Here is a 57,671-nt window from a genome sequence, read left to right as displayed (position 1 = left end):
ACTTGTTTTTCTTACCACCACTGATGTAAATCGTTTGAAATTCTGGAGGTTTTGGCAATGAAGTTGAATTTTCAACTTTTAAAGATTCCATTCCATAATTGATGTAATCCATCTTTTTCTCGCTTTCGTGAGCGATAATATAGGCGGTTCCCGAAGCCAACATTCGTGCAGTTCTACCATTTCTGTGAGTAAATTCATCCTCTTTTGAAGGCAAATGATAGTGAATTACGTGTTTCATTTCTGGAATATCCAATCCACGTGCGGCTAAATCGGTAGTGACCAAATAGCTCACACTTCCGTTTCTAAACTGAATTAAGGCTCGTTCACGTTCGTCTTGATCCATTCCGCCGTGGTAATAAGTAGCGTAAATTCCCTTTTCGTTTAGTGCATCGCTGATGCGTTCGGCAGCGTCTCGGTGGTTGCAAAATATCAGTGCCGATTGAGATTTCAAGGAACAAATCAAGTTGAATAAACTACCTATTTTGTCTTTTTCTTTAGAAACTACCAATTTCATGGATAAATTCGTGCGCTCTTCTTCGGCAGGAATATAATCCAGAATCGTAGGATGGATCACTCGCGTGTATTTTGGTATTTCAATATCAGAAGTTGCCGAAACCAAAACGCGCTTGTTAAGCTTCGTTAATTTCCCAATGATAAATGACATTTGCTCGTGGAATCCCAATTGCAAAGATTTGTCAAATTCATCTAAAACCAAGGTTTGAATTTTGTCTAAACGGAAAGTTCCACGGTCAATATGATCGGCGATTCGTCCGGGAGTTCCAATTAAAACTGCTGGCGGATTGCTTAAATTTTTAATTTCGGTATCGATGAAATGTCCGCCATAGCATACGTTTACTTTATAATCGGTTCCCATTTTTTTCCAAACTTGCTCGATTTGCAAAGCCAATTCACGGGAAGGAACTAAAATCAAACATTGCACCGAAAGAATTTCAGGTTGCAACATTTCAAATATTGGCAATAAAAAAGCCAATGTTTTCCCAGAACCTGTTGGCGATAAAAGCAAAATGTTGTTGTCGCTCAAAATCGTTTCTTGCGCGGCAATTTGCATTTCGTTTAGGTTATCAATGCCTAAATTGAGAAGTATATTATTGGAATGGTATTTCGTTTTCATTTTGCAAAGGTAAACCCAATAATTAATTATAAAATATAAATGTTGAATTATAAATTGGGAGATAGAAAAACAACAAGCTTACTTTTATTCTTCAAATAACAACTTGATGTTTTCGTAGGAATTTTTCAGTGCTTCTTTAATTTGTTCAGGGTTTTTCCATTCTACTTTCTCAATTCCTTCTTCGGCTTGACCAATGGGAATTCCATCATAGGTAGAATGCATTTCAAACCAATGGGTGATTTTAAGTTTGTAAATGCCGTTGCGTTTAAAAACGTGATACGTTTTTTGGAGTTTTTTAGAAATTGACAATCCGTTTACGCCGGTTTCTTCTTCCACTTCGCGCATGGCAGTGTCTTCAATTTCTTCACCTTTATTTGTTCCGCCTTTCGGCAAATCCCATTTTCCGTTTCTAAAAATGAATAAAACTTCGCCGTTTTTATTGTAAACTAATCCGCCACCAGCTTTATTAACGGGGATTTTTGTCTTTAAAACCTTCATTATTTCCTTTTCATCGGGATGATACAAATACGCTTTTTGAATTTTATTTTGGAAATATTTTACGATAAGCTGTTTGAAATCAACACTTTCAAGCAAGAACAGTTGGAAATCTGTTTCTTTGAAGATTTGATTTGTTAAAAAAAGTGGTTTATCGTTGACAAAAACTTTATACATTTGTACTATGATTTTTAATAAAGACACAGCCGAAAAAACAGCCGAATTGCTTTTACAAATTAATGCAATTAAATTGAATCCACGAAATCCTTTTACATGGGCTTCGGGATGGAACTCCCCTATTTATTGTGATAACAGGATAACACTCTCATTTCCAGCAGTTAGAAATTACATTCGTGATGAATTTTCTAAAAACATTGAGAAACAATTTGGAAAACCAGATGTAATTGCAGGAGTTGCTACTGGAGCAATTGGAATTGGAATTCTTGTTGCCGAAAGTTTGGGATTACCGTTTGTATATGTTCGTCCAGAGCCTAAAAAACACGGTCGATTGAACCAAGTGGAAGGATATTTGCAGAAAGGACAAAACGTAATAGTAGTGGAAGATTTAATTAGCACTGGGAAAAGTAGTTTGCTAGCTGTTGAAGCTTTAAAAGAAGCTGGTGCAAATGTTAAAGGTATGGCTGCCATATTCAGTTATGGATTTGATATTGCAACAGATAATTTCAAAAATGCCAATGTTGATTTATACACTTTAAGTAATTACGAAAACCTTTTACCATTGGCTGTAGCCAAAAGATACATCACTGAAGAAGAAGAAATCACCTTACAAGAATGGAGAAAAAGTCCATCTACCTGGGGAAAATAAATAGCCTAAAATTCCAACTATTATGAATTTAGAAAGTCCAAAAGTTACCGTTCAAAACAATGCAACTTATTTGTTTAATGCACTTTGCGATGTAAACAATTTTGAGAAATTAATGCCAGATAGCATTGCAAAATTCGAAGTTACTGATGCTGATTCGTTTATATTTGGATTAAAAGGGATGCCTGAAATTAAATTGAGAATGAAGGATAAAACGCCCAATTCTAAAATTGTTTTAGGAGCTGCGAGTGATAAATTACCATTTACATTAACTGCCAATATTGAGGAGATATCGGAATCTTCAGCAGCCATTCAATTGGTTTTTGAAGGAGAGTTTAATGCGATGATGGCGATGATGGTGAAAGGACCAATTTCCAAATTCATTGAGACTTTATCTGAAAACATGTCTAAATTATAAGTTCAATTGACTTTAGTAAAGTAACTGAATTTCTTTTATTCCATAAGTTTCGATAGTATCATTTTCTAATTTTACTTCCAATTTCCCGTTGGAGTTTACACCTTGAATTATTCCCATAAATTTAGTTCCGTCGGGTAATGAAAAAGCCATTGGAATTCCTTTTTTAAATAAATTGAAATTATAGCTGTTCCATAATTGGGAAGCCGATTTATTTTGAAGTAAATCACAATTAAAATTCAAACAATCTATCAATTGGTTTAGAAGAATACCTTTATCAAATTCCTTTTTTGAGATTACTGCCATTGAAGAAGCTTTAGGAAGATTATCAAAATTAATTTGATTAACATTCAATCCGATGCCAATAATTGAAGAGATTTCTCCGTTATTCTTGATGGAATTTTCAATTAATATTCCTGCAACTTTTTTATTGTCTGACAATATGTCGTTTGGCCATTTAATTGATAAATTAGGAATATTATTTTTTTCTAATGTTGCTAAAATGGATAGGGCAACTGCAACATTAAGATCAAAAATTTCATTAATATTGATTAATACATTGTTCACTAAAACACTAAACATAAGGTTTTTACCAGTTTCAGAATCCCATTTTGCTCCCATTTGACCTTTGCCACGCGTTTGACTTTCGGCAGTTACAACAGTGAAATTCTCTAGTGATTGTTCAGCTGACAAGCGCTTCAGAAAATCGTTAGTTGAATCTATGGCATCGAGTTTGATTAATTTCATAAAGCAAAATAGACTATGTTAATTTAAACTTGTGTTAAGTTTCAAAATTAAGTACAAAAAATGGTAACTTTGCAAAAAACATAAAATTATTAAATGGCTAAAAAGAATAATAGCAATGATGTTTTGTTAACAAACATTATTAAAGGGATTGAGGAAGTAAAAGGAAATGATATTGACATTTTAGATTTAAGAGCAATTGATAATTCGGCTTGTGATTATTTTGTAATTTGCAATGGAAATTCGAACACTCAAGTTACCGCAATTGTAAATTCAGTTCAAAAAACAGTTTCAAAAGAAATAAAAGACAAGCCTTGGCATGTAGAAGGAATGGAGAATGCAGAATGGGTTTTAATGGATTATGTGAATATTGTGGTTCACGTATTTCAAAAAAATATTAGAGAATATTATAACATTGAAAGTCTTTGGGGTGACGCAAAAATCACAACAATAGAAAATAAATATTAAGAAAATAAATTAAATGGCTTCAGAAAACAATCCAAATCCAAAAAAAATAAAAATTAGTCCTTGGCTAATTTATGGTGTAGTTGCACTGATATTTTTATTCATAAGCTTTATTACTGGTGGTTCAAGTTTTGAGGAACCATTAAAAACATCGTCGTCAAAATTCAACGAATACCTTGAAAAAGGTCAAGTTGGAAAAGTTATCGTTTATAATAAATCGGAAGCTGAAGTTTATTTAACAGCTGAAGCATTAAAAGATCCAATTCACAAAGCGGTTGCAAACGACATGTTAAACCGACCTAGTAAAGGACCTCATTATTCATTAGAAATTGGTAACGATGAAATCTTTCAAAATAAATTGGAAGCAGCTGTAAAAGCTAAGAAATTAAGAGAATATAGTTTTTTGCCAAAAAGTAGTTGGGGTGATTTACTTCAGATGATATTGCCTTTTATACTAATTCTTGGATTGTGGATTTTCATAATGAGAAGAATGAATGGTGGTGCTGGTGGCGGTGGTGGTCAAATTTTCAATATTGGGAAATCAAAAGCAAAATTATTTGACGAAAAGACAGATATCAAAACTACTTTCAAAGATGTAGCTGGACTTGAAGGTGCGAAAGAAGAAATTCAAGAAATTGTAGAATTTCTTAAAAACCCAGAAAAATATACCAATTTAGGAGGTAAAATCCCAAAAGGTGCTCTATTGGTAGGGCCTCCAGGAACAGGAAAAACATTATTGGCGAAAGCCGTAGCTGGAGAAGCTCAGGTTCCCTTTTTCTCTTTATCAGGATCTGATTTTGTTGAAATGTTTGTTGGTGTAGGTGCTTCAAGAGTTCGTGATTTATTCAAACAAGCGAAAGAAAAATCACCAGCTATAATTTTCATTGATGAAATTGATGCGGTGGGAAGAGCTCGTGGAAAAAACAATATGTCAGGAGGAAATGACGAGCGTGAAAACACGTTAAATCAATTGCTTACTGAAATGGATGGATTTGGAACGAATTCCAATGTAATTGTCTTGGCTGCAACCAATAGAGCTGATGTTTTGGACAAAGCATTAATGAGAGCGGGACGATTTGATAGACAAATATTTGTTGATTTACCAGACATCAGAGAACGAAAAGAAATATTTGAAGTTCACTTAGCCCCATTAAAAAAAGTAGAAGGTTTAGATACCGACTTCTTAGCGAAACAAACTCCAGGATTTTCTGGTGCTGATATTGCTAATGTTTGTAACGAAGCCGCATTAATAGCTGCAAGAAACAACAAAACTGCAGTTGACAAACAAGATTTTCTTGATGCTGTAGATAGAATTGTTGGTGGACTAGAAAAGAAAAATAAAATAGTTACCCCAGATGAAAAAAGAGCAATTGCAGTTCATGAAGCGGGTCACGCAACGGTAAGTTGGATGCTAGAACACGCTGCACCATTAATCAAAGTAACTATAGTTCCTAGAGGTCAAAGTTTAGGTGCTGCTTGGTATTTGCCAGAAGAGCGATTAATCGTTCGAACCGAGCAAATGCTAGATGAAATGTGTGCAACTATGGGTGGACGTGCTGCAGAAAAAGTAGTTTTCGACCGAATTTCAACTGGTGCGTTAAGCGATTTAGAAAAAGTTACCAAACAAGCTAGAGCGATGGTAACCGTTTATGGTTTAAATGACAAACTAGGAAATATTACTTATTACGACTCTACAGGTCAGAGTGAATATAGCTTTTCAAAACCCTATTCAGAAGATACTGCAATGGTAATTGATAAAGAAATTTCAACATTAATAGAAAGTCAGTACCAAAGAGCGATAACTATTTTATCTGAAAATAAAGATAAATTGAATAAGTTAGCTGATATTTTAATTGAAAAAGAAGTGATTTTCAAAGATGATTTGGAATCAATATTTGGAAAACGACCATTTGATCCAATAATTTCAGAAGAAATTTCCGAAGAAATTTCGGAAGAAACTCCAGAATAATTTATAAATAAATAAAAATTTAAAAATCTTAATTCAAAAAACCTATTTGAATTAAGATTTTTTTTATCTTTGAATGTTTTGTTAAAACAAACTAAATATTTCAGGAATAGTTATGAGTCTTTTTAGAAAATTTTTTGGTTCTAGTGATGAATCCTCAAATGAGGATAACATTAGTGAATTCAATCGCTCAGGATCAGATCTATCCTTACCAATTGACGAAAGATTCACTTTTAATTTCAAGAAAAATGGAGGAAAATTCTTGTATTGTGAGAATCTAACTGAAATTAAAGAACAGTTTGAAAATATTTTAGAAGAGAATGATTGGTTTGAATCGGAAGTTTTGTGCTTTGATGCAGGTTTATTCAGCATTTTAGATGAAAACAAACTTACTTACGACCAGCCTTCAAACCCTAAATTTCTTTTTGCTACTTGTGAAAATTTAATTGCAGAAGAAGGGTCTATCTTATTTTCATCAAGTCAAATTAAACAAAACAAGCCCAACGAATTGCCTACAAACATCATAATTTATGCCACAACAAGTCAAATTGTTGAAAGCACTAGCGATGGACTTCGAATGATAAAAAATAAATACCTTAAGAACTATCCTACCAATATAACTACAATTAAGTATTTTGAAAAAGTTAAAGAAGATGACTTTTTACATTATGGAAGTTCTGCAAAGAATCTTTATTTATTGCTTTTAGAGGATTTATAAAATGGATGAAACTCTAAAAAGAGCAATTTCAGGAGCTATTTACATATTTTTATTACTTGCTTCGATTCTTTATTCAACTGAAAGTTTTTTAATTTTATTTGGAGTATTCCTAATTATCTCCCTCTTTGAATTTTGCAACTTAATTCAAGTCGATAAATTAATTCCTGTTTTAGCAGGTACTTCTTTGTATGTTTTGATTACTTTTTTTAGCAACTATAACGAAAGTAAATCCTCAGATATCCAAACGTTAGATATTATTTTACTTGTTTCTACCCTACTAGTATCTATAAAATGTATTGTTTTTTTGTTTGATAATACTATTCAGTCTGTGAGTAATTTATCAAAGTATCTATATCTATTAGGGTATATTACTTTACCTTTTGTATTCATAACCAAAATATCATTTGGTGTAAATGATTACAATCCTAAAATAATTATCGGTTTATTCATATTGATCTGGACCAACGACACTTTTGCCTATATTGTAGGTAAATCAATAGGGAAACATAAATTATTTGAAAAAATATCACCAAAAAAAACAATAGAAGGTTTTTTTGGAGGATTGATTTTTGCGATATTTGCAGGGTATTTAATTTCAATTTATTTAATTAAACCATCGGCTCAATTTAGCGATAAATCCATTTTAATTTGGGTGATAATTGCAGCCATTGTTGGAGTAATTGGAACTATTGGCGATTTAATTGAATCTAAATTCAAACGAATTGCTGGTGTTAAAGACAGCGGTAAAATAATGCCAGGTCATGGCGGTGTTTTAGATCGATTAGATAGTGTTATATTTGTAGCACCATTCATATTTTTATTTTATAAAATTTTATATTATGTTTCATAAAGAAGGCGGAAAAATCATATTGTTTTCAACTACATTAACTGTTGCACTTTTGTTATTAGCGGATACATTTATAACAACTATTTGGTTGCAAAAAACATTTGAAATTTTAGTACTGTTATTTCTAATTATAATTTTACAATTCTTCAGAAATCCTGTCAGAAATGTAGTAATCAATGACAATCACATTATCGCTCCTGTTGATGGAAAAGTAGTAGTAATTGAAGAAGTATTTGAAGGTGAATATTTTAAAGACAAGCGCATGCAAGTTTCCATTTTCATGTCGCCAATAAACGTTCATGTTACAAGGTATCCTGTAAATGGTTTAGTTAAATTTAGCAAATACCATCCAGGTAAATTTTTAGTTGCTTGGCATCCAAAAGCAAGTGAAGAAAATGAAAGAACTACAATTGTAGTTGAAAACAAAGTGTTTGGCGAAATATTATACCGTCAAATAGCTGGAGCATTAGCAAAGAGAATTGTAAATTATGCTGAAGAAGGAACACAAGTAGTTCAAGGAACCGATGCTGGTTTTATAAAATTTGGTTCAAGAGTAGATTTATTCTTGCCTTTGGGGACAGAAATTAATGTAAAACTAAATGAAAAAGCAGTTGGAGGTAAAACAATAATTGCGATAAAATAATAAATGGACAATAGAGACTTAGAAACCAGATTTGCTGAAGCAGTAGAAATAGCTTCAAATATGTCGCAGGATTCATTGCCTCAAGATGTACAATTACGATTATACGCCTATTACAAACAAGCTACATTTGGTACGGCAAATGGAATTCCAAATTCAAATTTTGACTTAAGAAATGCTTTTAAAACCAATGCTTGGATGCAAATTAGTCATTTATCAATTGAAGAAGCCAAAGAATTATACATACAAAATATATTATCATTACAGAAAAAATAAACTTATCATGAAAAAGGCAAAATTTTACATACTGTGTTTTTCATTACTTACCCTAGTAATTTCTTGCAACAATAAAAAACTCACTGAAGTTGTTGAAGTTCCTTTACCAACGGCTGAGGAAAAATTTACAATTGGTTCCCCAAATGATGTTGAAGCAAATGATGGAGTTTTTGAATTAATAAAATTACCATATGCATATGACGCTATTTCTCCAGAAATTGAGGCTGGAACAATGCAATTACATTACTCTAAACACTATTTAAATTACACCAATAGCCTTAATAAAGCGATTAAAGATACCGATTTTGAAGACTTATCAATCGAAGAAATATTGGCAAAATCAATTCCTGATAGTTTGAATATTAGAAATAATGCTGGTGGATATTATAACCATTCGTTGTTTTTTGAATGTATTGGACCAAAATCCGGAAGCCAACCGAAAGATACTCTAGCAATGGCCATAAATAGAGATTTTGGTTCAATAGACGGATTTAAAAACCAATTTAAAAACGCAGCAAATAGGGTTTTTGGGTCTGGATGGGCTTGGTTGATTGTTGATAGCTCTGGAAAATTGAAAGTTACTACCACCGCAAATCAAGACAATCCATTAATGCCAAGAGCAGAAGTGCCCGGGAAACCAATTTTAGCTCTAGATGTTTGGGAACATGCTTATTATATAGAATATCAAAATTCTCGAAAAAACTATATTGATGCCTTTTTCAATATTATCAATTGGAAAATAGTTGGAGAAAAATACGAAGAAGCCCTAAATAAGGAATAATTCGTATAACGCAAATTTATAATCTAAATGAAAAAGTTTAAACTTCTATTTATCTGTTTACTTTCTGTTACTTTTTCAAGCTGCGAAAAGGATGACATTTGTGATGCAAACACTGCTACAACTCCAAAACTGATAATTGAATTTTATGACATTCTAAATCCTACAATTAAAAAAAATGTTACCAATTTAGCTGTTAAAGAAATAAATACTTCTACGAGTTTAGTATTTAATGGAACAAGCAAAATCAAAATTCCTTTAAAAACAAATGTAGATCTTACCAAATTTAGTTTTATTTTAAATAGCACAGATGCAGCAATTGATAACGAGGATTTCCTTCAATTTAATTACTCAAGAGAAAATCTATTTGTCTCAAGAGCTTGTGGATTTAAAACCAATTTTACACTAAATTCAACAACACCATTTGTTAAAACTGAAGCTTTAATTCCTGATGGGTATTGGATTCAAAATGTTGTAATTACTACTTCAAATATAACCTCTGAAAATGAAATACATGTCAAAATTTACTTTTAGTATACTGCTGATTTTGACATCATTTTTAGTGATTGCTCAAAAAACAAAAACAGACAGTATTCCTCCAAAAATTGAAAAATACGGAATCCGATTTGGAGCTGATATTTCAAAATTAGTTCAATCTTTTTACGATAAAAATTACAAAGGAATTGAATTTGTCGGTGATTACCGAGTAACAAAAAATTATTACTTAGCTGGTGAATTAGGAAATGAAAACACTACAGTTGAAGACAGTAGGTTAAGTTTTACAACTCAAGGAACTTATTTAAAAGTTGGTTTCGACTATAATTCCTATGAAAATTGGCTAGACATGCGAAATATGATTTATTTAGGTATGCGATATGGCGCAAGTACTTTCAGCCAAACCTTAAATTCCTATACCATCTATAACACATCAACCTATTTTCCTGAGGCTCCAACCGTAATTTCTGGACAAAAATACAACGGATTAACATCTCAATGGATAGAAGTAGTATTGGGATTAAAAGCAGAAGTCTTAAAAAATATTTATTTAGGATTTAGCGTAAGAGCAAACCGACTACTAACCAACACAAAACCTGACAATTTTGACAATTTATATATTCCAGGCTTCAATAGAACCTACAATGGAGATTTTGGAGTTGGTTTTAACTATACCGTTTCCTATTTCTTACCTTTGTATAAAACTAAATCAAAGGCTGATCCGAAAAAGAAGAATTAATTACTTAATTTCTTTAATTCCTTTTAAGAATAACCATTTCATAAATAGTTTTTCACCATCGTTTGTTTTTACCGCTTGAAATTTAGGTGACAAAATTGTACTGACAACAAATGATGTAATTGGAACCCAAAATCCAGTTAAATTTGAATATTTTTCTAATAAAATTCTAAACAGAATAAACAAAACAGCGAAACATAACAATTGGAAAACGAAAGCTTTAACTTGTAATTTAGTCATAATTATAAATTTAATCAGTTGAATTTTCTATAACTTGGAATTTTGTTCTTTTACTACCTTCATACATTTCGTATTTCACTAATCTAGCTTCAATACTTGCATTAAATAACTTTATTTTTCTTGACGGCTTAAGACCTACAAACTTCAATGCTTCTAGGTTTCCTGTGATAAACCAAGCATTAGTCCCTGGATAATTTTTCTTCAAAGTATCACCAATATTCTTATAGAATTCTTCCATATGAATATCTAAACGTTCGTCATATGGAGGATTGAAAACGAGGTGTAATTTACCTTCAGAATTCTTTTCAGTCTCAAAAAAGTTCTTTTCTTGAATGGTTATGTATTCCTCTAAATTGGCATTTTTTATATTTTCTTTTGCTTTACTTACCGCACTTGGCGCTTTATCATAACCTTTAATAGTGTAATGAAATTCTCGAACTTTCTTCATTAACGAATCCATAATCATATCAAATAGATCATTATCCCAATCGTTCCATTTTTCAAAAGCAAATTCTTTTCTATTGATGTTTGCTGGGATATTACAAGCAATCATTGCAGCTTCAGCAAGAAAAGTTCCTGAACCGCACATGGGATCCAAAAAATCACTTTGACCGTCCCAACCTGATAATAATACTATTCCAGCGGCTAAAACTTCATTTATTGGAGCAATATTGGTCGCAGATCTATACCCTCTTTGGTGCAATGAATTCCCTGAAGTATCCAAAGCCACAGAAACTTGATCTTTATCAATGTGGATATTAATTCTTAAATCGGGGTGTGCTTTATCAATACTTGGCCTCTGCCCTGTTCTCTCGCGAAATTGATCTACAATGGCATCTTTACATTTTTGAGAAATAAACTCCGAATGATTGAAATGGGTTGAATGCACCGTTGCATCGATCACAAAAGTTTGATTGGCATTAATGAACTTAGACCAATTAATCCCTTGAACACCTTTGTATAACTGACTCTCATTGGTGGCTTTAAAAAAATAAATCGGTTTTAGAATTTTTAGAGCAGTCCTCAAAGACAAATTGGCTTTGTACATAAAACCTTTATCTCCTTTAAAACTTACCATTCTAACGCCTTGCTCAACATCCTGAGCGCCAAGCATTTTTAGTTCATTCGCCAGAATTTCTTCAAAACCAAAAAAGGTTTTGGCAATCATTTTAAAATTATTTTCCATTATAAAATCAAGTATTCGTTGCAAAAATACACTAAATTTGCTCGACTTTAATTAATTGAAAAAAGATAATGTCGGATTCAAATAAACAAATGGAACAAAATTCACCATTAAAAACCAGTAATTGGTTTGCTTCTTGGTTTGATTCTCCCTATTATCATGTGCTTTACAAGGAACGTGATGAAATAGAGGCTCAATTGTTTATGGACAACATAGTACATTACTTAAACCTTCCTGAAGATGCTAAAATTTTAGATTTAGCTTGCGGAAAAGGACGTCATTCAATTTATTTAAATCAAATGGGATTCCATGTAACAGGAGCAGATTTATCCTCAAATAGTGTTGCCATAGCTTCACTTAATGAAAATGAAACGCTAAAATTCGTTGAACACGATATGCGAATCCCGTTCGATCAGAAATTTGATGCCATTTTTAACTTATTTACAAGTTTTGGTTATTTTGAAAATGACGAAGATAATTTTAAAACGCTCAAAGCTATAAGAGATAGCATTTCTGAATATGGATTTGCAGTAATCGACTTCATGAATGTGCACAATGTACTAGCAAACTTAGTGCCTGAAGAAATAAAAATTGTTGATAAAATCGAATTTCATATCAAAAGATATTTAAAAAATGGATTCATCTACAAGGAAATTGATTTTGAAGACCAAGGCCAAAAATTTCATTTTACAGAGAAAGTGAAAGCAATAACTCTAGAAGATTTTGAATCAATGATGGAAAATGCAGGTATTTATTTACTTGATGTTTTTGGTGATTACAAACTGAAAAAATTCCACAAACTAGAAAGTGAAAGATTAATATTGATATTTAAATAATGAGTACCTATTTTCCGTTCTTACTTCCTCTATTTTCTGTATTAATCGGATATACTTTTGCATTATTTATTAAGCCAAAAGTTAAAAAAAATCTGAAATTACTTTTAGCATTTAGTGGTTCTTTTTTATTATCACTAACAGTAATGCATTTGCTTCCAGAGCTTTATGTTGGTAATAATTCAAGTATTGGATTATTTATAATGCTTGGAATTTTATTTCAAATTATATTAGAATTTTTCTCAAAAGGTGCCGAACACGGCCACGTGCACGGCCACGATAAATTGCAAAAAATGCCATGGCTACTTTTTATAAGTTTGTGTATTCACGCATTTTTAGAAGGATTTCCTGTGGGTCACCAACACAAATTGGCTTTGGGAATTGCAATTCATCATTTCCCAATTGCGATAATATTAACCACCTTTTTCGTAAATGCCGAATTAAACAAAAAAGCGTTGTTTTTATTCATGGTCTTCTTTGCAATTATGACGCCTTTGGGAACTTTGGCTTCAGAGATTTTACCAATAATTAATAGCTATTACAACGAAATTACGGCAATTGTCATTGGAATATTATTCCATATTTCGTCAACCATTATTTTTGAAAGTAGCGAAGGACACAAATTCAATATTGCCAAAATTTCTATGATTGTTCTCGGAATTGTAATTGCCTATTTTATATAATTTGGGCGTGCCCTCGTTTACAACGATTCTTTTTCCAATTAAATTAAGTGCAAAACTCGGTCGGGCTATTCGCTACAAGTCCTCGCCACGTTCCGTTTTACTCCACTTGCCTGTGGGCTTTCCACTTCTATCCCTCACGCTAAAAAATTGCACAATTTTACAATAGCGGTTTACATAAAATCTTTGTAACTTTGAACTTAAATCATTGAATCTATAAAATGACCTTTATTAAAACTACCGAACAATCTTCAAAATACGAACATTTAGAAAAAATGTCGGTTGAAGAATTGTTATATAATATCAATCAAGAAGACCAAACCGTTCCTTTAGCAGTTGAAAAAGCATTGCCTCAAATAACAGAATTAATAACTCAAATAGTTGCAAAAATGAAACTTGGAGGACGATTATTTTATATCGGCGCTGGAACTTCTGGGAGATTAGGAATTGTAGATGCCTCTGAATGTCCGCCAACATTTGGAGTACCTTTTGATTTGGTAAATGGAATAATTGCTGGTGGCGATAAAGCCATTCGACGTGCTGTTGAAAATGCCGAAGATAACCCAACGCAATCTTGGATCGACCTTAAAGCTGAAAATATCTCAGAAAACGATGTGGTTGTTGGAATTGCAGCTTCAGGAACGACGCCATACGTAATTGGAGGTTTGAAAGCGTGTAATGAAAATAATATAATTACTGGATCTATTTCTTGTAATGCTGGAAGTCCGCTTTCACAAACAGCACAATTTCCAATTGAAGTAATTGTAGGCCCTGAATTTGTAACTGGAAGCTCGCGAATGAAAGCTGGAACCGCACAGAAATTAGTATTAAACATGATTTCAACGGCTACAATGATTCAGTTGGGAAAAGTGAAAGGGAATAAAATGGTAGATATGCAATTGAGCAATAGCAAATTGGTAGATCGTGGTGTAAAAATGATTATGGGTGAAATTCCAGTAACCTATGAAAAAGGAGCTGAATTATTAGCAAAATATGGAAGTGTGAGAAAAGCAGTCGACCATTATAATAATGAAAACAAATAATTATGAATACCAATAAAGAGGTTTTAAGCAAAGGCATAAAATACATCACCATTTCTCTACCCTGCTTATTCATTGGTCCGGCTGTAATTCATTTTGCTTTTATAAATAAATTGCAACCTTTATTTTATTTGATTTTAGCAATTGGAATCGGTTTTTGTATTACGGCAATGGTAATGCTTTTTAAAGGTTTAAATACAATAATGAAAAGCCTTTTTAATAAATAATGGACGCCTTAATTCACATTAATAAGACTTTTGAAAAAGTCATTTCTATAAATAGTAGAATCAATAATAGGGAGTTTGAGGGCTGTATTTTTAAAAATTGCGATTTTTCAAATAGCGATTTTTCCAACAATACCTTCATGGATTGTGAATTTTACGATTGCAATCTTTCAATGACCAAATTAAAAGGTACTAGTTTAAAAACAGTGGATTTCATCAATTGCAAATTGCTTGGAATTCAGTTCAATGAATGTGATGATTTCTTATTTAACGTGAGTTTTGAAGAATGTGTTTTGGATTATGCTTCATTTGCCAATAAAAAAATGCTGAAAACAAATTTCATGAATTCGACATTAAAGGAAGTTACATTTATAGGCGCCAATTTATCGAATTCAGTGTTTGAAAATAGTAATCTTGATGGAGCCATTTTTAACGACACCCAACTGGCTGGTGCTGATTTTACCTTGGCACAAAACTATAAAATTGATCCAGAATTTAATCCGATGAGAAAAGCAAAATTTTCAACCTTGGGAATCGTGGGATTATTAGATAAATATGATATAAAAATAGAGTAAATAGCCCTGATAGAAGGGAAAATCCCGAGCTTTTTAGCGAGGATTTGGAATGATAGCAGGATTAAGCTTCAAAAAAAACATAGAAATGAAAAAAATTATATGGTTCTTCTCACTACTGATTTTGACTTCGTGTTACGATGTAGAAAGAAATTGTAAAGACTTCAAAACAGGTAAGTTCCAGTTTGATTACGTGGTTAATGGCGTTAAAAAAACGACCTTATTTGAACGAACTGAAACGATGCAAATAGAAACCTACGAGGGTAAAACCGACACCGCTACAGTGAGATGGGTGAACGATTGCGAATTTGTTTTACAGAAATTGCACCCAAAAAATATAAAAGAAAAAAAAGCAATTAGCATGAGAATAGTGTCAACTACGAAAAATTCATATACCTTTGAATTCGGAATTATTGGTAGTGACGAAAAGCAAAAAGGAGTTGCCATAAAACAATAAAATTAAACGCATTTAAATGGAAGTTTTTTTAAATCCAAGTGCTTGGATAGCCTTATTAACATTGACTTTTTTAGAAATTGTATTAGGAATTGACAATATCATTTTTATTTCTATTGCTACAGGAAAGTTACCCGAAGAAAAGCGTAAAAAGGCAACACAAATAGGATTGTTTTTGGCGATGTTTTTACGTATTGCTTTATTAATGGGAATTTCGGTATTGATTGCAATGAAAGAGGCGTGGTTTACTATTGATTTAAGTTGGTTTTCAGCTCAAATAACCGGTCAGAGTTTGATATTGCTATTTGGAGGCTTATTTTTATTATATAAAAGTACTACCGAAATTCGCGAAAAAATTGAAGAAAAAGGAGTTGAAGAAAAGGAACTTGGAAAATCAGCTGCTAAGAGATTTTCTAGAGTTTTATTGCAAATTATGTTAATCGATTTAGTGTTTTCGTTTGATAGTATTTTAACCGCTGTAGGAATGACAAATGGCGTTCCTGGAGCAATTTATATAATGGTGACTGCTGTTGTGATTTCAGTATTTATAATGATGCAATTTGCTGTTCATGTTGGAATTTTCGTTAACAAGCATCCTACGATTCAAATATTAGGGCTTACCTTTTTAATATTAATTGGTTTTATGCTAGTAACCGAAGCGGCACATTTGTCAAATGCATCCTTTTTTGGAAACCACGTAGATGTAGTTCCAAAAGGGTATCTGTATTTTGCTATTTCCTTCTCGCTTTTGGTGGAAGTTTTAAATATGAAAATGTCGAAAAATAAGAAATAAAAAAAGCCACTTTCGGGTGGCTTTTTTGTTATTATCAATTATTTTTTGAGCTTGTCTTTGAAAATTTTTCTAACTTTCTCCACTTTTGGAGTAATTACATAACTGCAATATCCTTGAGATTGATTTTGATTGTAATAATTTTGGTGATAATCTTCTGCATCATAGAATTTTGAAGCTTCAGAAATTACAGTTACAATAGGTTTACCAAATGTATTTTCTTTAGTTAATAAAGCAATATAGTCCTCGGAAATTTTCTTTTGGTTAGCATTATGATAGAAAATTTCACTTCGGTACTGCGTTCCCATATCATTTCCTTGACGATTTAATGTGGTAGGATCATGGGTTGCAAAAAATACCTCTAGAAGTTCACCAAAAGAGATTTTATTTGGGTCAAAGGTAATTTGGATTGCTTCAGCGTGTCCGGTATCTCCCCTACAAATATCAGAATAAGATGGGTTTATTGTTGTCCCGCCAATATATCCTGAAATCACCTTTTCTACACCTTCTAATTCTAAAAATACGGCTTCGGTACACCAAAAACAGCCACCTGCAAATGTTGCTACTTCTAATTTATCATGAATCTCCATTGGTTTGTTGGGTTTTAAATGAGGTAAATCTTGGACTTTTTCTTTTGACTGACACGAAAAAGCTAACATGGATAATAGAATACTGATTTTCTTTTTCATACTTAATGTTTTTACAAATTTATCAAGAATAAGAAGCTGTAGATATGCAATTAACTAAATATTATAATTTGTGAGATAATTTTATTCCTTGTTATTTTCAATAATCGTGAAAATCTTTGTTACTTTGTGAAAACACAATCAATATGATAGAAGCAAAAAAAATATACAAATATTACGACCAACTCCAAGTATTAAAAGGGGTTGATTTGCATATTAAAAAAGGTGAAATCGTATCGATTGTCGGTTCTTCAGGAGCTGGAAAAACAACGCTTTTGCAAATATTAGGAACATTAGACAAACCCAATTCAAGTAATTCTTCTGAAGATCAATTGTCTGAATTGATAATTAATGGGCAAAATGTACTTTCAATGAATGATAAGGAATTGTCCAAGTTTCGAAATTTAAACTTGGGATTTATCTTCCAATTTCATCAATTACTACCAGAATTTACTGCATTAGAAAATGTATGTATTCCCTCATTTATAGCTAATAAATCTAAACAAGAAACAGAAATTGATGCTAAGAAATTATTAGATTATTTAGGACTTTCTCAACGTATTAATCACAAACCAAATGAACTTTCAGGAGGTGAACAACAGCGCGTAGCAGTTGCAAGAGCCTTAATAAACAAGCCTTCCATAATTTTTGCTGATGAACCTTCAGGGAATTTAGATAAAGCATCAGCAGAAAATTTACATGAATTGTTTTTTAAATTACGTGATGAATTTGGTCAAACCTTTGTAATTGTTACCCATAACGAAGAATTAGCTAACATGGCTGATAGAAAATTGGTAATGGTTGATGGGCAAATTAGTAATCATTTATAGGGTTTCAACTTAAAATGACACCAAACGAAATTAAATCTTTTCTAGACGAAAAAGTCGAATTGTATAATAATCCGAATTTTATTGAAAGTGATCCCATTCAGATTCCGCATTTGTTTTCACAAAAAGAAGACATTGAAATTGCAGGTTTTTTAAGTGCAACTATTGCTTGGGGAAATCGAAAAATGATTATTAAAAATTCTCATCGAATGATGGATTTGATGGGAAATACACCCTACGATTTTGTGATGTCGCACACTGAAAATGATTTAGAGCGATTGGAAACTTTTGTTCATAGAACATATAATAGTTTGGATTTTCAATATTTTATTAAGAGTCTTAAAAACATCTATACAAACCATAACGGTATTGAAGCTGTTTTTTACAGAGGACAATCAAATAATGATTCAAGAGCGATGCAATCATCCATCTCAGCGTTTAAAAAAGTATTTTTTGAATTACCACATTTAACAAGAACAGAAAAGCACATTTCAGATCCTATGGGGAATTCCGCAGCAAAAAGAATCAATATGTTTCTTCGTTGGATGGTTCGTCAAGACAATAAAGGAGTCGATTTAGGAATTTGGAAATCAATATCACCTTCTCAACTTTCCTGCCCATTAGACGTGCATTCTGGAAATGTTGCCCGAAAATTAGGCCTTTTGCAAAGAAAACAAAATGATGGAAAAGCACTATTTGAACTCGATTCAAAGCTTAGAATTTACGATCCCAATGATCCTGTGAAATACGATTTTGCATTATTTGGATTGGGAGTTTTTGAGGGATTTTGATTTTTACAACCATTCGATAATAGCATTTAAAAAAAAATATCACAATTTTCAATTTTTGGATTTATAAAAACTTATTTTTGCGCTATGGCAAGAAAAATCACAAATAAAATCGTTTTCGATCATATAAAAGTCCTTGATGCAGGTGCTAAGGGCGTTTCAGTTGCAAAAGCTCCTGATGGAAAAGTTATCTTTATTCCTAATGTTGTTCCCGGTGACGTAGTAGACGTTCAAACATTAAAGAAAAGAAAAGCCTATTATGAAGGAAAAGCGGTTCGATTTCACGAGTTTTCTGAACACAGAATTGAACCTATTTGTGAGCATTTTGGTGTGTGTGGTGGTTGCAAATGGCAAAATATGAAATACAGCCAACAATTATTCTACAAGCAAAATGAAGTGAAAAATCATTTACAGAGAATTGGTAAAATTGAACTTCCAGAATTTGAACCAATTTTAGGGTCTGAAAAGCAGTTTTTCTATAGAAATAAAATGGAGTTTGGTTTTTCAAATAGTCGATGGCTGACACAAGATGAAATTGATAGCCAAGACGATTTAGGAAATAGAAATGCTCTTGGATTTCATATTCCAAAAATGTGGGACAAAATATTAGATATTAATAAATGTCACCTTCAAGAGGACCCCTCAAATGCTATTCGTAACGAAATTAAAGAATTTGCCAACCTAAATAAACTTACTTTCTTTAACCCAAGAAGTCATGAAGGCTTATTGAGAACGCTGATGTTAAGAACTGCCTCTACAGGAGAAATAATGGTTTTAATTCAGTTTTTTGAAGATGATAAACAAAATCGTGAATTGTTATTGGATCATTTGTATGATAAATTTCCTCAAATTACTTCATTACAATACGTAATTAACAATAAAGCGAACGACACTTTATACGATACAAATATAAAATTATACAAAGGTCGTGATTACATTTTAGAAGAAATGGAGGGCTTGAAATTTAGTATTAATGCGAAATCATTTTACCAAACCAACTCTGACCAAGCCTATGAATTGTATAAAATAACTAGAGATTTTGCAGGATTAACTGGGAATGAAATTGTTTACGATTTATATACTGGAACAGGAACTATTGCTCAATTTGTTTCTAAAAAGGCTAAAAAAGTAATTGGTGTAGAAAGTGTTCCAGAAGCAATTGAAGATGCTAAAGCAAATGCCAAAAGAAACGAAATTACCAATTGCGAGTTCTTCGTAGGAGATATGAAAGTTGTATTTAATGAGGAATTCATTGCGCAACACGGAAAACCAGACGTCATAATTACAGACCCTCCAAGAGACGGAATGCATAAAGATGTAATTGAACAAATATTAAAAATTGAACCTCAAAAAGTAGTTTATGTAAGTTGTAATTCGGCTACACAAGCCAGAGATTTAGCTTTGATGGACGAGAAATACAAGGTAACAAGAGTTCGACCAGTTGATATGTTTCCGCAAACCCACCACGTTGAAAATGTAGTGCTTTTAGAAAAACGATAGTTATTCTTTTACAATTACAATTGTAGCTTTAAAACCAGTAGAAAGATTCCATTGATTTGAAGAAATTGAAGCACCTTTGTCATCAAAAACCTGGAATTCAGCAGTATTTGGTCCTGATGAACCTTGGTTTATTGCTTCAATATCTATTTTATTAAAGCCGTTTTTTAATGTGAATTCAAAAGATTGATAATCCCCAACTAAAAGTACATTTTCCTGAATTATTAAGTCGTTTATGTAAATTCGGACTCGGTCTCCATCAACAAATTGGTTGTCACGACATAGAATTTTCACAAATAAAGATTTAGTTTTAAAATCACCCAAATTCTGATTTCTTCTAAATTCCTGAGTTACTTCCCCATCGCTATTTTTATTCATTTTTTCTTGAAAAATAGCCCCTGGATTCACAAAATCACTTTTCATAGTAAGATCTATAGGTTTAGACCCTCCTATTTTTTGAAAAATAATCTCTGGTTCTTTAATTACTGGTACATCTTTAAAATTAGGGGTTATTGGCGAAACAGGGCTGAATTTTGAGGTAGAAGGCTTCGGTTTTGGAACTGTTTTGTTCTTAATTGGTGAGATTTGCAACGCTTTATTTCCATTATCAAATTGAGAATAGCAAAGCGAAGAAAAAAACAAAAATACCAATAAAGAAATTCTGATTTTCATAGTAAACGTCCAAATCATTAATTTTGATAAAAATAAATAAAAAAACTTCGTTAATAAATACATTAACGAAGTTTTAGTAATATTTTAGATATGAATTCTATTTTGAATTATAAGCTGCTATAGCATTTTTTAATATTTCTACAGAGCGAATCAAGTCTGCTTCATTCAATACATAAGCAATTCTTACTTCATTTAACCCAACTCCTGGCGTAGAATAAAATCCCGCAGCTGGAGCAACCATAACGGTTTCTTTGTTTAAATCATAGGATTCCAACATCCATTGTGCAAATTTATCAGCATTATCAATTGGTAATTGCGCAATACAATAAAAAGCACCTTTTGGTTTGCTCACCACCACTCCATCAATCTTATTTAATTCATCAACTAAAGTATCTCTACGACTTCTATATTCAGTGATCACCTCATCAAAATAACTTTGTGGCGTATCTAAAGCTGCTTCACTCGCAATTTGAGCAAATGTTGGCGGACTCAATCTTGCTTGCGCAAATTTCATTGCTGTTGCCATTAACTCTTTATTTTTTGAAACAATGCAACCAATTCTTGCGCCACACATGCTGTAACGTTTTGAAACAGAATCAATCATAATGGCATTTTCTTCCAAACCAGGAATATTCGTTACCGAATAATGAACATCACCATCATAAGTGAATTCTCTGTAAACCTCATCAGCAATTAAAAATAAATCGTACTTTTTAACTAAATTCGCCAACTGCATAATTTCCTCTTTAGAATACAAATAACCGGTTGGATTTCCAGGATTACATATTAATATAGCCTTAGTTTTAGGAGTTATTAATCTTTCAAAATCAGCAATCGGTGGCAAAGCAAATCCCGTGTCAATTGACGAAATTACAGGAACTACTTTTACTCCTGATGCAGTTGAAAAACCATTGTAATTTGCATAAAATGGCTCAGGAATTATCACTTCATCACCAAAATCCATTGTGCTTCCCATAGCAAATAACAACGCTTCAGAACCTCCAGTGGTTATAATAATATCGGCAACATCAATTGGTAGACCTGTATTTTTATAAAATTGTGACAACTTAGTTCTATAACTTTCAAATCCTGCTGAATGACTGTATTCTAAAACCTTAATATCAAGATTTTTTATCGAATTCATTGCCACTTCAGGTGTTTTAATATCCGGTTGACCAATGTTTAAATGGTACACTTTGTGACCTTTCTTTTTCGCAATTTCCGCATAAGGTACCAATTTACGAATTGGCGATTCCGGCATTTGAATTCCTTTATTTGAAATTTTAGGCATAATAGTTCGTTTTAAAATGCAAATTTGCAATAATTATTTTAGAATAATAAACAATTTTGTAATCTTTATATAAAAAAAAGCGCCTCAATTGAAGCGCTAATATTTTGAATAAAATTTTATTGACTTGGTAATGATTTTTTCTTTTCTAAGACATTAACTTCAGGCTTTACTATTACTTCCCCTTTGATTTTTAGTGCAATTTTCCCACCTTCCACATTAATAGCATTCGATTCAACTGTAATTGTTTTACGAATTGGTCCAGGATTCATATTGTATTTAACATCAATTTTTCCTGTCATTCCTGGCATAATTGGTTCTGTAGGTCTTGTAGGAACAGTACATCCACAAGTTGACTGAACATTTGAAATGATCAAAGGTGCATCACCAGTGTTTTTAAATTCAAATGTACGAAGTCCATTGTCTGAATCTTTGCTCACAGTGCCATAATCGATAGTATTGTCTTTATTTAAAAATTCAATTTTAGCGCCGCTCTGAGCAAATCCAATTGCAGTAAAGGCAATAAAGGCAAATAGTAAGATTGTTTTTTTCATCTAATCAGTATTAAATTAGTACAAGTAAATATACTTTTTTTTAATTAATCACACAAATTTTTATTTCCCTTTTTATAGTGTTCATAATTATTTACTTTTGTAGCAATTACAAAAAATAGACCAATTTATATATTCAATTGTTTTGGAGCGAATATCTTGGCTTTTTCAGTAATTCATTTTCCTGCTGTTCGTTTCAATATTCGCTAAATAGCGAATTATTTTCTCTACCATCAGGGCTACTATTTTAATCATTTTTTTGCTTGGAATAGTTTTTTAAAAATTTCAGAAATAACGAATAAATATTATAATGACGATTCCATCGCAATTTGAAGCAAAAACCATCGAAGATAAATGGTACGATTACTGGATGAAAAACAACTATTTTCATTCCACACCCGACCACAGAACTCCCTATACAATTGTTATACCACCTCCCAATGTTACTGGGGTGCTTCACATGGGTCACATGCTAAACAATACCATTCAGGACGTATTAATCCGTAGAGCAAGACTTAAAGGATTTAATGCTTGTTGGGTACCAGGAACCGATCACGCTTCTATTGCAACCGAAGCAAAGGTAGTTGCAAAACTAAAAGCCGAAGGAATCAATAAAGACGATTTGACTCGTCAAGAATTTTTAACGCATGCTTGGGAATGGACCGAAAAATATGGCGGCGTAATTCTCGAACAATTAAAAAAATTAGGTGCTTCTTGCGATTGGGAAAGAACAAAATTTACCATGGATCCTGATATGTCAGCTTCTGTAATTCGTTCTTTTGTCGATTTACATAAAAAAGGCCTAATCTATCGTGGTTTCAGAATGGTAAATTGGGATCCAGAAGCAAAAACTACACTTTCTGACGAAGAAGTAGTATTTGAAGAACAACAAGGAAAATTGTATTACATAAAATACGGAATTCAAGGAAGCTCAGATTTTGTTACCGTTGCCACTACCCGACCAGAAACTATATTTGGAGATACTGCAATTTGTATTAATCCAAATGACGAACGTTTTTCTCACTTAAAAGGCAAAAGTGCGATTGTACCAATTTGCGGAAGAGTAATTCCTATTATTCAAGACGAATATGTCGACGTTGAATTTGGAACCGGTTGTTTAAAAGTAACTCCAGCTCATGACACCAATGATAAAACTTTAGGAGAAAAACACCAACTTGAAATTATCGACATTTTCAATGAAGATGCTAGTTTAAATAGTTATGGATTGCATTACCAAGGCAAAGATCGATTTATAGTACGTGAAGAAATTGCCAAAGAATTAGAATCAATTGGTAATTTAGTAAAAGTTGAAAACCACTTAAATAAAGTGGGGACTTCTGAAAGAACAAAAGCCGTTATTGAACCAAGATTATCGGATCAGTGGTTTTTAAAAATGGAGGATTTAGTAAAACCTGCAATTAAAGCGGTTCTGGTTGATAACGAAATTAAATTGCATCCTAAGAAGTTTGATAACATATACAAACATTGGTTGGAAAATATCCGTGATTGGAACATCTCCCGACAATTGTGGTGGGGACAGCAAATTCCAGCCTATTATTATGGAGATGGAAAAGAAGATTATGTTGTTGCAGAATCAATTGAGGAAGCATTGGTTTTAGCCAAAGAAAAAACGAATAATAACCAATTAACTATTGAAAACTTAACTCAGGATAAAGATGCTTTAGATACTTGGTTCTCCTCATGGCTTTGGCCAATGTCAGTATTTGGAGGAATCATGAATCCTGAAAGTGAAGATTTTAAATATTACTATCCTACAAACGACTTAGTAACTGGACCAGACATTTTGTTCTTTTGGGTGGCGAGAATGATTATTGCAGGTTATGAATATACCGGTAAAAAGCCTTTTACAAACGTCTATTTAACTGGATTAGTTCGCGACAAACAACGCCGTAAAATGTCAAAATCACTTGGAAATTCTCCTGATCCTTTGGATTTAATTGACAAATTTGGTGCTGATGGTGTTCGCGTAGGATTACTTTTAAGTGCTTCTGCAGGAAACGACATCATGTTTGATGAAGAACTTTGTAACCAAGGAAAAGCATTTACCAATAAAATTTGGAATGCCCTAAAATTAATAAAAGGTTGGGAGGTTTCAGATTCTATTCCACAACCAGAATCTTCAAAAGTTGCTATCGAATGGTATGAAGCAAAATTGCAACAAACCTTAGTTGAAATAGAGGATAATTTTGAAAAATACAGAATTTCTGACGCCTTAATGGGTATTTACAAATTAGTTTGGGACGATTTTTGTTCGTGGTTTTTAGAGATGATAAAGCCTGCTTATCAAGCGCCAATTGATAAAATTACTTTTGATAAAGCAATTGAAATGCTGGAAAGTAATTTGAAATTATTACATCCATTTATGCCATTTCTAACAGAGGAAATTTGGCATTACACTGCAGAAAGAACTCCTGAGGAAGCGCTAATTGTTTCAACATGGCCAACATTAAAACCATTTAATGCCAATTTGATTTCAGAATTTGAAAATACAATGGAGGTAATTTCAGGAATTAGAACCATTAGAAAAGATAAAAACATACCATTTAAAGATAGTATTGAATTTAAAGTAGTGAACAATGACAAAGTTTCTGATCATTTTGATTCAATTGTAACCAAATTAGGTAATATTTCTTCATTAGAATATGTTTCTGAAAAAGTAGATGGCGCTTTATCATTTAGAGTAAAATCGAATGAATATTTTATACCAATTTCTGGGAATATTAATGTTGAGGAAGAAATTTCTAAATTGACTGAAGAGTTAAAATACATTCAAGGATTTTTGAAATCGGTGCAAGCGAAGTTGTCAAATGAAAAATTTGTAAATGGCGCACCCGAGAAAGTATTGGCAAACGAAAAACAAAAAGAAGCCGATGCATTAGCAAAAATTGCAACAATAGAACAAAGCTTAGCTAGTTTGAAATAAATAAAAAAGCCTCAATTATGAGGCTTTTTTATTGAATATAAATCCCAATCCTATTTTTGCTAACATTCTTTTTCCAAAAGGAAAGAAAAACTTTGATTGTCCAAATAAATAGCCAAAACCCATTAATAAAAAGGGATAAATTGGTAAAACTAAAACTAATAAAATCAGGTAATAAATGAACCAATGGGTGTTTTTATCATTTAATCCAATTAGCGTCATTAAATAACTAGAAATCCTGGCAGATAAAGAACCGTTGATTGCAAATACAATAATTATCAATAATAATTGATAAATAGTAGTAATTCCCCAGCGTTCTTTTAATTTTTTCATAACCCAAATTTACAAAATTAATTCACAATAAATCAGCTTGCTAAAACAAAAAAAGCATCTCGTGAGGAGATGCTTTTTAATAAAAAATATTTTAATCTTGAATTAATTTTTCAATATACTGATTATTTGGGAAGCCAATTCAGTTCCAATTCTATCTTGCGCTTCCAAAGTAGCCGCCCCAATATGCGGCGTTAAAGATATTTTTTGATTCATTAAAATCGTGATTTCTGGATTTGGTTCGTTTTCAAAAACGTCTAAACCTGCGAACAATACTTTACCGCTATCTAATGCTTTTACTAAAGCAACTTCATCAATTACTCCACCACGAGCGCAATTTACAATTCCTACTCCAGGTTTCATAGTTTCTAATTCGGCTTCACCAATAATATATCCATCTTGAGCGGGAACGTGAAGCGTAATAAAATCAGCTTCTTTGATTAAAGATTCTAACGATTGTGTTTTTATAGTTGTAGTAATCGATTGACCATCAAAAAACTCCACTTTTACATCTACTTTTTCAATAAAACTATCGCTTGCAATTACCTTCATTCCAAGGCCTAAAGCCATTTTTGCAGTTGCTTGTCCGATTCTTCCGATTCCAACAATACCAAGCGTTTTTCCTCTCAATTCCACTCCATTTGCGTACGCTTTCTTAAGACCTTCGAAATTAGAATCTCCTTCAAGTGGCATATTTCTATTGGAATCATGTAAAAAACGAACTCCTGAAAATAGATGAGCGAAAACTAATTCTGCAACAGATTCAGATGAAGATGCAGGAGTATTAATTACAATAATGCCTTTGCTTTTAGCATATTCAACGTCAATATTATCCATGCCAACTCCACCTCTACCTATAATTTTTAATCCTGGACAAGCGTCAATAATGTCTTTTCTGACTTTAGTTGCGCTTCGAACTAAAACTACACTTACGTTATTCTCATTTACGTAATTGGCAACTTGCTCCTGAGCTACTTTTGTAGTAATTACTTCAAATCCACCTTTTTCTAAAGCTAGGATTCCACTTTTTGAAATTCCATCGTTTGCTAAAACCTTCATATTTATTTATATTTTACTTTCAAAATCTTTCATTACATCAACTAATACTTGTACACTCTCTATTGGAAGTGCATTGTACATAGAAGCCCTATATCCACCCACAGAACGGTGTCCTGGCAAACCAGAAATTCCTGCTGCTTTCCACATTGAATCAAATAGTTCAGTATGCTCTTCAATATTTAATAAGAAAACAACGTTCATATTAGAGCGGTTTTCCACTTTTGCAGCTCCTTTAAAATATGGATTTCTGTCAATTTCAGCATACAACATATTTGCTTTAGCTTGATTCAATTTCTCAACAGCTGCAATACCACCCATTTTCTTCAACCATTGTAAAGTCAATAATGATGCGTAAACTGGGAAAACAGCTGGAGTATTGAACATGCTTTCGGCTTTTATATGTTTTTCATAATCCAACATACTTGGAATAACTCTTCCCGACTTACCTAAAATTTCCTCTTTAATAACTACTAAAGTAGTTCCTGCAGGTCCCATATTTTTTTGAGCACCAGCGTAGATGATATCAAATTTTGAAAAATCTAAAACTCGTGAGAAAATATCAGAACTCATATCACAAACCATGGGTACAGAAACATTAGGGAATTCATTGATTTGTGTACCAAAAATTGTATTGTTACTTGTGCAATGGAAATAATCTACATCGCTTGGAACGGTAAATCCTTTTGGAATATAACTGTAATTCTCGTCTTTGGATGAAGCTACAATAGTAACCTCTCCGAACAATTTAGCTTCTTTAATAGCGGCAGATGCCCAAGTTCCTGTATCTAGATAAGCTGCTTTTCCGTCCACTTTCATCAAGTTATAGGGAACCATCAAAAATTCTAAACTCGCACCACCATGTAAAAACAATGCTTGGTACCCTTTCCCTTTTAGATCTAATAATTCTAAAGCTAAATCTCTAGCTTCATCCATTACAGCTACAAAATCTTTGCTTCTGTGAGAGATCTCTAAAAGAGATAAACCTGAATTATTGAAATCTAATATCGCTTCAGCAGATTTTTGAAAAACTTCATTAGGTAAAATACAAGGACCTGCGCTGTAATTGTGTTTTTTCATTCGTGTTGTGGGGTTGAAAAAAAATTAAGTTACAAATTTCGTAAATAGGAAACTAAAATCAATTAAATATTACTAAATAGTTATGCCAATTTATTAACAAAATCGTTTTAGTATAACCCTGAAATTGAGAATTTGAATATCTACAAATTGATCAAGAAGTTTATAGTATCAATATTGTCAGCATAATCCCACAACTTTGGTTTTTGTGTTTGACCAAACGGGACGCTATTTTCAATTAAATTATTGGAAACAACACATTGAATTTGTTCGTGATCTTGCTGTAATTTATTTTTTATATCTTCCAAATTATCATAATATTCATAAAAAACAGCTGAAATTGGGGAAGCATAACTTGAATCTTCTTTGATAATTAGAAATTCATTGTCCAATAAATTAAAATTACTCATTAAGAAAACGGCCTTATTATAATCGTAATTATTTATGTATTTTTCAAATTTCATAACTTGATGATAAGGATACATCCCACCAAAAAAAGAATCAAAGTTATAATTTCTTGTTACAAACAATTTGGAAACATTTCTACATCCTAAGCCAAAATAGCGAAAGACATCTTCTCCTAATGCAATCATTTGCTCCTCTGATTCATTTCCGTCTAAAACAGCAACTGAATTCCTTGATTTTCTAATAATCGAGGGCTTGTCTTTAAAATAATATTCAAAATAACGAGCGGTATTATTACTTCCGGTTGCAATTACAGCATCGAAATTTTCTAATTTTCCCTCCACAAAAGTGATGTAATTATCTAATTTTGGTTCAACCGAAATAATATATTTTGCTAAAAAGGGTAATAAATGTTGATCGTTTGAAGAGGTTTTAACCACTACTTTATGACCTGAAAGTAAAACCGAAATAAAATCATGAAAACCCACCAAAGGTATATTTCCAGCCAAAACCAATCCAACTGTTTTAGGAGTAACTTTATCTAAATTATAACTATCCAACCATTGGTTTAAATTTTCCTCGGTCAATGCCTCTGCCCAAGATTGAATTGAAAAATATACGTTTTCATTGGTGTACCAGCCGTTATGTGAAGGTGATAACTGAATTAAATTAATGAAATCATCAAAGTACAAATCGTTGTGAAGCACCAACGGACATTTAGTATTTTCAACTTCGGAAAATTGCGATAAAAATTTACCAAGTTCGATGAAAATACTTTTTTTGTGTTCTAATGTCATATTGATTTGCTTATGATAAGTTTTGGATGTAATTTTGCACAAAAATAAGATAATTATCTGCAATAGGCAACACGCAACAAGCTTTTAGCCCTTTGCATAAATCAAAATAGTATGGCAATTATAATAACTGACGAATGTATTAATTGTGGGGCTTGCGAACCGGAATGTCCAAATACCGCAATTTATGAAGGTGCTGACGATTGGAGATACAAAGACGGAACAAAAATTAGAGGGAAAGTAATTTTGGCTGACGGAACTGAAGTGGATGCTGACGCTCCTCAAACTCCAATTTCAGACGATATTTACTACATCGTGCCTGGAAAATGTACCGAATGCAAAGGATTTCACGAAGAACCACAATGCGCTGCTGTGTGCCCAGTAGACTGCTGTGTTCCTGATGAAAATCATGTGGAAAGTGAAGAAACACTTTTAAACAGACAAGCTTTTTTACACAACGAATAATTAAATAATCCTGAGTTACTAGCTCAGGATTTTTTTTTGTTTAGGCATTTATTTTATACAATTTTTATTAAAAGATATAAATCCTATATTTGCAGTCTTAAAAATAAACCATAATGAAAGCAGGAATTGTAGGATTACCAAATGTTGGAAAATCAACATTATTCAATTGTTTGTCTAACGCAAAAGCACAAAGCGCCAACTTCCCTTTTTGCACCATCGAACCTAATATTGGTGTGGTAAATGTACCCGATTCAAGAATCGCAAAATTAGAAGAATTAGTAAAACCTGAGCGCGTTCAAATGGCAACTGTTGATATTGTAGATATTGCAGGATTGGTAAAAGGAGCTAGTAAAGGAGAAGGTTTAGGAAATCAGTTTCTAGGAAATATCAGAGAATGTAACGCTATTATTCACGTTTTACGTTGTTTCGATAACGATAACATTATCCACGTTGATGGAAATGTAAATCCGATTAGAGATAAAGAAACCATTGACATCGAATTGCAATTAAAAGACCTTGAAACAGTTGAAAAACGTCTTGAAAAAGTGAATCGTGCCGCAAAAACTGGAAACAAAGAAGCGCAAACTGAAAAAGCGTTATTGGACCGAATTAAAGACGCTTTATTACAAGCAAAATCAGCTAGGACGGTTGTTCCACAAAATCATGAAGAAGTAGAATTAATGGAAACTTTCCAATTAATCACCACAAAACCAGTTCTTTATGTTTGTAATGTAAACGAAGAAGCCGCTGTAAACGGAAATAAATATGTCGATCAAGTTCGTGAATTAGTAAAATCGGAAGACGCTGAAGTAATTATACTTTCTGTAGGTGCTGAAGCAGATATCGCCGAATTAGAAAGCTTTGAAGAGCGTCAAATTTTTCTTGAAGACATGGGATTGTCGGAACCAGGTTCTTCAGTATTAATTCGTGCTGCCTATAAATTATTAAAACAACAAACCTATTTCACAGCTGGAGTTAAAGAAGTTCGAGCTTGGACAATAAACGTTGGTGCCACAGCACCACAAGCCGCAGGCGTAATTCACACCGATTTTGAAAAAGGATTTATCCGTGCCGAAGTGATTTCTTATGAAGATTTTGTTCACTACGGATCAGAAGCAAAATGCAAAGAAGCAGGAAAATTTAAAGTCGAAGGAAAAGAATATGTCGTAAAAGATGGAGACGTAATGCACTTCCGCTTCAACGTATAAATAGAATTAAGACCGCTAATTTAGCGGTTTTTTTGTGCCTATTTCCAGCTATCCATTACAAGATTTTTTTATAAAATGGTATTTTCTGAGCCAAAAATGGAGCTCCCTATGGTCGCTCATTTTAGCCAAGAAAAAATACATTTTCTTAAAAAAATGCTTTCCATTTCTATCTGGGGCAAAATCTCGTTAAAAATCATAAATCTGAGATCTAAGATCTTAAATCAAAATTGTCAATATCATTCTTAATAACTTTGCTGAAAATTGTTTTAAATCCTCACTTATATCACTAAATTAGCACCAAATCAGTTTTATTAAAATGTCAGAACAAAATCAATATACCGAAGACAATATACGCTCCCTCGATTGGAAAGAACACATCCGAATGCGACCAGGAATGTACATTGGAAAATTAGGTGATGGATCCTCCCCTGACGATGGTATTTACATTCTTTTAAAGGAAGTTCTAGATAACTGTATCGATGAATTTGTAATGGGAGCAGGTAAAACCATTGAGGTTACAATTAAAGATAAAACCGTTACCGTCCGTGATTATGGCCGTGGAATTCCTTTAGGAAAAGTAGTTGATGTAGTTTCTAAAATGAATACTGGAGGTAAGTACGATTCACTTGCCTTCAAAAAATCGGTAGGTTTAAATGGTGTGGGAACAAAAGCGGTTAATGCACTTTCAAATTATTTCCGAGTAGAATCTGTTCGTGATGACAAACAAAAAGCAGCAGAATTTTCTGAAGGAAACCTTGTTTTAGAAGAAGATATTGTTGATACCACCAAGAGAAAAGGAACCAAAGTAACTTTCACTCCTGATGAAGCTATATTTAAAAATTACAAATTCAGAATTGAATATGTAATTAAAATGGTAAAAAACTATTGTTACCTAAACAACGGTTTGACCATTTTATTCAATGGTGAAAAATACTATTCTGAAAATGGTCTAAAAGATTTATTAGAGGAAACCATTCACGCTGATGATTTAGAATATCCAATTGTTCACTTAAAAGGAGACGATATCGAAATTGCGCTAACTCACAGTAAAACGCAATACAGCGAAGAATACCATTCGTTTGTAAACGGTCAAAATACCACTCAAGGTGGAACGCACTTAGCAGCCTATCGAGAAGCAATTGTAAAAACCATTCGAGAGTTTTACAATAAAGGTTTCGAAGCCTCCGACGTTCGAAAATCAATCGTAACTGCGATAAGTATCAAAGTAATGGAACCGGTTTTCGAATCACAAACAAAAACGAAATTAGGGTCAACTGATATGGGTTCGGACCCAGGAATGCCATCTGTTCGTACCTTTGTAAATGATTTTGTCAAAACAAATTTGGATAATTATTTACATAAAAATCCAACAACAGCAGATGCTTTATTGCGCAAAATTCTCCAAGCGGAACGAGAACGAAAAGAGCTTTCTGGAATTAGAAAATTAGCCACCGATAGAGCAAAAAAAGCCAATCTTCACAATAAAAAATTAAGAGATTGTAGAGTACATCTTCAAGACACAAAAAACCCTAGAAGTTTAGAAAGTACGCTTTTTATTACCGAGGGAGATTCGGCTTCTGGTTCAATTACAAAGTCAAGAGATGTAAACACCCAAGCTGTATTTAGTTTACGTGGAAAGCCTTTGAATTCCTATGGAATGACCAAGAAAATTGTATATGAAAATGAAGAATTCAACTTGCTACAAGCCGCTTTAGATATTGAAGATGGATTGGAGCGTTTGCGTTATAATAATATTGTAATTGCAACCGATGCCGATGTCGACGGTATGCACATTCGTTTATTGCTAATTACCTTTTTCCTACAATTTTTCCCCGAATTAATAAAAGAAGGACATTTGTACATTTTACAAACTCCCCTTTTCCGAGTTAGAAATAAGAAAGAAACCATCTATTGCTATTCAGAAGAAGAGCGAAAAGACGCCATTGAGAAATTAAAACCAAAACCTGAAATCACTCGATTTAAAGGATTAGGAGAAATTTCACCAGATGAGTTTAAAAATTTCATTGGAGAATCCATTCGATTGGATCCAATTATGATGGATAAAACAACTTCAATTGAGCAATTATTATCCTTCTATATGGGTAAAAACACCCCAGACCGACAAGATTTTATTATTAAAAACTTGAAAGTCGATTTAGATGTTGTTGAAGCAATTTAGTATAAAAGAGTCAAAGAAATTTAATGGACGAAGAAGAAGAAAACATTTTTCCATACGAGGAAAACGAACCTAAATCAGCAGACGAAAAGCATTTTTATGAAAACGATGAAGATGCCAATGATACCATTACCAAAGTTACAGGAATGTACAAAGATTGGTTTTTGGATTATGCTTCTTATGTGATTTTAGAACGTGCTGTTCCTGCAATTGAAGATGGTTTTAAACCAGTTCAACGTCGTATCATGCACTCTTTAAAAGAGTTAGATGACGGTAGATATAATAAAGTTGCCAATGTTGTAGGTCACACCATGCAATACCATCCTCACGGGGATCAAAGTATTGCCGATGCCATGGTGCAAATTGGTCAAAGAGAATTATTGATCGATTGCCAAGGAAACTGGGGAAATATTTTAACTGGTGATAGCGCGGCAGCATCAAGATATATAGAGGCACGTTTATCAAAATTTGCCTTGGAAGTTTTGTATTCTCCAAAAATCACTGATTGGGGAGTTTCTTATGACGGTCGTCGTGCAGAGCCGAATAACTTACCGGTAAAATTTCCGCTTTTATTGGCTTCAGGTGCCGAAGGAATTGCTGTAGGATTATCTACAAAAGTACTTCCTCATAATTTTAATGAATTAATTGACGCCTCAATAAAAATATTAAAAGGGAAACCATTTACCATTTATCCTGATTTTCAAACTGCTGGAATTGCTGATGTCACTAATTATAATGACGGAATGCGTGGCGGAAGAGTTCGCGTTCGTGCAAAAATTAGTCAGTTAGACAAAAATACTTTGGTGATTACACAAATTCCATTTTCTACCAATACTACCACTTTAATCGATAGTATTTTGAAAGCCAATGAAAAAGGGAAAATCAAAATCAAGAAAATTGAAGACAATACGGCTGCGGAAGTTGAAATCTTAATTCACTTATTTCCAGGTGTTTCCCCAGATAAAACTATCGATGCCTTATTTGCCTTTACCGCTTGTGAAACTTCTGTTTCGCCTTTAGGTTGCGTTATTGAAGATAACAGTCCTTTATTTATTGGCGTTTCCGATATGCTTAAAATTTCTACTAATAGAACGGTTGGATTATTAAAAAGCGAATTAGAAATTCAATTGAGCGAACTAGAAGAACAATGGCATTTTGCTTCTTTAGAGCGTATTTTTATCGAACAAAAAGTTTATCGTTTAATTGAAGAAGAAGTAACTAAAGAAGGTGTTATTGCTGCTATTGATGAAGGTTTGAAGCCTCACATCAAACATTTAAAAAGAGCAATTACTGAAGACGATATTTTGCGTTTGACCGAAATTCGAATCATGAGAATTTCGAAATTTGATAGCAATAAAGCCCAAGACAAGATTGAAGCTTTAGAAGGTGATATCGAACAAGTAAAATTCGATTTAGAAAACCTAATCGATTTTGCTATTGCTTATTTCACTAGATTAAAAGAGAAATACGGGAAAGGTCGAGAGCGCCAAACGGAACTTAGAATCTTTGATGATATTGAAGCTACAAAAGTAGTTTTAAGAAATACCAAATTGTACGTAAACAGAGAAGAAGGATTTGTAGGAACAAGTCTTAAAAAAGACGAATACGTAGCCGATTGCTCTGATATTGATGATATTATAGTTTTCCTAAGAGATGGGAAAATGATGGTAACCAAAGTAGATGCAAAAACATTTGTTGGTAAAGACATCATTCATATTGCCATATTTGACCGAAGTGATAAACGTACTATTTATAATATGATTTATCGTGATGGCAAAAACGGCCCTTCCTACATTAAACGATTTAATGTTTCAGGTGTTACCCGAGATAAATTCTACGATTTAACGAATGAAAAACCAGGCTCTCAAGTGCTTTATTTCTCTTGTAATCCGAATGGTGAAGCTGAAGTGATAACGGTATTACTACGTCAGGTGGGAAGTATTAAGAAATTAAAATTCGACATCGATTTTGCTAATCTCGCAATTAAAGGTCGTACTTCAAAAGGGAATATTGTAACTAAATATCCTATTAAAAAGGTCGAACTCAAAGAAAAAGGAATTTCGACATTATTACCAAGAAAAATCTGGTTTGACGATACCGTTCAAAGACTAAATGTAGATGCTCGTGGAGAATTATTGGGAGAATTCCGACCTAGCGATAAAATTTTGATTATCCAACAATCTGGTAAATTAAAAGTCGTCACCCCAGAATTAACTACTCATTTCGATGAAGATATGGTAGTATTGGAAAAATGGATTCCTAAAAAACCAATTTCAGCTATTTATTATGATGGTGAAAAAGAACGTTATTTTGTAAAACGATTCTTAGTTGAAGTTGAAAATAAAGAAGAAACTTTTATTTCTGAACATCCAAATTCTCAATTAGAAATAGTTTCTACCGATTACCGACCAGTTGCAGAATTGATTTTTAATAAAATAAAAGGAGTTCAAAAAGATAATTTAAATGTTGATATTGAAGCTTTTATAGCAGTTAAAGGATTTAAAGCTTTAGGTAATCAATTGACAACAGACAAGGTAAAACAAGTTAACTTGCTAGAACCTTTACCTTACGAAGTTCCCGAAGAAGTAGTTCCAGAGGAAATAGAAGTTGAAGGAGATGAAGTTGAAAATAGTGAAACCAATGAATATGACGATTCAGATATTCAATTAGACGAAGACGGTCAAATAACATTATTTTAAATCTGTAGAAGAGCTAAATTTAACAAAAAACGCATTACTAATTATTTTGCAAAATGGTCTTTTTAAAGTAATTTTGCACAACACAACAACAACAATAAAATGATTCACTTTTTCGAAAACGAAACCAATACGGTTTTTGCTGTTCAATCGCAAAAAGAATTTTCTGCAGAGGACATTTCAAAATTAAACTGGCTTTTTGGCAATTCAAATAAAATAGATAAATCCGTTCTAAATACAATAGGAACGGATTTTTTTATTGGCCCACGAGCCACTATGATTACACCTTGGAGTACCAATGCAGTTGAGATTACTCAAAATATGGGAATTTCAGGGATAATTAGAATTGAAGAATTTTTCAAAGTAAATTCAGATTTCACCGATTTTGACCCAATGCTTTCGCAAAAATACCAAGAACTAAATCAAACTATTTTTACAATCAATATCCAACCCGAAGCGATTTTAGAAATTGATGATATTGCAAGCTTCAATCAAAGTGAAGGTTTGGCTTTAAGTGAAGAGGAGGTAGATTATTTGAATAAATTATCAACTAAAATAGGAAGAAAATTAACTGATTCTGAAGTGTTTGGTTTTTCTCAAGCCAATTCAGAGCACTGCCGTCACAAAATTTTCAATGGAACTTTTGTGATTGACGGAGTTGAAATGCCCACTTCCCTATTCAAATTAATTAAGAAAACATCTGCGGAAAATCCGAACGATATTGTTTCCGCTTATAAAGATAATGTTGCTTTTATAAAAGGACCAAAAGTGCAACAATTTGCACCTAAAAGCCCTGAAAAAGCAGATTTCTATGAAACCAAAGATTTTGATTCTGTTCTTTCGCTTAAAGCAGAAACACATAATTTCCCAACAACTGTTGAGCCTTTTAATGGAGCTGCAACAGGATCAGGTGGAGAAATTCGTGACAGATTAGCCGGTGGTCAAGGTTCGATACCACTTGCTGGAACGGCTGTTTACATGACTTCTTATTCTAGATTATCTCAATTAATACCTTGGGAAAACGGAATGAAAGAAAGGAAATGGCTGTATCAAACTCCAATGGATATTTTGATAAAAGCTTCAAATGGAGCTTCAGATTTTGGAAATAAATTTGGTCAACCATTAATTACTGGTTCTATTCTAACCTTTGAACACGAAGAGAACAATCGTAAATTAGGTTACGATAAAGTAATTATGCAAGCGGGTGGAATTGGTTATGGGAAATTAGACCAAGCCATCAAGCATAAACCAAAAGCAGGTGATAAAATCGTCATTTTAGGTGGTGATAATTACCGAATTGGAATGGGTGGAGCAGCTGTTTCATCTGCAGATACTGGCGAATTTAGTTCTGGAATTGAATTGAATGCCATTCAACGTTCCAACCCAGAAATGCAAAAAAGAGCTGCAAATGCTATTCGAGGATTAGTAGAAAGCGATCACAATCCAATCGTTTCTATTCATGATCATGGTGCTGGCGGACACTTAAATTGTCTTTCAGAGTTAATTGAAGAAACGGGTGGATTAATTGATTTAGATAAATTACCTATAGGAGATCCAACACTTTCTGCAAAAGAAATCATTGGAAATGAATCCCAAGAAAGAATGGGATTGGTAATTGGTCAAAACGACATTGAATTACTACAAAAAATAGCAGATAGAGAGCGCTCTCCGATCTACCAAGTAGGTGATGTTACCGAAAATCATCGTTTTACGTTTGAATCAAAAACTACAGGTAAAAAACCAATGGATTTTGCCTTGGAAGATTTTTTTGGAAGTTCTCCAAAAACAATCATGACCGATAAAACGGTAACTATAAATTACACCAACTTAAACTATTCGCAAGAAAAAATAGCAACCTATTTAGAGCAAGTTTTACAATTGGAAGCCGTTGCTTGTAAAGATTGGTTGACCAATAAAGTAGACCGTTGTGTAGGTGGAAAAGTCGCCAAACAACAATGTGCGGGAACAATACAATTGCCGCTAAATAACTGCGGTGTTATGGCTTTGGACTATCTAGGAAAAGAAGGGATTGCAACATCAATTGGCCACGCTCCTATTGCATCATTAATTGATCCTGTGGCAGGAACTAGAACTGCAATTGCCGAGGCTTTGTCAAACATTATTTGGGCTCCAATTAAAGACGGAATCAAAGGAATTTCTTTGTCTGCCAATTGGATGTGGGCTTGTAAAAACGAAGGCGAAGACGCACGTTTGTATGCAGCAGTTCAAAGTTGTTCTGATTTTGCAATCGAATTAGGAATTAATATCCCAACAGGGAAAGATTCACTTTCGATGAAACAAAAATATCCAAATGAAGAAGTTATTGCGCCGGGAACGGTAATCATTTCGGCAGGTGGAAATTGTACTGACATTAAAAAAGTAATAGAACCTGTATTGCAAATTGATGGGGGTTCTATTTATTATATAAATTTGTCGCAAGACGATTTTAAATTGGGTGGAACCTCCTTTGCTCAAGTTTTAAATACCGTAGGAACAGAAGTACCAACAATTAAAGATGCTGATTTTTTCAAAAAAGCATTCAATGTGATTCAAGACGCCATTGTAAACGATCAAATTATTGCTGGACATGACATTGGAAGTGGCGGATTGATTACCACTCTATTAGAAATGTGTTTTGCAAATAATAATTTAGGTGCCACAATAGATTCGTCCACTTTTGAAGAAAAAGATTTAATAAAAATTTTATTCGCTGAAAATATTGGAATAGTTTTCCAAGCTAAAAATGATGATGAAATTGAAAATAGATTAAATGCCAATAACATCAATTTCTATAAAATAGGAAAAGTTACCAATGAAGCTACTTTAAAAATTGGTCAATTGTCATTTGATATTCCAAAATATAGAGACATCTGGTATTCAACTTCTTACTTATTGGATCAAAAACAGTCGAAAAACGGGATGGCAAAAGCACGTTTCGAAAATTATAAAAACCAACCCTTAAATTACACTTTTCCAACTCATTTCACAGGAAAAAAACCCGTAATCGACGCATCAAAATCCCGTCCGAAAGCAGCTATTATTCGTGAAAAAGGAAGTAATTCCGAGCGAGAAATGGCGAATGCAATGTATTTAGCTGGTTTTGACGTGAAAGACATTCACATGACCGATTTAATTTCGGGAAGAGAAAATCTAGAAGACGTTCAGTTTATTGGAGCTGTAGGTGGATTTTCAAATTCAGATGTTTTAGGATCGGCAAAAGGTTGGGCTGGAGCCTTTTTATACAATGAAAAAGCAAAAACTGCTTTAGCAAATTTCTTCAAAAGAGAAGATACTTTATCGGTAGGAATTTGCAACGGATGTCAGTTATTTATGGAGTTGGAGGTCATTAATCCAGAGCATGAAGTACATGGAAAAATGAAGCACAACACTTCCAAAAAGCACGAAAGTGGCTTTACTTCGGTAACCATTCAAGACAACAATTCAGTGATGTTATCTACCCTTGCGGGAGCCACTTTGGGAGTTTGGATTTCGCATGGCGAAGGTCGATTCAACCTGCCTTTACCAGAAGAAAATTACAACATCGTTTCTAAATATGCTTACGCAGATTATCCTGCCAACCCGAATGGTTCCGATTATAACACGGCGATGCTTTGCGATAAAACAGGACGCCATTTAGTGATGATGCCGCACATTGAACGCTCTACTTTTCAATGGAATTGGGCGAATTACCCACAAAATAGAAGCGACGAGGTTTCTCCGTGGCACGAAGCATTTGTAAATGCGAGAAAGTGGATTGAAAATAAATAACGCTTATTTTAATTCTATAGGCAAATTAGTAACCACTTAATTAACAATTAATCACTAATGAAAATATGAAAAAGCTAATAATCATCTTTGCAATTACTCTCATTAATGGCTTTGCTAATTCTCAAACTATTAATTTTACCTTATCTACACCTTCAACGCCTTTTCAAGATGCCGATGTTGGATCAATGGCATTTGCTGATATTGATAATGATAACGACCAAGATTTAATAATTACTGGAAAAGGTGGGCCTGTTAAAACAACATTATATTTAAATAATGGTTCTGGAAATTTTACCGAAGCTACAGGAACACCTTTTGTTAATGTTTATAGTGGGACAGTAGGGTTTGCTCATGTGAATAATGATAATTTTATTGACCTTTACATAACTGGTACAACTGGTGGCGGCACTAGAACTTCCAATTTATATATTAACAACGGTAATGGAACTTTCTCAATAACTACGAGTCCATTTCCAAATAGTAATGGTGGTAGTTTTGCTTTTGAAGATATTGACAATGATAATGATAAAGATGTTATTATTACTGGTTTAACTGGAAGCTTAAGTGGTGTTGGATTTACAAAATTATACACAAATAATGGTTCTGGTATTTTTTCCGAAGTTTTATCAACACCCTTTGACCAGTTAGGTAACAGTTCTGTTGTGTTTATTGATGTAGAAAATGATGGTGATAAAGATATTATTTTAGCCGGAAAAGATAGTAATAATACTAATTTAACTAAACTGTATTTAAACAATGGTAGTGGTGTTTTTACAGTATCATCTTCAACAACTTTTGCTGGTATTTCAGGCGGCGATTTGGCTGTGGCAGATTCAGACAATGATGGTGATATGGATGTAATTGTTAATGGTAGTTCATCACAAGGCTGGATTACAAAATTGTATACCAATAACGGTTCAGGAATTTTTACCGAAGTTACTACAACTCCATTTATTGGCACTTTAACAGGAGCAGTTGAATTTGCCGACTTTGATAATGACGGTGATAAAGATGTTATTGTTTTGGGTGCTAGAATTGGAAATCCTTCGGCTATGTGTAAAATTTATCAAAACCAGGGAAATAATTCTTTTGTAGAATCTAATGATTTAATTGCTACTTATATAGCAAGTATAGCAATTGCAGATATAGATAATGATACAGATTTAGATTTTATTATAGGTGGTACTCATTTTACAGCACCAACAGAAAACCCAAAATTGTATAAAAATAACTTGAATTCCCCACTAGGTGTTTTAAATTTTAATAATACAATTGATGTATCCTATTTCCCAAATCCAGCAAAAGATTTTGTAAATTTTGAAGCTTATAATTCTATTGAAAAGATTTCTATTTATAATGTTTTAGGTGAGGTAGTTTTGAAAGAAAATATATATGATAAAAACTATAAATTGGATATTAGTATGTTAACTACTGGCTCTTATTTTATAAAATTAGAGAATGAGAATCAAGTTAAAACTTTTAAATTACTTAAATTATAATAATTAAAAAGAAAAACGAATAACTTTTAACCTTTTTGCAAAAGCTTAGTTAAGTATACATAAATGGAATTCCATAAATTAAAGCTTTTGCAACAAATGAAGTTTGGAATTTAATCAACTCCCACATACAGCGCGGAACGTTACCTCAAAGTATCTTTTCTTCTAATATAATTATGCAAGAAATCACCTTTTGGTTTTCCTAAATCAAAGGAGCTCCATTTGGTTAAAAAACGGGTGCTGGTTCTGGCTTCGTCTTTGTCCCAATTTTCATATTCTATTCGGTAAACCGCAGAATACAATTCGGCACGGCCTACTCCATGATAACAATGAATTAAAACTGGGTAGTTAGCAGGATTGTCCATTATTTTATAAAATAAAACTAAATTTTCTTTAGTTGGAACTTGATCGGAACCATCATTGAAATAATTAACACCATTTATTTTTGCAATAGCAATTTTTTCAGCTTCTAATTCTGCAGCATCTTCTGGATTATTTACATCGTCACCGGTTCCTGGGAATCGTAAATCTACTATAGACTTAATTTTATATTTTTTTACGTAGGATTCTAATTCATCAGGTGGAATAACTCCCGATTTATATACTTTACCTTCTGAAATAGTTTCAAAATTATGGTTGATATTCATATCGTACACATATTTACCTCCAAATAGAAGTGCTAATACAAAAGTGAAAACCCCGATGATTTTTAGCTGCTTTTTCATGTTGTAAAATTAATTATTTAATGGTTGAATTGTGTTAATTTTTATTAAAATATAATAATAAATTATTGAATTTGTGAATTTTTGATTAATTTGGCTAGATTCAAATTAAAATTATTTATAATGACAAATGTAACGCGGTTATTCGAGTTTCCATATTATCAATTAGAAAAATACAATTCCATTTCGGATGCATTAGTAACGAAATATGATGGGAATTGGATAAAAACTTCAACAGAAGAATACATCAAAAAATCCAATGCGATTTCACGTGCTTTATTGAAAATTGGCGTTCAGAAAGACGATAAAATCGCAGTAATTTCTACCAATAATAGAACCGAATGGAGTATTGTTGATATTGGAGTTTTACAAACAGGCGCACAAAACGTACCTATTTATCCTACTATTTCTGAATCGGAATACGAATATATTCTAAATCATTCAGAATCGGTTTATTGCTTTGTTTCTGATGCCGAAATATTACGTAAAGTTAATCTTATAAAAGCTAACGTTCCTAAACTGAAAGAAGTTTACTCTTTTGATACCATCGAAGGATGTAAAAATTGGACCGAACTTCTCACCATTGGCGAAGACCTAGACAACCAAGACGAAGTGGAAGCAAGAAAAAAAATGGTTCAGCCAAATGATTTAGCAACCATTATTTATACTTCAGGAACTACGGGAAAACCAAAGGGTGTAATGCTTTCTCACAATAATATTGTTTCGAATGTATTTGCTGGAGCTACTAGAATTCCACTTTCACCGGGAAATAGCCGTACCATGAGTTATTTGCCTGTTTGCCATATTTTAGAACGATTTTATCTTTATTTATGTCAGTATTATGGTGTTTCCATTTATTTTGGGGAATCAATTGATAAAATTGGTGACAACCTAAAAGAGGTGAAACCTAATTTAATGACTGGTGTACCGCGTGTACTTGAAAAAGTATATGATAAAATTTATGCTAAAGGATTGGAGTTAAAAGGGCTAAAAAAAATGATCTTTTTTTGGGCTTTAAATTTAGGATTCAAATTTAAACCTTACAATGAAAACGGTTGGTGGTATGAATTCCAATTGAAAATAGCGCGTAAATTAGTTTTTAGCAAGTGGAAAGAAGGTGTTGGAGGCAATTTAGAAATGATTGCATGTGGAAGCGCTGCATTACAACCAAGATTAGCTAGAATTTTTGCTGCAGCAAATATTACAATCATGGAAGGTTACGGATTAACAGAAACTTCTCCATTAATTTCTATTAACGATATGAGAAATCGTGGCTATAAAGTAGGAACCGTTGGAAAAGTAGTTGATAAAGTAGAAATAAAAATTGCAGAAGATGGAGAAATTCTTTGCAAAGGACCAAATGTAATGTTGGGTTATTATAAAGATGTTGAACAAACAAAGGAAGTACTTAAAGACGGATATTTTCATACTGGCGATATCGGAGAAATAGATTCTGAAGGGTTTTTAAAAATCACCGATCGTAAAAAAGAAATGTTTAAAACCTCAGGTGGAAAATACATTTCACCACAATTACTTGAAAATGCATTTAAGCAATCTCGATTTATTGAACAAATAATGGTGATTGGTGACGGTCAAAAAATGCCAGCAGCATTTATTCAACCCCACTTTGAATACATTAAGGAATGGCAAAAATTACATGATATCACTCCAGATACTTCATTTGAAGCTATTGCAAATAATCCAAAAGTAATTGAGCGAATTCAAGAAGAAGTAAATAAAATCAATGAGAAATTTGGAAATTGGGAAAGAGTCAAGAGATTTGAACTTACTCCAGACCTTTGGACTATTGATGGAGGCCACGTTACTCCTACACTAAAACTCAAGAGAAAAGTGATTCTCGAAAAGTATAAAGACCTATTTACCAAAATCTACGGTTAAGAAAAAACTCCTCAAATATTTGAGGAGTTTTTTTTTAACATAAAATAAATAAAAAATACTATGCACGCATACTATTTTTTATTACATTTGAAAATAAATCAAAATGAATGAAAGAAAAAACGATTGATTATATACTTCGAGCAACGTGGCAGGCGGTCTCAAGAATGTATAATGACGAGGCCCAAAACTTTGGAGCGTCAATGGCAACAGGTTTTGCATTGTTAAGTATGGATAAAGATAAAGGGACTCCTTCAACTTCATTAGGACCAAAAATGGGAATGGAAGCAACAAGCTTAACCAGAACATTAAAATCAATGGAAGACAAAGGGTTAATAATAAAAAAGAAAAATCCAGATGATGGCCGAGGTGTATTAATTTACTTAACCGATTTTGGTAGAGAAAAAAGAGAATTATCTAGAAATACAGTTTTGAAATTTAATGAAACCGTTAAAAAACATGTTTCAGAAGAAAAATTAAAACACTTTACAGAAGTAACAGATATTATCAATGAGTTAATTCTAGAAAAAAAGATATTTAGTAATTCAGAAAATACAACTGAACAAAAAAATAAATAGATGAAACGTACCATAAAAAAAGTTGCAGTCATAGGTTCCGGAATAATGGGGTCGGGAATTGCTTGTCATTTTGCCAATATCGGAGTTGAAGTTTTACTATTAGATATTATTCCAAATCAACTTTCAAGCGACGAAGAAAAAAAAGGACTGACATTAGAAAGTAAGATCGTAAGAAACAGGTTGGTTAATGAACATTTAGCCAATTCGCTGAAATCGAAACCTTCACCTATATATAATCAAAAATTTGCCAGTCGGATTACCACGGGAAACACCACTGATGATTTGGCAAAAATTGCCAATGTTGATTGGATTATTGAAGTTGTTGTTGAGCGATTGGATATCAAGAAATTAGTATTTGAACAAATAGAAAAATTCCGTAAACCAGGAACTTTGGTAACATCAAATACTTCAGGTATTCCAATTCATTTTATGACTGAAGGAAGAAGTGAAGATTTTCAGAAACACTTTTGCGGAACCCACTTTTTTAATCCAGCGAGATATTTAAAACTATTTGAAATTATTCCTGGACCACAAACCTCCTCTGAAATAATTGATTTCCTAGCCATTTACGGAGAAAAATTCTTAGGAAAAACTTCGGTTGTCGCCAAAGATACTCCCGCCTTTATTGGTAATCGAATTGGTATTTTTGGAATTCAGAGTTTGTTTCATTTGGTTAAAGAATTAGGATTAACAATTGAAGAAGTTGATAAATTAACAGGTCCAGTTATAGGAAGACCAAAATCGGCGACTTTCAGAACGGTTGATGTGGTTGGATTAGACACTTTAGTTCACGTGGCAAACGGAATTTATGAAAATTGTCCAAATGATGAAAAGCACGATTTGTTTCAATTACCCGATTTTATTAAAAAAATGATGGAAAACAATTGGCTTGGAAGCAAAACTGGTCAAGGTTTTTATAAAAAAGAAGGTCGAGATATTTTATCATTAGATTTAAATACTTTAGAATATAGATCTGGGAAAAAAGCGTCATTTGCAACGTTAGAATTAACAAAAACGATAGTAAAACCAATTGATCGTTTCAAAATATTGGTAACCGGAAAAGACAAAGCGGGAGAATTCTACAGAAAGAGTTTTGCTTCTATGTTTGCCTATGTTTCCAATAGAATTCCAGAAATAGCAGATGAATTGTACAAAATTGACGATGCGATGAAAGCTGGTTTTGGTTGGGAAAATGGTCCATTCGAAATTTGGGATGCCATTGGGGTTGCAAAAGGAATCGAAATCATGAAATCGGAAGGCTTAGAACCTAATTCTTGGGTGATTGATATGATAGCTTCTGGAAATTCAAGTTTTTATACCGTAAAAGAAGGTGCTACTTATTATTATTCAATTCCAAATAAAACACAAACGAAAGTTCCAGGTCAGGATGCATTTATTATCCTTAACAACATTCGAGAAAGCAAAAAAGTGTGGAGTAATAGCGGGGCGATTATACAAGATTTAGGGGATGGAATTTTGAATTTAGAATTCCAATCGAAAATGAACACCATTGGAGGAGACGTCTTACAAGCAATCAACAAAGCAATTGATTTATCTGAAAAAGAACATCAAGGATTGGTTATTGGTAATCAAGCAGCCAATTTCACTGTGGGAGCGAATATTGGAATGATATTTATGATGGCTGTCGAGCAAGAATATGACGAATTGAATATGGCGATAAAAATGTTCCAAGACACAATGATGCGCGTTCGATATTCTGGGATTCCAGTAATTGTTGCTCCTCATGGAATGACTTTGGGAGGTGGTTGCGAAATGAGCATGCATGCAGATAAAGTAGTTGCTGCCGCTGAATCGTATATTGGATTAGTAGAATTTGGAGTAGGTGTAATTCCTGGTGGTGGAGGTTCGAAGGAAATGACCTTACGAGCTTCTGATTTATTCCGAAAGAACGATGTTGAATTGAATGTTTTACAAGAATATTTTTTAACAGTTGCAATGGCAAAAGTTTCCACTTCTGCTTATGAAGCTTTTGATTTGGGTATTTTACAACATGGAAAAGACATTGTTGTGGTCAATAAAGACCGCCAAATTGCAGAAGCTAAAAAACACGCATTATTAATGGCAGAGGCTGGATACACCCAACCTATTCGCCGAAATGATGTGAAAGTTTTAGGAAAACAAGCATTAGGAATGTTCTTAGTTGGAACCGATCAAATGGAAGCTGGAAAATACATTTCAGAACATGACAAGAAAATCGCGAATAAACTGGCTTATGTTATGGCGGGAGGAGATTTATCAGAGCCAACATTGGTATCAGAACAATATTTATTAGACATAGAAAGAGAAGCTTTTTTGAGTTTGTGTACCGAAAGAAAAACTTTGGAGAGAATTCAGTTCATGTTAACTAAAGGGAAACCGTTGAGAAATTAATTTTAAATTAAAAATTATGAATTAAAAATTATGAATAAGCTTCATTTATAATTAAAATTCAAAATTCAAAATAACAGTTATGAAAACAGCCTATATCGTAAAAGCATACAGAACTGCCGTTGGTAAAGCACCAAAAGGCCTATTTAGATTCAAGCGACCTGATGAATTGGCAGCAGAAACAATTCAGTTTATGATGAATGAATTGCCTGATTTCGACAAAAAACGCATTGATGACGTAATGGTTGGAAATGCTATGCCAGAAGCAGAACAAGGTTTGAATATGGGACGTTTGATTTCCTTAATGGGATTAAAAATAGAGGATGTTCCTGGAGTAACAGTCAATAGATATTGCGCTTCGGGATTAGAAACCATTGGAATGGCTACAGCTAAAATCCAATCAGGAATGGCCAATTGCATTATTGCTGGAGGTGCAGAAAGTATGAGTTTTATTCCGATGGGAGGTTATAAACCAACACCAGATTATGCTGCTGCAAAAGCTGGAAATGAAGATTACTATTGGGGAATGGGATTAACTGCTGAAGCGGTTGCTCAGCAATATAATATTTCAAGAATTGACCAAGATGAATTTGCTTTTAATTCGCATAGAAAAGCTTTGAAAGCACAATCTGAAGGCAAATTTGACAAACAAATTGTACCAATTACGATAGATCAAACTTTTATCAATGAAAATGGTAAAAAAGAAACGAAATCCTATGTGGTAAATAAAGATGAAGGACCAAGAGCAGGAACTTCAGTAGAAGCATTAGCTGGTTTACGAGCAGTTTTTGCCGCCGACGGAAGTGTAACTGCTGGGAATTCTTCTCAAATGAGTGACGGAGCTGCATTTGTATTAATTATGAGTGAAGAAATGGTTAAAGAACTTAACCTCACTCCTATTGCAAGATTAGTCAATTTTGCTTCTGCTGGTGTAGAACCAAGAATTATGGGAATTGGGCCAGTAAAAGCAATACCAAAAGCATTAAAACAAGCAGGAATGCAATTAAAGGATATTGATTTAATCGAATTGAATGAAGCTTTTGCCTCACAATCTCTGGCTGTAATTCGTGAATTAGATTTAAATCCTGACATCGTAAATGTTAATGGGGGAGCAATTGCATTAGGTCATCCTCTTGGTTGTACTGGAGCAAAATTATCGGTTCAATTGTTTGACGAAATGAAATTACGAGGAAGTAAATACGGGATAGTGAGTATGTGTGTGGGAACAGGACAAGGGAGCGCGGGGGTGTTTGAGTTACTTTAGCCCCTAACATAATAAGGGGAAACCCTACTAATAATGAAATTAATACTATTGAATAAAATCTAAAACCCTACTTACCCCTAGTAGGAATTTCCCCTTTGGGGGTTAGGGGGCCGATATGAACGATAAAACAAGGGGAGGTCAATTCCTCGTAAAAGAGACAAAATGTGAGGACATCTTCACACCTGAAGACTTCAATGAGGAGCAATTAATGATGCGTGATTCTGTAAAGGAATTTGTGGACAAAGAGATTTGGCCATACAAAAATAGGTTCGAAAACAAAGATTTCGCATTGACTGAGGAAACAATGAAAAAAGCTGGAGATCTTGGATTTCTTAGCGTTGCTGTGCCTGAGGCTTATGGAGGAATGGGAATGGGATTTGTAAATACAGTATTGGTTTGTGATTATATTTCTGGAGCTACAGGTTCGTTTTCAACAGCATTTGGTGCTCATACTGGAATTGGAACGATGCCAATAACATTATATGGAACTGAAGAACAAAAGCAAAAATACGTACCAAAACTCGCTTCAGGGGAATGGTTTGGAGCTTATTGTTTAACAGAACCTGGAGCTGGATCTGATGCTAATTCTGGGAAAACAAAAGCAGTATTATCTGAAGATGGATCATATTACAAAATTACAGGCCAAAAAATGTGGATTTCAAATGCTGGATTTTGCTCTTTGTTTATAGTTTTTGCTCGTATTGAGGATGATAAAAATATAACTGGTTTCATAATTGAAAATGATCCTAATAATGGGATTTCAATGGGAGAAGAAGAACATAAGTTAGGAATTCGCGCCTCTTCTACTCGACAAGTTTTCTTTAATGAAACTAAAGTTCCTGTTGAGAATATGCTGTCAGAAAGAGGAAATGGATTTAAAATAGCCATGAATGCTTTGAATGTAGGAAGAATAAAATTAGCTGCTGCTTGCTTAGATGCTCAACGAAGAGTAACTACAGGAGCAATAAAATATGCAGTTGAAAGAGTTCAATTCAATACTTCAATTTCACAATTTGGAGCTGTAAGACAAAAAATTGCTGAAATGGCTACTTCTTGTTATGCAGGTGAAAGTGCTACTTATAGGGCTGCAAAAGACATTGAAGATAGAATAATTGCACGTGAAAATGATGGAGCATCACATCAAGAAGCAGAATTAAAAGGGGTTGAAGAGTATGCAATAGAATGTTCAATTTTGAAAGTAGCAGTTTCAGAAGACGTTCAAAAATGTGCTGATGAAGGTATCCAAATTTTTGGTGGAATGGGATTCTCAGAGGATACTCCTATGGAAAGTGCATGGAGAGATGCAAGAATTGCTCGTATTTATGAAGGTACAAACGAAATCAATAGGATGCTTTCAGTTGGGATGTTGATTAAAAAAGCAATGAAAGGACATGTTGATTTATTAGGACCAGCATCACAGGTTCAGGAAGAATTAATGGGTATCCCATCGTTTGACGTGCCTGATTATTCAGAACTTTTTGCCGAGGAAAAAGAAATGATTGGAAAAATAAAAAAAGCCTTTTTAATGGTTGCTGGTGGTGCCGTACAAAAATATGGTCCAGATTTAGAAGGACATCAACAATTATTGATGGCTGCAGCCGACATGCTTATAGAAATATACATGGCAGAAAGTACGATTCTTAGAACAGAAAAAATTGCTAAGAATAATGGAGAAGATAAAGTTCAAGAACAAATTGCAATGGCAAAACTTTACCTATATAATGCAGTAGATATTATTAACTTAAGAGGTAAAGAAAGTATTATTTCTTTTGCTGAAGGTGACGAACAACGAATGATGTTAATGGGATTACGAAGATTCACAAAATATACCAACATGCCAAATATAGTAGCTTTAAGAGAAGTAATAACTTCAAAATTAGTTGACAAAAACGAATATTGTTTTTAAAAAATAAACACTAAAAATGTTGGTTTTGGTGGAAAGGTCACTTTGTATTTGTTTACAAAGTGATTTTTTTTGTAATTTAATTTTAGTATAAATTTAAGAAAAACGAGACTTTTTCTAATTTATAATGTTTAATTTTATAAAAATTTAATCTTAAATTATGAAAAAAATAATAGTTTCAATCGTAATCATAATTGCAGTAATTATAGGCTGTAAAACGAACTCTTCAAATGGAATTAACTCAAAATTGAATGTAACTTTTGAACCAAAAAGCAACAGTAATGTTCAAGGAACCGGTTTTTTTACAGAAAAAAATAATCAAGTTACGTTTACTGCTAATTTCATAGGTCTAAAACCTGGTATTCACGCGATACATATTCATGAAAAATCAGATTGTTCAGCTGCAGACGGAAGTTCAGCAGGCGGACATTGGAATCCTACATTCAAAAAACATGGAAAATTAGAAGAAGGAGAAGCGCATAAAGGTGATATTGGAAATTTCACGACTGATGAATTTGGTAATGGCAGCATTTCATTTACTACTTCTGAATGGTGTATTGGATGCGACGATAAAACAAAAGACATAGTAGGAAAAAGCTTAATTGTACATCAAGGTCCTGACGATTACGTTTCACAACCAGCAGGAAATTCAGGAGCTAGAGTAGCATGTTCAGCAATTATCAAGTAAAAATTAATTTACTGTAAAAATAATTTTTGATATCATAAAATATATAAATTTGTTGATATAAAATACAAAATGATAAACGCTTCTGCTCAAGGCTGGATTGATAAATTTTTCTCTGATCAAAAATCGATAACGAATCCTGTTATTGAAAGTGCAGCTACTTTTTATTCAAATACAAGAAGCACTGGGTTTATTTACGGGTATATTGTTTCGTTAGATACAGAAAATAAGATAGATACATCTAAATGGACTGAAGATGAAATTTCAAAAGTAGCTTTATTAAATTCCTTATTTAAAGTTTACAAAATAAATACTAGTGATTCAAATCGAGAAGATTTTATTGTAAAAATTGTTACTTTTTATAATGAAATGCACCCGCAAGGTTTTAGTTTGTTAAAGAAAATTCTTCCTAATAATTCCAAATCCATTGATTTAGAAAATATAATTGATGACAGAATTCAAACAAATATTGACATTATCAACAAACAGTTTTCTCATGTATTAACAAATGCATTACTTTTTATTGATGTTCTAGCATTCAATTTTTATTTAACAAATGGTTCTATTCCTGAAAAATATATAAAGAAAATTGAAGAAAGTATTATAGGTATTGTTTCTTTAGCATTAAAAATTAAATCCAATAAAACTAATTATGACGATTTATTGATAAAGTTATTAGAAGCATCTGTTCGTTATAGTAAGTTTTCAAATATCAATATTCAAAACCTCGAAGAATTAAAATTAGACTCGTTTACTTTGGAAATAGAAAAGTATTATCTAATTGATTTAGCTGGCATGGCCTTATGGAGTGATGAAAAAATAGAAAAGAACGAAGCTTTTTTCCTTCATCATCTAGCCGAAATAATGTCGGTTTCTGAGCAATTTGTGGAAGAAAGCATTCGCGATACAAACGAATTCATTACAAAATACAAATCGGAGATTCCGTATTTTAAATATTCTAATCCCGTAAAGCATTTCTTTGATCATACTACACAAAACGTAGAAGTTTTGATTAGTAGAAATAAAAATCGGTTATTTAAAGAAATATCAGAAAGTAAAGAATTGATGTTATTACTTGCTAAATCGACTCGAAAAGATTTAGATGAAAACGAAAAGAAAAAGATAAAGAAACAATTACTAGATATTTGTAAAACAATTCCTTCACTGACTATTTTCCTATTACCAGGTGGTTCGTTATTACTTCCAATATTAATTAAATTTATTCCTAAATTATTGCCTTCCGCATTTAATGAAAACTTGGAAAAGGAATAAAAAAAACCACTCGGAAGTGGTTTTTTTTTTAAAATTTTAATTGGTAAACATCGTCTAAATCTTTATCTGAACTAAAGTTAACTTTTAAATCGGTTACAAAACCTGAATTTAAACCATATGTCCATCCATGTAGGGTTAAATCCTGACCATTTTTCCAAGCCGATTGTACGATAGAAGTTTTAGCTAAATCAAAAACTTGCTCTTTTACATTTAATTCTACAAAAGTATTAAAGCGTTCATTTTCATCTTCAATTGAATCTAAATAATCTTGATGCAAACGGTAAACATCTTTAATGTGACGGATCCAGTTATCTATAATACCAATTGAGTCATTCCCCATTGCTGCTTTTACACCTCCACAACCATAATGCCCGCAAACAATTACATGCTTGACTTTCAATACATTAATAGCGTAATCCAAAACACTTAGCATGTTCATATCGGAATGAACTACCATATTTGCAATATTTCTATGAACAAAAACTTCACCAGGTTTAGCTCCTATAATTTCATTAGCAGGCACACGACTATCAGAACAACCAATCCATAAAAGTGGTGGTGATTGTCCTTTTGCCAGGTCTTTAAAATAATTAGGATCCTGTTCTAAAGCTTTTTCAACCCAAATTTTATTATTGTCTAATATTTTTTTATAAAAATCACTCATCTCTTTTTGTGTGTTTTAGTTAATTTAAATTTTAAGCTAAATCGAATTATAATTAGCCTTATTAAAATTATTTTTCAAATTAATTTGTTATTTCCTTCTTAACCATTTTCCTTTTTACAAAATCATAATGATGTTCAATTGAAACATTATTAAGCGATTCAATTGTATTTTCTAAATTATAAGATTTTTTAAAGCCCTTTAATTTAAAATTAATATTAGCATCAATTGCCCTAGTGACTTTAAATTCTCTAATTAAATCTAAAATATCGTGAGCAATATAAATAGATTCTGTTGCGTCTATAATTACTTTAGAATTTTCAGGAATATCATTTAATGTAGATTTAATAGCAGCTTTATTTAAAAAAGAAACTTCTTGTGCTAAATGGATATGTATTATATCTCCATCTATATATTCTTCTTTTCTAAAGCTGTAAGCCCTTTTTAAATTACCTTTTAAAACAAAAATAATACTTATAATAATTCCTAAAGCTACTCCTTTTAATAAATCGGTAAAAACAACTGCTAAAAATGTTGCAATAAAGGGAAGAAACTGGTATTTTCCTTTTTTCCAAAAATGTACTATTATTTTTGGATTGGCTAATTTATAACCAACTAATAATAGAACAGCCGCAAGAGTTGCCAGAGGAATTTTGTTCAATAAAGCAGGTATTGAAAACACACATAATGTTAATAATAATCCATGTGTAATTGCAGCTAATTTAGATTTTGCGCCCGCAGTATTATTAGCAGAAGTCCTTACAACTACAGAAGTCATTGGTAAACCTCCAAGTAATGAACTAATTATATTACCAATTCCTTGAGCTTTTAATTCAACGTTTGTATCTGTGAATCTCTTTTGTTCGTCCATTCTATCAGCTGCCTCAATGCATAATAAAGTTTCTATAGAAGCAACAATTGCGATCGTTATTCCAATAATCCAAACTTTAGTATTAGTTATTGCTGAAAAATTTGGCAATATAAAAATACTCTTTAATTCTTCAAATGAATTTGGAACAGGCAAACTGACTAAATGTTCATTTTTAATTGAAAAACTACTTCCTGAAATAATAAAATATTCATTCAATAAGATGCTCAAAATTACTGCTACTAATGCTGGTGGAAACAGTTTAATTTTTTTTAAAAATTCAACTTTCGTCCAAGCAATTAAAATAAATAGTGATAGTAATGTTATTATTATTGAGCCAACTTGAACATGTCCAATTATATGAAATAATTCAGAGAAAGTGTTTTCAGAATCAGTTTGAAAGAAAGCTAAATCACCTTCATAATCTTTATCATATCCAAAAGCATGAGGAATTTGTTTCAAAAAAATTATAACACCAATACCAGCCAACATACCTTCAATTACATTGGTTGGAAAATAATTTGAAATACTTCCTGCTTTAATAAATCCTAAAATCAATTGGATAACCCCTGCAATAAAAACGGCAGTTAGAAAAATATCAAAGGCACCTAAATCGGTTATTGCAGTTAGCACAATTGCTGTTAATCCAGCAGCCGGTCCTGAAACACTAAGATGAGAGGTGCTTAAATAACCTACTACTATTCCGCCTACGATGCCTGAAATAATTCCAGAAAACAAAGGGGCTCCGGAAGCCATAGCAATACCTAAACACAATGGCAAAGCGACCAAAAAAACTACTAAACCTGCAGAAAAATCAGATTTTAGATTTGTAAATAAACTATTGTTTTTTGTCATAATACTAAATAAATTTAATTCAAAGTTACTAACGCAAAAGGTTGCGTAAAAAATTAAATATAAATAGTATCTGGTGGTGGTATTACTATTTTTTTAGAAATAGAGTCGTGTCTGTTTAAATTTTCAGAAAGTATAGTAATTGACTTTTTTTTAACGTTAAATAAAGGGTAAGTTAAGGATGCAAAAATAAAATCAGTTTTGAGTTCTTTTTGAAATTCATCTGATTCAGAATTATCATAACTAAATGAAATAGCCTCTTTCTTCTCTACTAAACTTATAATTGTGGGAGTTGAGAGGAAAGTCAGAAAAAATACAATCAAAAATTTTACTATAATTTTCATAAGACAAAACTAATTTTTATTTACTAATAAAATACAATAATCTTAAAAAATATTTATAGTTAATATTAAAATAAATTATCATAAATAGACTTAAAAATTATACTATAAATTAAATTGATTGTTTTTATATTTGCGTAATAATTTACTATTATGACGATAACTCAACTTCAATATGTTTTAGCTGTGGCCGAACATAAAAATTTTACACTTGCTGCCGATAAGTGCTTTGTCACGCAACCTACATTAAGTATGCAAATTCAAAAGGTAGAAGAAGAATTAAATATTCAAATTTTTGACCGTACAAAAAAACCTATTCAACTAACTGAAATTGGTCAAAAAATTGTGAATCAAGCAAAGAATATTGTCAATGAAGCCGATCGAATGAAAGATATTGTTGAACAACAGAAAGGTTTTATTGGAGGTGAATTCAAATTAGGTATTATTCCAACTGTAATGCCTACTTTATTACCAATGTTCTTAAATACATTTGTAAAAAAATATCCAAAAGTGAAACTCATTATTGAGGAATTAAACACCGATGATATTATACTGAGGCTGAAAAATGGAAATTTAGACGCTGCAATTGCTGCCACACCTTTAAATGAAGAAAAACTAAAGGAAATTGTAATTTATTATGAGCCATTTGTAGCTTACATTCCTGAAAAACATAGAATTGCAGATAAAAAAGAAATCGAAGTTTCTGATTTAAACCTAGATGAAATTTTACTTCTACAAGACGGTCATTGCTTTAGAGACGGTATTCTTAATTTATGTAAAAATCAAGATGTAGCTCCAGCAAATAATTTTCAAATTCAAAGTGGAAGTTTCGAAACATTGATAAAATTAGCAGATGAAGGATTAGGATTAACACTACTTCCCTATTTACATACATTGGATTTAAAAGAAAACGACAAACTAAAATTAAAGCATTTTAAGGATCCCAAACCTGCTCGTGAAATAAGTCTGATTTTCCCAAAAACAGAATTAAAAATTCAAATTATTGATGCATTGCGACAATCAATTTCAGGAGTTATTCGAGGTGCTATTGCTTTTCAAAATGTAGAAATCATAAATCCACTACCTAAGAAATAAAAAAGGAGCAAAAATGCTCCCTTTTTTTATTTTATATAAATTAAACATTGCCTTAATTCCGGCTTTTGTTTTGTGTATTTTAACAACCACTCGGTTAATTGTTCGACTTCGTAAGGCAATAACATTTTTAATGCTTTTTCTAATTCTTTACAAAATAACTTTGGATCAAAACTTACGCTCTCCAAAATGTTTCTTGTGTAGGCAAACATTGATGCTTTCATAAAAAAATATTTTATTGTTATTTGATATCAAATTTAATAATTTAAATATTTACTATTGCAAATAATAAGTTAAAATTAAACTTCAAATTTCGTAGCCCTAAACATTTCTCTTTTCCCTGGTGGTCCTGGAAGTTTTTCAACCGTAAAACCCACTTCGATCAAACTTCTTTTTACCACTCCACGAGCAGCATAAGTTACAAGAGTTCCATTAGATTTAAGCGCTTTATACATTTTTCTGAAAATTTCAGTACTCCATAATTCAGGTTGAACTCTATATCCAAAAGCATCAAAATAAATTAAATCAAATTTATCTTCATCTTCAATTTGTTCAAAAAATTGTTGTCTTTTTGTTAGTGTAAATAGAGACGAAATTTCAATTGTGGTTTGCCAATCACATTCGTGTATAAGATCAAATATTGTAGTTTCAGATGTTGCATTAAGCTCTGAAACATAGTTCATCTGAGAAATCTCATTGGTAGAGATAGGATACGCTTCTATTCCATGATAATCAATTTTTTGATTTGATTTCTTAGATTCTAAAAACGTTATAAAAGCATTTAGACCAGTTCCAAAACCCATTTCTAAAATAGAAACTGGCTGGCCATTAAAAGTGTTTAATCCATTTTGGATAAAAACGTGATACGCCTCTTGGATAGCGCCATGTTTAGAATGATACGATTCATTCCAATCTGGCAAATGTATCGTTGTAGAACCATCTAATGTTTGAAGAATTTCTCTTTTCAAATTATTTGATGTATAACTTTTTTATTTTCGGAATTGGCCCACCACATTTAACTTGGTGACAGCTAACACATGCATTTATTCCATTATTAAAATGTTGCTTTGCATTTTTCGGGTCTTTATAAATCAACTCCTGAGACTTGATAAAAAGGGCTGCTTGTTCTTTAAAAAATTGATCATTTTCCGATTCATCTGTCATTACTGCTTTATGAATATTTAGAAAATGAATAGGAAATTGTCCAATAGTATCCCCTTTTTTAATTCTCTCTTTTAGTTTTTCATTTTCAATGTACATGCTCTCCATCAAAGCTGCCATTTCTGACATTTGATACATTTCAAACTTTTTTTCTGATTTTTCATTCGAAGTGCACTCTTGATTGTCGGCATTTTTATTGCACGACAGAAAAAAGAAAATAGAGAGTAATAAAAGTAATTTTTTCATTTTACTTTTTTATTAAAACTCCATCTGCCATAAATGAATAGTTAGTTTTTGGAGCAACAATACTGTCAATTGCAGCTTGAGATTTTCCCTCATCTTTAGCATAATGCTTTAATTCTTCAACAGTTTCAATACTTACAAATGCCTTTCCATTAACAATTACTTCACCGTTTTGAGCGTTTTTAGGAACAAAAAAAGCATAGTCTTTGAACTTTACAAAAGCTTCCTTTCCAGAAGATAATTCTAATGTCATCCAACATCCTTTCTTCTGACAAACACTTTTAATTTTAGATTTAAATTTAATATTAAGTGTATCTCCAGGTTTTAATTTATCATATTGAACCAACATTTCTTCATTTGTAATTGCTTTATCAGCTGAAATACTATCTCCAAAAATTGCATAATCAATTGAAGAATTTGAAGCAATTGTTTCTTTTTTACAACTTGTTAATGCAAAAAAGCAAATTAATAAATAGAC

At 32.5% G+C, this 57,671-nt stretch carries 57 protein-coding genes (1 of these 57 running past the window's edge); 36 read left to right on the top strand and 21 right to left on the bottom strand.

Going from position 1 to position 57,671, the window contains the following annotated elements:
- Positions 1-1,132 carry the 5' portion of a DEAD/DEAH box helicase gene (locus AC9UFV_RS02420; protein WP_509572403.1) on the bottom strand. It extends 215 nt beyond the left edge of the window, so only the first 1,132 of its 1,347 coding nucleotides appear in the window; it begins with the start codon at positions 1,130-1,132; its stop codon lies off the left edge, out of view.
- An 84-nt stretch (positions 1,133-1,216) separates the two neighbouring features.
- Positions 1,217-1,804, bottom strand: coding sequence for an NUDIX hydrolase (locus AC9UFV_RS02415; protein WP_509572401.1), 588 nt, complete (start codon positions 1,802-1,804; stop codon positions 1,217-1,219).
- 7 nt (positions 1,805-1,811) lie between these two features.
- On the opposite strand from AC9UFV_RS02415, the gene pyrE reads away from it, so the two are divergent.
- Both pyrE and AC9UFV_RS02405 read left to right on the top strand, forming a co-directional pair.
- Positions 1,812-2,453, top strand: coding sequence for an orotate phosphoribosyltransferase (pyrE, locus tag AC9UFV_RS02410; protein WP_509572399.1), 642 nt, complete (start codon positions 1,812-1,814; stop codon positions 2,451-2,453).
- Between the two features lie 22 nt (positions 2,454-2,475).
- A complete protein-coding gene (locus AC9UFV_RS02405) occupies positions 2,476-2,868 on the top strand; it encodes an SRPBCC family protein (protein ID WP_509572397.1) in 393 nt (130 codons plus the stop codon).
- 12 nt (positions 2,869-2,880) lie between these two features.
- Here the strand turns inward: AC9UFV_RS02405 and AC9UFV_RS02400 are convergent, their stop codons facing one another.
- Positions 2,881-3,612: a biotin--[acetyl-CoA-carboxylase] ligase gene (locus AC9UFV_RS02400; RefSeq protein WP_509572395.1), complete on the bottom strand. Its 732-nt coding sequence runs from the start codon at positions 3,610-3,612 to the stop codon at positions 2,881-2,883.
- Between the two features lie 93 nt (positions 3,613-3,705).
- On the opposite strand from AC9UFV_RS02400, the gene rsfS reads away from it, so the two are divergent.
- The 9 genes from rsfS to AC9UFV_RS02355 all read left to right on the top strand — a co-directional run bounded on the left by rsfS (position 3,706) and on the right by AC9UFV_RS02355 (position 10,533).
- On the top strand, positions 3,706-4,077 hold the full coding sequence (rsfS, locus tag AC9UFV_RS02395; protein ID WP_027309822.1) for a ribosome silencing factor: 372 nt from the start codon (positions 3,706-3,708) through the stop codon (positions 4,075-4,077).
- 13 nt (positions 4,078-4,090) lie between these two features.
- A complete protein-coding gene (gene ftsH / locus AC9UFV_RS02390) occupies positions 4,091-6,043 on the top strand; it encodes an ATP-dependent zinc metalloprotease FtsH (RefSeq protein ID WP_509572393.1) in 1,953 nt (650 codons plus the stop codon).
- Positions 6,044-6,155: 112 nt separating this feature from the next.
- The gene (locus AC9UFV_RS02385) at positions 6,156-6,758 is read left to right on the top strand and encodes a lactate utilization protein B/C (RefSeq protein ID WP_509572391.1); all 603 of its coding nucleotides are present in this window, start codon (positions 6,156-6,158) and stop codon (positions 6,756-6,758) included.
- 1 nt (position 6,759) lies between these two features.
- Positions 6,760-7,608 carry a phosphatidate cytidylyltransferase gene (locus AC9UFV_RS02380; protein ID WP_509572389.1) on the top strand — a complete coding sequence of 283 codons (849 nt, stop codon included), beginning with the start codon at positions 6,760-6,762 and terminating at the stop codon, positions 7,606-7,608.
- On the top strand, positions 7,598-8,248 hold the full coding sequence (locus tag AC9UFV_RS02375; RefSeq protein WP_509572387.1) for a phosphatidylserine decarboxylase family protein: 651 nt from the start codon (positions 7,598-7,600) through the stop codon (positions 8,246-8,248). The genes AC9UFV_RS02380 and AC9UFV_RS02375 overlap by 11 nt, the downstream gene beginning before the upstream one ends.
- 3 nt (positions 8,249-8,251) lie before the next feature.
- Entirely contained in the window at positions 8,252-8,521 is a 270-nt protein-coding gene (locus tag AC9UFV_RS02370; protein WP_509572385.1) for an acyl-CoA-binding protein, read from the top strand.
- Between the two features lie 7 nt (positions 8,522-8,528).
- The gene (locus AC9UFV_RS02365; protein ID WP_509572383.1) at positions 8,529-9,302 is read left to right on the top strand and encodes a superoxide dismutase; all 774 of its coding nucleotides are present in this window, start codon (positions 8,529-8,531) and stop codon (positions 9,300-9,302) included.
- 27 nt (positions 9,303-9,329) lie between these two features.
- Positions 9,330-9,833, top strand: a complete 504-nt coding sequence (locus AC9UFV_RS02360; protein WP_509572381.1) for a DUF6452 family protein — start codon at positions 9,330-9,332, stop codon at positions 9,831-9,833.
- Positions 9,814-10,533 carry a DUF6048 family protein gene (locus AC9UFV_RS02355; RefSeq protein ID WP_509572379.1) on the top strand — a complete coding sequence of 240 codons (720 nt, stop codon included), beginning with the start codon at positions 9,814-9,816 and terminating at the stop codon, positions 10,531-10,533. The genes AC9UFV_RS02360 and AC9UFV_RS02355 overlap by 20 nt, the downstream gene beginning before the upstream one ends.
- Here AC9UFV_RS02355 and AC9UFV_RS02350 read toward each other — a convergent pair whose 3' ends face one another.
- Both AC9UFV_RS02350 and AC9UFV_RS02345 read right to left on the bottom strand, forming a co-directional pair.
- Positions 10,534-10,770, bottom strand: a complete 237-nt coding sequence (locus AC9UFV_RS02350; protein ID WP_509572377.1) for a hypothetical protein — start codon at positions 10,768-10,770, stop codon at positions 10,534-10,536. It abuts the gene before it with no gap.
- Between the two features lie 10 nt (positions 10,771-10,780).
- Positions 10,781-11,956 (bottom strand): THUMP domain-containing class I SAM-dependent RNA methyltransferase, encoded by a 1,176-nt coding sequence (locus AC9UFV_RS02345; protein WP_509572375.1) that lies wholly within the window; start codon positions 11,954-11,956, stop codon positions 10,781-10,783.
- A gap of 68 nt (positions 11,957-12,024) precedes the next feature.
- On the opposite strand from AC9UFV_RS02345, the gene AC9UFV_RS02340 reads away from it, so the two are divergent.
- The 7 genes from AC9UFV_RS02340 (at position 12,025) to AC9UFV_RS02310 (ending at position 16,549) form a co-directional block, all read left to right on the top strand.
- Positions 12,025-12,789 carry a class I SAM-dependent methyltransferase gene (locus AC9UFV_RS02340; protein WP_509572373.1) on the top strand — a complete coding sequence of 255 codons (765 nt, stop codon included), beginning with the start codon at positions 12,025-12,027 and terminating at the stop codon, positions 12,787-12,789.
- Complete coding sequence (locus AC9UFV_RS02335) at positions 12,789-13,469, top strand: ZIP family metal transporter (protein WP_509572371.1); 681 nt, start codon at positions 12,789-12,791, stop codon at positions 13,467-13,469. Before AC9UFV_RS02340 ends, AC9UFV_RS02335 begins: the two co-directional genes overlap by 1 nt.
- A 218-nt stretch (positions 13,470-13,687) precedes the next feature.
- Complete coding sequence (gene murQ / locus AC9UFV_RS02330) at positions 13,688-14,509, top strand: N-acetylmuramic acid 6-phosphate etherase (RefSeq protein ID WP_509572369.1); 822 nt, start codon at positions 13,688-13,690, stop codon at positions 14,507-14,509.
- Positions 14,510-14,511: 2 nt separating this feature from the next.
- Complete coding sequence (locus AC9UFV_RS02325; protein ID WP_509572367.1) at positions 14,512-14,733, top strand: DUF6095 family protein; 222 nt, start codon at positions 14,512-14,514, stop codon at positions 14,731-14,733.
- Positions 14,733-15,305 (top strand): pentapeptide repeat-containing protein, encoded by a 573-nt coding sequence (locus AC9UFV_RS02320; RefSeq protein WP_509572365.1) that lies wholly within the window; start codon positions 14,733-14,735, stop codon positions 15,303-15,305. Before AC9UFV_RS02325 ends, AC9UFV_RS02320 begins: the two co-directional genes overlap by 1 nt.
- An 85-nt stretch (positions 15,306-15,390) precedes the next feature.
- Positions 15,391-15,759: a DNA topoisomerase IV gene (locus AC9UFV_RS02315; RefSeq protein ID WP_509572363.1), complete on the top strand. Its 369-nt coding sequence runs from the start codon at positions 15,391-15,393 to the stop codon at positions 15,757-15,759.
- 16 nt (positions 15,760-15,775) lie between these two features.
- Entirely contained in the window at positions 15,776-16,549 is a 774-nt protein-coding gene (locus tag AC9UFV_RS02310) for a TerC family protein (protein WP_509572361.1), read from the top strand.
- 38 nt (positions 16,550-16,587) lie between these two features.
- Here the strand turns inward: AC9UFV_RS02310 and msrA are convergent, their stop codons facing one another.
- Complete coding sequence (gene msrA, locus AC9UFV_RS02305) at positions 16,588-17,235, bottom strand: peptide-methionine (S)-S-oxide reductase MsrA (protein WP_509572359.1); 648 nt, start codon at positions 17,233-17,235, stop codon at positions 16,588-16,590.
- Positions 17,236-17,378: 143 nt separating this feature from the next.
- On the opposite strand from msrA, the gene AC9UFV_RS02300 reads away from it, so the two are divergent.
- The 3 genes from AC9UFV_RS02300 to rlmD all read left to right on the top strand — a co-directional run bounded on the left by AC9UFV_RS02300 (position 17,379) and on the right by rlmD (position 20,347).
- Complete coding sequence (locus tag AC9UFV_RS02300) at positions 17,379-18,062, top strand: ABC transporter ATP-binding protein (RefSeq protein ID WP_509572357.1); 684 nt, start codon at positions 17,379-17,381, stop codon at positions 18,060-18,062.
- Between the two features lie 14 nt (positions 18,063-18,076).
- Entirely contained in the window at positions 18,077-18,850 is a 774-nt protein-coding gene (locus AC9UFV_RS02295; protein WP_509572355.1) for a TIGR02757 family protein, read from the top strand.
- Between the two features lie 84 nt (positions 18,851-18,934).
- On the top strand, positions 18,935-20,347 hold the full coding sequence (rlmD, locus tag AC9UFV_RS02290; protein ID WP_509572353.1) for a 23S rRNA (uracil(1939)-C(5))-methyltransferase RlmD: 1,413 nt from the start codon (positions 18,935-18,937) through the stop codon (positions 20,345-20,347).
- Here rlmD and AC9UFV_RS02285 read toward each other — a convergent pair whose 3' ends face one another.
- From AC9UFV_RS02285 to AC9UFV_RS02275, 3 genes are all read right to left on the bottom strand, one after another.
- Positions 20,348-21,016: a hypothetical protein gene (locus AC9UFV_RS02285; protein WP_509572351.1), complete on the bottom strand. Its 669-nt coding sequence runs from the start codon at positions 21,014-21,016 to the stop codon at positions 20,348-20,350.
- A 97-nt stretch (positions 21,017-21,113) separates the two neighbouring features.
- Entirely contained in the window at positions 21,114-22,307 is a 1,194-nt protein-coding gene (locus AC9UFV_RS02280) for a pyridoxal phosphate-dependent aminotransferase (protein WP_509572349.1), read from the bottom strand.
- A 116-nt stretch (positions 22,308-22,423) separates the two neighbouring features.
- Positions 22,424-22,858 (bottom strand): DUF1573 domain-containing protein, encoded by a 435-nt coding sequence (locus tag AC9UFV_RS02275; RefSeq protein ID WP_509572347.1) that lies wholly within the window; start codon positions 22,856-22,858, stop codon positions 22,424-22,426.
- Between the two features lie 307 nt (positions 22,859-23,165).
- Between AC9UFV_RS02275 and AC9UFV_RS02270 the strand changes: the two genes are divergently transcribed.
- Positions 23,166-25,799 carry a valine--tRNA ligase gene (locus tag AC9UFV_RS02270; protein ID WP_509572346.1) on the top strand — a complete coding sequence of 878 codons (2,634 nt, stop codon included), beginning with the start codon at positions 23,166-23,168 and terminating at the stop codon, positions 25,797-25,799.
- 15 nt (positions 25,800-25,814) lie between these two features.
- Here AC9UFV_RS02270 and AC9UFV_RS02265 read toward each other — a convergent pair whose 3' ends face one another.
- The 4 genes from AC9UFV_RS02265 to AC9UFV_RS02250 all read right to left on the bottom strand — a co-directional run bounded on the left by AC9UFV_RS02265 (position 25,815) and on the right by AC9UFV_RS02250 (position 29,461).
- On the bottom strand, positions 25,815-26,129 hold the full coding sequence (locus tag AC9UFV_RS02265) for a DUF6787 family protein (RefSeq protein ID WP_509572344.1): 315 nt from the start codon (positions 26,127-26,129) through the stop codon (positions 25,815-25,817).
- Positions 26,130-26,231: 102 nt separating this feature from the next.
- On the bottom strand, positions 26,232-27,185 hold the full coding sequence (locus tag AC9UFV_RS02260) for a D-2-hydroxyacid dehydrogenase (RefSeq protein ID WP_509572342.1): 954 nt from the start codon (positions 27,183-27,185) through the stop codon (positions 26,232-26,234).
- Positions 27,186-27,191: 6 nt separating this feature from the next.
- Complete coding sequence (gene serC / locus AC9UFV_RS02255; RefSeq protein WP_509572340.1) at positions 27,192-28,262, bottom strand: 3-phosphoserine/phosphohydroxythreonine transaminase; 1,071 nt, start codon at positions 28,260-28,262, stop codon at positions 27,192-27,194.
- Between the two features lie 140 nt (positions 28,263-28,402).
- On the bottom strand, positions 28,403-29,461 hold the full coding sequence (locus tag AC9UFV_RS02250) for an acyl-CoA reductase (protein ID WP_509572338.1): 1,059 nt from the start codon (positions 29,459-29,461) through the stop codon (positions 28,403-28,405).
- Between the two features lie 111 nt (positions 29,462-29,572).
- On the opposite strand from AC9UFV_RS02250, the gene AC9UFV_RS02245 reads away from it, so the two are divergent.
- The 6 genes from AC9UFV_RS02245 to AC9UFV_RS02220 all read left to right on the top strand — a co-directional run bounded on the left by AC9UFV_RS02245 (position 29,573) and on the right by AC9UFV_RS02220 (position 41,270).
- Positions 29,573-29,923, top strand: coding sequence for a 4Fe-4S dicluster domain-containing protein (locus tag AC9UFV_RS02245; RefSeq protein ID WP_509572337.1), 351 nt, complete (start codon positions 29,573-29,575; stop codon positions 29,921-29,923).
- A 113-nt stretch (positions 29,924-30,036) separates the two neighbouring features.
- Positions 30,037-31,131 carry a redox-regulated ATPase YchF gene (gene ychF / locus AC9UFV_RS02240; protein WP_509572335.1) on the top strand — a complete coding sequence of 365 codons (1,095 nt, stop codon included), beginning with the start codon at positions 30,037-30,039 and terminating at the stop codon, positions 31,129-31,131.
- 316 nt (positions 31,132-31,447) lie between these two features.
- Complete coding sequence (locus AC9UFV_RS02235) at positions 31,448-33,310, top strand: DNA topoisomerase IV subunit B (RefSeq protein ID WP_509572333.1); 1,863 nt, start codon at positions 31,448-31,450, stop codon at positions 33,308-33,310.
- A 23-nt stretch (positions 33,311-33,333) separates the two neighbouring features.
- Positions 33,334-36,006 carry a DNA gyrase/topoisomerase IV subunit A gene (locus AC9UFV_RS02230; protein ID WP_509572331.1) on the top strand — a complete coding sequence of 891 codons (2,673 nt, stop codon included), beginning with the start codon at positions 33,334-33,336 and terminating at the stop codon, positions 36,004-36,006.
- 99 nt (positions 36,007-36,105) lie between these two features.
- Positions 36,106-39,771, top strand: coding sequence for a phosphoribosylformylglycinamidine synthase (gene purL / locus AC9UFV_RS02225; RefSeq protein ID WP_509572329.1), 3,666 nt, complete (start codon positions 36,106-36,108; stop codon positions 39,769-39,771).
- Between the two features lie 65 nt (positions 39,772-39,836).
- Positions 39,837-41,270: an FG-GAP-like repeat-containing protein gene (locus AC9UFV_RS02220; protein ID WP_509572327.1), complete on the top strand. Its 1,434-nt coding sequence runs from the start codon at positions 39,837-39,839 to the stop codon at positions 41,268-41,270.
- 140 nt (positions 41,271-41,410) lie between these two features.
- On the opposite strand, the gene AC9UFV_RS02215 is transcribed toward AC9UFV_RS02220, so the two are convergent.
- Positions 41,411-41,992: a dual specificity protein phosphatase family protein gene (locus AC9UFV_RS02215; RefSeq protein WP_509572325.1), complete on the bottom strand. Its 582-nt coding sequence runs from the start codon at positions 41,990-41,992 to the stop codon at positions 41,411-41,413.
- 120 nt (positions 41,993-42,112) lie between these two features.
- Between AC9UFV_RS02215 and AC9UFV_RS02210 the strand changes: the two genes are divergently transcribed.
- The 7 genes from AC9UFV_RS02210 (at position 42,113) to AC9UFV_RS02180 (ending at position 51,975) form a co-directional block, all read left to right on the top strand.
- Positions 42,113-43,888: an AMP-dependent synthetase/ligase gene (locus AC9UFV_RS02210; protein WP_509572323.1), complete on the top strand. Its 1,776-nt coding sequence runs from the start codon at positions 42,113-42,115 to the stop codon at positions 43,886-43,888.
- A gap of 107 nt (positions 43,889-43,995) precedes the next feature.
- Complete coding sequence (locus AC9UFV_RS02205; RefSeq protein ID WP_509572321.1) at positions 43,996-44,463, top strand: MarR family winged helix-turn-helix transcriptional regulator; 468 nt, start codon at positions 43,996-43,998, stop codon at positions 44,461-44,463.
- Positions 44,464-46,854, top strand: coding sequence for a 3-hydroxyacyl-CoA dehydrogenase/enoyl-CoA hydratase family protein (locus AC9UFV_RS02200; RefSeq protein ID WP_509572319.1), 2,391 nt, complete (start codon positions 44,464-44,466; stop codon positions 46,852-46,854).
- A 79-nt stretch (positions 46,855-46,933) separates the two neighbouring features.
- On the top strand, positions 46,934-48,115 hold the full coding sequence (locus AC9UFV_RS02195; RefSeq protein ID WP_509572317.1) for an acetyl-CoA C-acyltransferase: 1,182 nt from the start codon (positions 46,934-46,936) through the stop codon (positions 48,113-48,115).
- 115 nt (positions 48,116-48,230) lie between these two features.
- Positions 48,231-50,021: an acyl-CoA dehydrogenase FadE gene (locus AC9UFV_RS02190; protein WP_509572315.1), complete on the top strand. Its 1,791-nt coding sequence runs from the start codon at positions 48,231-48,233 to the stop codon at positions 50,019-50,021.
- Between the two features lie 157 nt (positions 50,022-50,178).
- Complete coding sequence (locus AC9UFV_RS02185) at positions 50,179-50,706, top strand: superoxide dismutase family protein (RefSeq protein ID WP_509572313.1); 528 nt, start codon at positions 50,179-50,181, stop codon at positions 50,704-50,706.
- 69 nt (positions 50,707-50,775) lie between these two features.
- Positions 50,776-51,975 (top strand): LETM1-related biofilm-associated protein, encoded by a 1,200-nt coding sequence (locus AC9UFV_RS02180; protein ID WP_509572311.1) that lies wholly within the window; start codon positions 50,776-50,778, stop codon positions 51,973-51,975.
- 28 nt (positions 51,976-52,003) lie between these two features.
- On the opposite strand, the gene can is transcribed toward AC9UFV_RS02180, so the two are convergent.
- The 3 genes from can to AC9UFV_RS02165 all read right to left on the bottom strand — a co-directional run bounded on the left by can (position 52,004) and on the right by AC9UFV_RS02165 (position 54,700).
- Positions 52,004-52,639: a carbonate dehydratase gene (can, locus tag AC9UFV_RS02175; protein ID WP_509572309.1), complete on the bottom strand. Its 636-nt coding sequence runs from the start codon at positions 52,637-52,639 to the stop codon at positions 52,004-52,006.
- A 79-nt stretch (positions 52,640-52,718) separates the two neighbouring features.
- Complete coding sequence (locus AC9UFV_RS02170) at positions 52,719-54,359, bottom strand: SulP family inorganic anion transporter (protein ID WP_509572307.1); 1,641 nt, start codon at positions 54,357-54,359, stop codon at positions 52,719-52,721.
- A gap of 53 nt (positions 54,360-54,412) precedes the next feature.
- Positions 54,413-54,700: a hypothetical protein gene (locus AC9UFV_RS02165; RefSeq protein ID WP_509572305.1), complete on the bottom strand. Its 288-nt coding sequence runs from the start codon at positions 54,698-54,700 to the stop codon at positions 54,413-54,415.
- A 150-nt stretch (positions 54,701-54,850) separates the two neighbouring features.
- Between AC9UFV_RS02165 and AC9UFV_RS02160 the strand changes: the two genes are divergently transcribed.
- Entirely contained in the window at positions 54,851-55,792 is a 942-nt protein-coding gene (locus AC9UFV_RS02160; RefSeq protein ID WP_509564432.1) for a LysR substrate-binding domain-containing protein, read from the top strand.
- 26 nt (positions 55,793-55,818) lie between these two features.
- Here the strand turns inward: AC9UFV_RS02160 and AC9UFV_RS02155 are convergent, their stop codons facing one another.
- From AC9UFV_RS02155 to AC9UFV_RS02140, 4 genes are all read right to left on the bottom strand, one after another.
- Positions 55,819-56,013: a hypothetical protein gene (locus tag AC9UFV_RS02155; RefSeq protein ID WP_509572303.1), complete on the bottom strand. Its 195-nt coding sequence runs from the start codon at positions 56,011-56,013 to the stop codon at positions 55,819-55,821.
- A gap of 75 nt (positions 56,014-56,088) precedes the next feature.
- Positions 56,089-56,757 carry a tRNA (5-methylaminomethyl-2-thiouridine)(34)-methyltransferase MnmC2 gene (gene mnmC2, locus AC9UFV_RS02150; RefSeq protein WP_509572301.1) on the bottom strand — a complete coding sequence of 223 codons (669 nt, stop codon included), beginning with the start codon at positions 56,755-56,757 and terminating at the stop codon, positions 56,089-56,091.
- 1 nt (position 56,758) lies between these two features.
- A complete protein-coding gene (locus AC9UFV_RS02145; RefSeq protein ID WP_509572299.1) occupies positions 56,759-57,196 on the bottom strand; it encodes a hypothetical protein in 438 nt (145 codons plus the stop codon).
- Position 57,197: 1 nt separating this feature from the next.
- Positions 57,198-57,671 (bottom strand): DUF4920 domain-containing protein (locus AC9UFV_RS02140; RefSeq protein WP_509572297.1); only part of this gene is annotated, 474 nt, incomplete at its 5' end.

Origin of the sequence: Flavobacterium sp. (assembly GCF_044349645.1) — a bacterium.
In the GTDB taxonomy this organism is placed as follows: domain Bacteria; phylum Bacteroidota; class Bacteroidia; order Flavobacteriales; family Flavobacteriaceae; genus Flavobacterium.
This window is presented reverse-complemented; position numbering and strand designations above follow the sequence as displayed.

Excerpts from the sequence above, each read along its gene's own strand:
- AC9UFV_RS02415 (WP_509572401.1), bottom strand. The coding sequence starts at position 1,804 with ATGTATAAAGTTTTTGTCAACGATAAACCACTTTTTTTAACAAATCAA.
- pyrE (WP_509572399.1), top strand. The coding sequence starts at position 1,812 with ATGATTTTTAATAAAGACACAGCCGAAAAAACAGCCGAATTGCTTTTA.
- AC9UFV_RS02405 (WP_509572397.1), top strand. The coding sequence starts at position 2,476 with ATGAATTTAGAAAGTCCAAAAGTTACCGTTCAAAACAATGCAACTTAT.
- AC9UFV_RS02400 (WP_509572395.1), bottom strand. The coding sequence starts at position 3,612 with ATGAAATTAATCAAACTCGATGCCATAGATTCAACTAACGATTTTCTG.
- rsfS (WP_027309822.1), top strand. The coding sequence starts at position 3,706 with ATGGCTAAAAAGAATAATAGCAATGATGTTTTGTTAACAAACATTATT.
- ftsH (WP_509572393.1), top strand. The coding sequence starts at position 4,091 with ATGGCTTCAGAAAACAATCCAAATCCAAAAAAAATAAAAATTAGTCCT.
- AC9UFV_RS02385 (WP_509572391.1), top strand. The coding sequence starts at position 6,156 with ATGAGTCTTTTTAGAAAATTTTTTGGTTCTAGTGATGAATCCTCAAAT.
- AC9UFV_RS02380 (WP_509572389.1), top strand. The coding sequence starts at position 6,760 with ATGGATGAAACTCTAAAAAGAGCAATTTCAGGAGCTATTTACATATTT.
- AC9UFV_RS02375 (WP_509572387.1), top strand. The coding sequence starts at position 7,598 with ATGTTTCATAAAGAAGGCGGAAAAATCATATTGTTTTCAACTACATTA.
- AC9UFV_RS02370 (WP_509572385.1), top strand. The coding sequence starts at position 8,252 with ATGGACAATAGAGACTTAGAAACCAGATTTGCTGAAGCAGTAGAAATA.
- AC9UFV_RS02365 (WP_509572383.1), top strand. The coding sequence starts at position 8,529 with ATGAAAAAGGCAAAATTTTACATACTGTGTTTTTCATTACTTACCCTA.
- AC9UFV_RS02360 (WP_509572381.1), top strand. The coding sequence starts at position 9,330 with ATGAAAAAGTTTAAACTTCTATTTATCTGTTTACTTTCTGTTACTTTT.
- AC9UFV_RS02355 (WP_509572379.1), top strand. The coding sequence starts at position 9,814 with ATGTCAAAATTTACTTTTAGTATACTGCTGATTTTGACATCATTTTTA.
- AC9UFV_RS02350 (WP_509572377.1), bottom strand. The coding sequence starts at position 10,770 with ATGACTAAATTACAAGTTAAAGCTTTCGTTTTCCAATTGTTATGTTTC.
- AC9UFV_RS02345 (WP_509572375.1), bottom strand. The coding sequence starts at position 11,956 with ATGGAAAATAATTTTAAAATGATTGCCAAAACCTTTTTTGGTTTTGAA.
- AC9UFV_RS02340 (WP_509572373.1), top strand. The coding sequence starts at position 12,025 with ATGTCGGATTCAAATAAACAAATGGAACAAAATTCACCATTAAAAACC.
- AC9UFV_RS02335 (WP_509572371.1), top strand. The coding sequence starts at position 12,789 with ATGAGTACCTATTTTCCGTTCTTACTTCCTCTATTTTCTGTATTAATC.
- murQ (WP_509572369.1), top strand. The coding sequence starts at position 13,688 with ATGACCTTTATTAAAACTACCGAACAATCTTCAAAATACGAACATTTA.
- AC9UFV_RS02325 (WP_509572367.1), top strand. The coding sequence starts at position 14,512 with ATGAATACCAATAAAGAGGTTTTAAGCAAAGGCATAAAATACATCACC.
- AC9UFV_RS02320 (WP_509572365.1), top strand. The coding sequence starts at position 14,733 with ATGGACGCCTTAATTCACATTAATAAGACTTTTGAAAAAGTCATTTCT.
- AC9UFV_RS02315 (WP_509572363.1), top strand. The coding sequence starts at position 15,391 with ATGAAAAAAATTATATGGTTCTTCTCACTACTGATTTTGACTTCGTGT.
- AC9UFV_RS02310 (WP_509572361.1), top strand. The coding sequence starts at position 15,776 with ATGGAAGTTTTTTTAAATCCAAGTGCTTGGATAGCCTTATTAACATTG.
- msrA (WP_509572359.1), bottom strand. The coding sequence starts at position 17,235 with ATGAAAAAGAAAATCAGTATTCTATTATCCATGTTAGCTTTTTCGTGT.
- AC9UFV_RS02300 (WP_509572357.1), top strand. The coding sequence starts at position 17,379 with ATGATAGAAGCAAAAAAAATATACAAATATTACGACCAACTCCAAGTA.
- AC9UFV_RS02295 (WP_509572355.1), top strand. The coding sequence starts at position 18,077 with ATGACACCAAACGAAATTAAATCTTTTCTAGACGAAAAAGTCGAATTG.
- rlmD (WP_509572353.1), top strand. The coding sequence starts at position 18,935 with ATGGCAAGAAAAATCACAAATAAAATCGTTTTCGATCATATAAAAGTC.
- AC9UFV_RS02285 (WP_509572351.1), bottom strand. The coding sequence starts at position 21,016 with ATGAAAATCAGAATTTCTTTATTGGTATTTTTGTTTTTTTCTTCGCTT.
- AC9UFV_RS02280 (WP_509572349.1), bottom strand. The coding sequence starts at position 22,307 with ATGCCTAAAATTTCAAATAAAGGAATTCAAATGCCGGAATCGCCAATT.
- AC9UFV_RS02275 (WP_509572347.1), bottom strand. The coding sequence starts at position 22,858 with ATGAAAAAAACAATCTTACTATTTGCCTTTATTGCCTTTACTGCAATT.
- AC9UFV_RS02270 (WP_509572346.1), top strand. The coding sequence starts at position 23,166 with ATGACGATTCCATCGCAATTTGAAGCAAAAACCATCGAAGATAAATGG.
- AC9UFV_RS02265 (WP_509572344.1), bottom strand. The coding sequence starts at position 26,129 with ATGAAAAAATTAAAAGAACGCTGGGGAATTACTACTATTTATCAATTA.
- AC9UFV_RS02260 (WP_509572342.1), bottom strand. The coding sequence starts at position 27,185 with ATGAAGGTTTTAGCAAACGATGGAATTTCAAAAAGTGGAATCCTAGCT.
- serC (WP_509572340.1), bottom strand. The coding sequence starts at position 28,262 with ATGAAAAAACACAATTACAGCGCAGGTCCTTGTATTTTACCTAATGAA.
- AC9UFV_RS02250 (WP_509572338.1), bottom strand. The coding sequence starts at position 29,461 with ATGACATTAGAACACAAAAAAAGTATTTTCATCGAACTTGGTAAATTT.
- AC9UFV_RS02245 (WP_509572337.1), top strand. The coding sequence starts at position 29,573 with ATGGCAATTATAATAACTGACGAATGTATTAATTGTGGGGCTTGCGAA.
- ychF (WP_509572335.1), top strand. The coding sequence starts at position 30,037 with ATGAAAGCAGGAATTGTAGGATTACCAAATGTTGGAAAATCAACATTA.
- AC9UFV_RS02235 (WP_509572333.1), top strand. The coding sequence starts at position 31,448 with ATGTCAGAACAAAATCAATATACCGAAGACAATATACGCTCCCTCGAT.
- AC9UFV_RS02230 (WP_509572331.1), top strand. The coding sequence starts at position 33,334 with ATGGACGAAGAAGAAGAAAACATTTTTCCATACGAGGAAAACGAACCT.
- purL (WP_509572329.1), top strand. The coding sequence starts at position 36,106 with ATGATTCACTTTTTCGAAAACGAAACCAATACGGTTTTTGCTGTTCAA.
- AC9UFV_RS02220 (WP_509572327.1), top strand. The coding sequence starts at position 39,837 with ATGAAAAAGCTAATAATCATCTTTGCAATTACTCTCATTAATGGCTTT.
- AC9UFV_RS02215 (WP_509572325.1), bottom strand. The coding sequence starts at position 41,992 with ATGAAAAAGCAGCTAAAAATCATCGGGGTTTTCACTTTTGTATTAGCA.
- AC9UFV_RS02210 (WP_509572323.1), top strand. The coding sequence starts at position 42,113 with ATGACAAATGTAACGCGGTTATTCGAGTTTCCATATTATCAATTAGAA.
- AC9UFV_RS02205 (WP_509572321.1), top strand. The coding sequence starts at position 43,996 with ATGAAAGAAAAAACGATTGATTATATACTTCGAGCAACGTGGCAGGCG.
- AC9UFV_RS02200 (WP_509572319.1), top strand. The coding sequence starts at position 44,464 with ATGAAACGTACCATAAAAAAAGTTGCAGTCATAGGTTCCGGAATAATG.
- AC9UFV_RS02195 (WP_509572317.1), top strand. The coding sequence starts at position 46,934 with ATGAAAACAGCCTATATCGTAAAAGCATACAGAACTGCCGTTGGTAAA.
- AC9UFV_RS02190 (WP_509572315.1), top strand. The coding sequence starts at position 48,231 with ATGAACGATAAAACAAGGGGAGGTCAATTCCTCGTAAAAGAGACAAAA.
- AC9UFV_RS02185 (WP_509572313.1), top strand. The coding sequence starts at position 50,179 with ATGAAAAAAATAATAGTTTCAATCGTAATCATAATTGCAGTAATTATA.
- AC9UFV_RS02180 (WP_509572311.1), top strand. The coding sequence starts at position 50,776 with ATGATAAACGCTTCTGCTCAAGGCTGGATTGATAAATTTTTCTCTGAT.
- can (WP_509572309.1), bottom strand. The coding sequence starts at position 52,639 with ATGAGTGATTTTTATAAAAAAATATTAGACAATAATAAAATTTGGGTT.
- AC9UFV_RS02170 (WP_509572307.1), bottom strand. The coding sequence starts at position 54,359 with ATGACAAAAAACAATAGTTTATTTACAAATCTAAAATCTGATTTTTCT.
- AC9UFV_RS02165 (WP_509572305.1), bottom strand. The coding sequence starts at position 54,700 with ATGAAAATTATAGTAAAATTTTTGATTGTATTTTTTCTGACTTTCCTC.
- AC9UFV_RS02160 (WP_509564432.1), top strand. The coding sequence starts at position 54,851 with ATGACGATAACTCAACTTCAATATGTTTTAGCTGTGGCCGAACATAAA.
- AC9UFV_RS02155 (WP_509572303.1), bottom strand. The coding sequence starts at position 56,013 with ATGAAAGCATCAATGTTTGCCTACACAAGAAACATTTTGGAGAGCGTA.
- AC9UFV_RS02145 (WP_509572299.1), bottom strand. The coding sequence starts at position 57,196 with ATGAAAAAATTACTTTTATTACTCTCTATTTTCTTTTTTCTGTCGTGC.